Below are 42758 nucleotides of genomic sequence, written 5' to 3' on the forward strand. Positions count from 1 at the left end.
TTGGAAAGATAGCGAAAATGAAACATATTTATGCGCGTATGTGGTTTTCAGGAACTCAGATGCAAGTACAGAACTTAGGGATTATTTAAGTCAAAAGCTGCCCGCTTATATGGTCCCATTATTTATTGAAGAATTGGATATAATTCCTTTGACTTCAAACGGTAAAATAGATCGTCGAGCACTATCAAAACCTACTGGGGCTGACCAATTCAAGGAATATGTGGCACCGACGACAGAATTGGAAAAGAAATTAGTAGAGATATGGCAAGAAGTATTAGAAGTTGAACGGATAGGGGTTACCGATAACTTCTTTAACTTGGGGGGACATTCTTTAAAGGCGATACTAATATCAAGTAAGTTAAATAAAGCTTTGGAAATAGAAATTGGAGTACCTGCTATTTTCAAATATCAAACGGTAAGAGAATTAAATAAATATTTGTTGAGTACAGATGTTCAACAAGGTATCTCGCAAATCACAACTTTATTAACAGAAAAGAGTTACTCTACTAACAGTAATGTGTTTTGTTTACCACCTGTATCAGGCTACAGTACAATATTTTTTGAGTTAGCTCAACTAATAGATGGCTATACACTATATGGTTTAGACTATGTGCATAAGGAAGATAGGTTACAGCAATATATCAATCAAATTGTAAATATACAAAATGAAGGACCTTATCTTTTAATGGGATATTCTGCTGGTTGCCCACTTGTGTTTGAGCTAGCCAAAGAAATGGAAAAACAAGGTTATGAAGTATCTGATCTAATTATGTTAGATGGAAAGCCTAGGGAGAATGTCCAATATATATCAGAGAACGATGTGAAAAAGTTAGCTGAAGAATCTGTAGATGTATTCCTGCGACACAATAAAGCATACTTTTCGCAAATTGGAAGGTTGGAACTTGTAAAGACCGTTAAGAACTATCACTTATATTTAAATAAATTGATAAATAATGGGCAGGTACAAGCGAACATTCATATGGTTAGATCTGAGGAAAATAGCAATAAAAAAGTAAACTGGTTTAAATTAACAACAAATGAATCTTGTGAATATCAGGGATATGGGGACCATATGGAAATGTTATTTTCATCTCATGTTAAAAGAAATGCAAGGCTTATTGGGGATATCATTAAAAGAAAGGTGTTTAATATTTAAGATAGCACTATTAGTTTAAAATATTTGACAAAAATATCAAAGATTAGATATAATCAGTTAAAATTGAATACATTAATTCCATGACGAGATTGAGTAGATATTGTTCTACTTCACAGAGAGTTGACAATTGGGTGAGAGTCAATGAGTAGAATGTATTGAATATCCTCTCCGAGAAGTCAAGCTGAAAATTGAGTAGGCTTGAACGGGTTTCTACCGTTAAAATGATCACGTATGATGATACGTTGAATGAGTGCTGGATAATCGTCTGTAACAGTGATCTCCAGAATTTGGGTGGTAACACGGGTTGAAACTCGTCCCTATTTTACAGGGGCGAGTTTTTGTATATCATAAAGAAAAAAAGGAGTGAGCTCATGAATGAAGTAAACACAAATGAAAGCCCTTTACAACGGGAAAATCGCATTAAGGATATATGGGAAAAGGAAAAAACTTTTGAGATGTCGGTTTCCAACCGTGAGGGCAATGAAACGTTTGTTTTTTATGAAGGTCCGCCCACAGCAAATGGATTACCGCATGCTGGACACGTTTTGGGGCGTGTAATTAAAGATTTTATTGCACGTTACAAAACAATGCAGGGATACCAGGTTATTCGAAAGGCAGGATGGGATACACATGGTCTTCCAGTTGAGCTTGGTGTGGAAAAGAAAATTGGTATATCTGGCAAAAAAGAGATTGAAGATTATGGTGTGGAAAAATTTATTGAAGAATGCAAGAAAAGCGTTTTTGATTATGAACGCCAATGGCGCAATTTTACTGAGGCAATTGGGTATTGGGTCGACATGGATAACCCATATATAACACTTCATAATGATTATATAGAAACTGTCTGGTATATCTTGGCTGATATTCATGAAAAAGGATTGCTGTATCGTGGGCATCGTGTTATGCCTTATTGCCCAAGTTGCCAAACTTCCTTAAGTTCCCACGAGGTGGCTCAAGGATACAAAGATGTCAAAGATTTGTCTGTTACGGCTAAGTTTAAAGTAAAGGGCGCAAAGAATTTATACTTTTTAGGTTGGACTACAACACCTTGGACACTACCTGCGAATGTTGCGCTTGCTGTTAATAAAGATTTGGATTATGTGAAAGTTAAGCAAGGGAACGAAGTGTATATTGTTGCAAAAAATCTTGCGGATTATGTGATGGGGGAAGGATATGAACTCATAAGTAATCATAAGGGAAGTGAGTTTGTCGGTTTATCTTATCAGCCTCCTTTTAACTATTTGAACCTAGATAAGGGATATGTGGTTATTGCAGCTAATTTTGTTACAGACGAAAGTGGAACCGGGGTCGTTCATATTGCACCTGCGCATGGTGAGGATGATTACGCTGCTGTGAGAGAGAATAGGCTTGACTTTGCTAATGTTGTTGATCAGTCAGGGTGCTATACAGGAGATTTTCCACCATTGGCTGGTAAATTTGCGAAGAACAGTGATGTTGACATAATTAAAATGTTATCAGATGAAGGTGTGCTATTTTCGAAGGAAAAATATGAGCACAGCTATCCACACTGCTGGCGCTGTGACTCTCCACTTATTTATTACGCAATGGAAGGTTGGTTTGTAAAAACAACTGCAATCAAAGAAACTATTATAAGTAACAATGAATCAATTACTTGGTATCCGGATCATATGAAACACGGCCGTTTTGGAAAATTCCTTGAAAACATGGTTGACTGGAACTTAGGTCGTAATCGCTATTGGGGTACTCCATTGAATGTTTGGATTTGTAAAACCTGTGATCACGAATACGTACCTAAGAGCATACAGGATCTTAGGAATCATGCCAGTCATCCAGTTCCTGGAGATTTAGAGCTTCATAAGCCGTATGTTGATAAAATCAGCTTAACTTGTCCAAAATGTCATGGGGAAATGAAACGGACAAAAGAAGTGATCGACGTCTGGTTCGATAGTGGTTCCATGCCGTTTGCACAATATCATTATCCGTTTGAAGGTAAAGAAATATTCGAAAAACAGTTTCCCGCTGATGTTGTTGTAGAAGGAGTCGATCAAACAAGAGGCTGGTTCTATAGTCTCTTGGCTGTTTCATCGTTATTTACTGGGAAACCTTCCTACAAACGCGTACTTGCTCTTGGTCATATTCTTGATGAAGAGGGTCGTAAAATGTCCAAAAGTAGAGGGAATGTTATCAATCCAATGGATCTTGTGGAAAAGTATGGAGCTGATGCACTTCGATGGTCATTGATTGTTGATAGTGCGCCGTGGAACAATAAGCGTTTCTCATCTAATATCGTTAGTCAAGCAAAATCAAAATTGGTGGACACCCTTGTTAATGTACATTCTTTCTACGCGCTATATGCTGGAATTGATCAATTTAATCCCGATGAACATGATTCAGGAGAAAAATCATTATTGGATGAATGGGTAGAGTCACGACTTCATACAGTTATTAAACAAGTCAGGGGATACCTTGACAACTATGATTTCACCGCAGCTGCAAGGGAAATTTCCGTTTTCGTTGAACAGTTAAGTAATTGGTATATTCGAAGGTCACGTGATCGTTTTTGGGCTGAGGGAATGAATCAGGATAAATTGGCAGCTTATCATACCTTATATAAGGTATTAATAACGACAAGTAAACTGCTAGCACCATTTATACCGTTTCTCACCGAGGATATTCATATTAATTTAACCGGTAAAAGTGTTCATCTATCAGATTTTCCCGAGGTTAACGAAATGAGAAGAAATAAAGGACTTGAGAATGAAATGGAAGGTGTTCTTCAGGTTATTGAGCTTGCTCGTCGTGCCAGAAATGCTTCAAACATCAAAACAAAGCAACCTTTATCTGAATTAGTCATTGTTGGAAATAGTCAGGATACAAATTATTTAGCTAAGTATAGCAATATTATTGAAGATGAAATCAATGTTAAGCAAGTTTGTTTTCAGGAGAATGCTGGAGAATCTATTCAATATGAAATAAAATTAAACTTTCCGACTGCGGGACCAAAACTTGGTAAAAAAATTAGAACTGTTCAAAAGGCGTTAAATCAGTTATCAGAGTTAGAAGCAAAAAATGTTGTTGAAAAAGGATTATTTGAAATAGAAACTAAAACAGGTGAATATATTGGCGTTGGGAAGGAAGATTTGCTGATTAATCAAATTACCAAGAAAGGGATAGAAATGGCTTCTAATGAAGTCTATACTATTCTTTTAAATACTAAAATAGATGACAATCTTCGTAAAGAAGGGATTGTTCGAGAACTCATTAGAGCCGTGCAACAATATCGGAAGGAATTAAAATTACCCGTAGAACAACGAGTTAACCTTACATTCCATTTAAATGAGTCATTAAGGTTAGCAATTGAACAATATAAAGATCTTTTAGAACGTAATCTTTTAATAAAAAATATAAGTTTTAGTAAAAAGCAAAAAATGAAATATATAAAGATAGAAGATGAGTTGGTGGGCATTGAGATTACGATTTGACCTATGCCTAATGATAAGGGTTAGGGAATTTTTTGAAATATTGATTGTAAATTTACGCTTTTAAAAAATCGAGGAAATAATAATAAAAAGTGTTGTTAAAAAAATTAGACTCTTAACCTAATCTGAAAGTATTTTCTATATAGGTGAAATCATTTAACTCAAATGTTGTTATTCCTACTCGGGTACTTTACCATATCTAAAGTCCATTATAATGGATTAGTTAGGGGATAACCTGATTGATCCATTATAAGTGGCTTTTTTATTACAAAACGAAAGGAAGAACTGTTGTTACACGGAAAAAAGTAGTGATTACTTTGTGAAATCTATTAATTAACAGCATTAATTGGGGTTAATCATAACTTTAGAGCAATTGATCAGCATTCAGTTCATGAAATAAATCATTTAAGCTGGGATTTTCGACACCAATGTCATGGAAAGTTTATCGAAAAAACTTTGAAAGGTCACTACATATGGCATAAAGAAAAACATTTGATTGAACAGCAAGTGGAAAAGGTTAAAGAATACTTAACGGAGGTTTTATTACCTATATCGTTAGAGCGGATATTTCTGCTAGTCAGTATTAGTTTTATTAGGGTCTGGTCAGTTTTTGCCAGAGAATAGTGATACCATGCAAGTGTATATTCAGTTTATCAAAAAAATAGAAGATAAAAATAATCGATGTATCCATTCTACTTATCGAATTTTGCTTAATCAAATTAATGCAGGAAACTTAGTAACTATAACTCCAAATAAATTAACTTATGAGTCACAACAACTTGAAAGTAACGAAACGATCGACTCCGATAAAGTACAGGAAATAACTGAACTTCTAGAATTTTTTTCGTTCTATCCTGCTGTCACTGAAAAAGAACCTGCTTATTTTTTTAATAGTTCCTTATCACCAATTAGTTATCTTATACTAAATTGTTGTGATGATTATGGCGGTAATATGTTAATAAATAAAATATAATTAAAAATTAACTTAAATGCCTGACTGTGTATTCAGTTGGGCTTTTTTTTGCATTTAATATTATTTTAAGGAAATCACTAATATTTTTGGCATTTCATAAAAAATCTTGTTGAAGGTTATGAAAGGGGAAATCATCACCTACCTTTGCAGTTGCGAAGGGAGAGGAAATGCATGATAGAACCAGATCGTACCGAATGGCAAGTTCGCTGTGCCTTTAATGCTTTTTGTAAACGTGTATTAAAGAATGAAACAATTAATATTTTCAACGAAAGACAACAGCGACAAGCAAAGGAGATGACATTTTCTGAACTCACTCCACAAGAAGAAAATCAACTCTTTACCTTGGATAAGCAATATGAAGGAGAAGATGGACAAAGTTTTCAGGTGGCTGGAAAGAAAATTACTCCGAAGTTACTTGCTGAAGCGATGCGTACCTTGCCAAAAGAAAAGCGTATCACTGTTCTACTATACTATTTTTTCCAACTGTCTGATGTGGAAATTGGTCAACTACTCGATATTCCTCGCAGTACCGTTCAGTATAGACGGACAAGCTCCTTTGAACGGTTAAAACGGTTTTTGGAGGAACATGCAGATGAATGGGATGATTAATTCTAATACTGATGATAACGAGCGTGGTTTATTGCCGTATCCAATTATTTTAGCTGCAAATAAGGGTGAACCAGAAGCAATGAAAGTAGTTGTTCTACATTATGGAAGCTATATAACAAGTTTATCCATGCGTAAGCTTCGTGATGAACAAGGAAGCACTTATTGGGGCATTGATGAAGATACATGTGATCGTTTACGTTCAAAGCTTATGCAAGCTATTTTAGCTTTCAAGATTTGACGAAATAATGGTTAGGTTTTCCCTTTCATTAATCATAATTTGATCTTTGACAAAGAAAGCACAGAAGATAACGCTGTGCAGTATACACAAAAAATCAGATACGTTCTACTGATGATGAGCCACTTGATTCATACGCCATGCCTTTCGTTAGAAACGAGCGATAATCTATGAGTCTAATGCAATCGTGGTGGATTGCTGGCGATAACTCATTAGTTAGGATAATGATACTCCCCTACCGTCATGGTTCGAGCGTTCAAAGCGTCGCAAGCTATGAGTAGGGCTGGAAGAAATACTTGCAGGGGTGAAATTCCCGTGGAGCTGCACCAACAGCCGTCTGATTTTTAGTTTAAGATAAGGGGGCGTGTTTTTTGAAACAGGATTTGATTTTATATAGTATGCAAATTGCCATGTTAAAACAACTGCTTACCCATAAATTAATTTCAGTAGAAGAATATAGAACGGTAAAAAATAAACTAATGAAAGATTATAATATCATCTCAGACATTACAGGCTGACTTATGTTTGATATCGCCGTAGAATACAGGTAATAAAATATAAGGAGGTAACTGTAATGTCAAAGGTTGAAATTATAAAAGCAAAAAATTCTCGATTCAATCAGAGACGAGGTAAGGTTATTGAACGGCGTCGAGTTGCCGCATATTGTCGGGTTAGTACAGATACGGAAGATCAATTAAATAGTTATAAGTCACAAGTATCCTATTATACAGATTTAATAAAGAACAATCAGGAATGGGTATTAGCTGATATCTATGCTGACGAAGCCGTTACAGGCACACAAACACTTAAGCGTGAAAACTTTTTAAGAATGATAAATGATTGTATAAACGGAGATATTGATATGGTTATTACAAAGTCGATATCTCGTTTTGCGAGAAATACTTTAGATACGCTTAAGTATGTTCGTATGTTGAAAGAAAGAGACATTGCCGTTTTATTTGAAGACGAAAAAATTAATACACTTACAATGGATGGTGAATTGTTGCTTGTTGTATTGAGTTCCGTTGCACAGCAGGAAGTAGAGAATATATCTGCTAATGTAAAAAAAGGTTTAAAGATGAAAATGAAAAGAGGAGAAATGATAGGCTTTCAAGGTTGTCTTGGCTATGATTATCATCCAGAAGATCAAACTCTCTCCGTAAACGAGAAAGAAGCAGAAATCGTGCGTTATATATTTGAGAGGTATGTGCAGGGAGCAGGCGGCAGAATGATTGCAAAAGAATTGGAATCTATGGGGCATAAAACCAAAAAAGGCCTTTCAACATGGCAAGAATCAACTGTAATACGCATTATTAAGAATGAGAAATATAAAGGTGATCTTTTAATGGGAAAAACATATACCGTAGATCCTATTTCTAAACGTCGGTTAGATAATTATGGGGAAGAAGATCAGTATTATATAAAAGATCACCATGAACCTATTGTGAGTAATGAAATGTTCGATAAAGCAGAAGAAATTAGGTTACGCAGAACTTGGAGTAAAAATACTGTAGAAAATAACAATGGAAAAAGAGAAAAATATAGTCGTAAGTATGCTTTTAGTAGTTTATTAAAATGTGTTTATTGCGGGAGTTCATTATCAAGGAGAAGTTGGCACGGTGGAACTAAATATAACAAGACCATATGGCATTGTGTGACGAGTACAAAAAAGGGAAAAAAATATTGTCCAGAAAGCATAGGGATACCAGAAGAAACCATTGAACAAGCATTTTTGGAAAGTTACCGCATGATGTGTAATGATAATCAAGATGTCCTAGAGGAATTCTTGCAGAGGATGGAAGAAAATCTAAGTTCAAATATAATATATAAGGAAGTTTCTAAAATTGAAAGAGAAATTGAAGCTTTAGAAACCAAAAGAAATAACCTGATTGATATGAGGTTAGAGGAGACTTTAGATAGTAAGACATATGAAGAAAAATATAATGATATTATTAAAAAACTAGAGCAAAGAAAGAAAAAGAAATCTTATTTAAAGGCAAGTCAGGAAGAAGAAAATGATATTAAAGGACGTTTATTGGGATTCAGAAAAATATTAGAACAGGAAAAAGGATTAAATACTTTTGATCGACATGTTTTTGAAAGTATAATAGAGAAAGGCATCATTGGTGGTATAGATAAAGCTGGTAATGATACTCCATTCAAGATAACTTTCATATATAAAACAGGTGTTAGTAATTCATTGGATGGAAATCATTTTAAACCACCAAGAAGAAATGCAAAAGATAAAAAAAACGAAACTGCTAATGAATTGTGTTCTAATACTATAAACGAGGTCAGTGAATTGTATCCCAATAATGACCACGACACATGTGGAGGCGATAGCGTTGATGTCTAGGGTGGATGAATAAGAAACTGAGACCGCTTCAAAAGAAATGAAAGGAACAATTGAAGCAACTTGAAACGTATGATGATCTACTTGTAAGACGATTGATTGAGAAAATACCGATTCATGAAAGACAATTAAAAATTGAGTTTAAGTCAGGGATTGAGATTGCAAAAGAAATATAATATGAATACTTAACGAGCTCATGTCGGAAAAGGCATGGGCTTTTATTAGTATTAAATTGACCGAGAATTTTAATAGTATAGAATATATGTAAACGATATTAGATGGGGTGATATTTTTGTTATCAATTTCTAGGAAGGATTTATATGATGAAATTTGGTCTGTTGGAATGACAAAGGCAGCTAGGAAACTAGATATACCTTATCATAAATTGAAGAAAGAATGTGTTGATCATGACATACCATTACCTACTCAGTCCTATTGGAGTAAACTGTATATGGGAAATGAAAAACCGTTTCAACCTGAATTGCCAAATGCAGAAGATAATCTAGTGATTACAATTGAAAAAACGAAAAAGGAACAAGTTAAATTAACTCCAAAAAAGATTGTTAAGTCCACAAAACAAAAGGAAAGAGAAGAATCCCCCCTGTTAAAAACAAATCATGATAAATTATCAGAACAGGAAAAAAGTTATTTTTCTCACTTTAAACAAGATGAAGATAGGTTAATAGATATTTATAATAATTTAAAAATAAATAAAACACTATCTTCAAAACCACATAAGGCGATAGTTGGGTATCGTAAAAAAACTCAAACCTATCGAGAGGATAAATTGAGAATTAAATCGGCATCTGGAGAAATATTCCCGGAAGTTTTACCTTTTATAGATAGTTTATTCAAAGCCCTTGAGAAAGCGGGCGCTAAGATTGTTCCCAAATATGATGAAACGGAAATAATATTGAAAGATAAATATACTATTACTTTGAACTTTAAATTGCCATGTAGAAAAATTAACTTATCACCAGAAGATGAAAGATATTCTACATATCATACGTTTGAATATGAAACTAAAGGAACAATAAATGTGGAAGTTGGTTATAAGCTGTATTGGCGTAACTGGGGAAGAAGTGAAAAAAATATAAACCAAACCAAAAGAATGTCTACTGAGGATCTTTTAAGAAAAGTATTTGTCTATATTTTTTCATTACCAGAAATAATTGATGAGCGAGAAAAGGAGTATATAATACAAGAAAAACAACGTTTGAAAGAGGAAGAAGAAAGATTAATCTTACAGGAAAAGCGGAACAATGAATACACAAAAACACAGCAACTCATAAACAATTCCTTGAATTACTTCTATTCTAAATTAGTTCAGGAGTATGTTACTGCTGAAATGGAAGAAGATTCAGAGGAGTATAGATGGGCGATTGAAAAGGCCAATTGGATTCGGGATTCAGAAAAATATCCTGATGATTTATTGAGTAATACTGATAAGGCGGTAATATTAAATTATAAAAAATAGATAATTAACATAATTATTATGGAGGGAAGAATTATTATGCCAAGACCCGGGATTACAGCATATGATCTATTAATTTCTTGTCCAGGTGATGTATCTGATTATTTAGAAGTAGTAAATCACAGTATCGATAATTTTAATAGGATGTTTGGTGAATTGAATAATATTACTCTTGTAACAAAGCATTGGTCAAAGAATAGCTATCCGCAGTCAGGTGATAAATCACAAGAATTACTAAACCAACAATTTGTTAATGACTGTGATGCAGCAATTGCAATCTTTTGGACGCGTTTTGGGACACCAACTGAGGAATACGGTTCTGGAACAAAGGAAGAGATAGAAATAATGTTAAATTCAGGAAAACAAGTATTCATGTATTTTTTAGACTTACCAATTAATCCTTCTGAGATTGATATGGAACAATATCAGAAGGTATTAGATTTTAAGAGTAAATACAAGGAAAAGGGACTTTATGCGGTAATAAAAGACAAGCATGAATTGCAAAGAGAATTATCAAATCATTTAACTATGCATTTTATTCCAATTATTTCGGGAGAAAATGTAACGACTAATAATAAAGAAAAACCAGAATTAAACATAAGAAATACAGAGGATTTTTCGGAAACATTTTATACTGTACATAGAACCAATTTGTTAGAAAGTAAATTTATTGTTGAACAGAAAGAAAAAATAATTGAAGATATTGCTGAATTGAAAAGAACCAGTTTACCATTTAATGAAATAGTAGAAGGTAGTGACATTGATACTGAAGAAGATTTAAAGAAAGTTGAAATTACAGGAATCGAATTACAGCAAGCAGAACTTTTTAAAAACATAACAAAAAAGAGTTTTTATGTTGATGTAACAGTAGATAAGGATATTAAAAAGGTAATTAAAGAGTTTGCAGAAGTTAATCAAATTTTTATTGAAGAGGGTTTTTGGAATTTAGGTAATTTAAAGAAATCTACATTACAGTTAAAAATAGCTGGTCCTTTTGGAACTGGGGGTCCTACGTATGAAGGTTCGGAAGCGGAAAAGGCAAGATTCAAACAGATTGAAAAATTATACTGGGATATCCGAACTTATAATGAATATGTAATTTATTTTGAAGAAATTGATAAGATTAATTTATTGAAATTAGCAATATCTAATAATGGAACAACATTTGATGAGGATATTGATATAAAATTTATAATTCCAAAAAAATATTTAATTAATTATTCAGACCTATCTATGCCAGGAATAAATATTATAAAAGAATTAATTGATATTAAATTTATTGATTACATTTTTTCTATTGAAGAAACTGAATCAATGGACGAATATTCTGGCTATCCTACCTATCCTTTAAACATATCAAGTCATTTAAAAGATCCATTGTTATTTAACCAAAGAAGTATAGAACAAGAATATGACGATTATAAAGATGAGTTTTTATCTGAGTTTGAGTATCTATTTTGTTATAAGACATTTGAAAATGAAAATAATGATGTAGTGTTATTTCATGTTAATTATTTGAAGCATAATACTACAATGGCATTCCCTTCCGCTCTTATGTTTAGGGATAGTCCACCATATATAAAATATGAAATTTCATCTAAGTTTAGTACAGAAATAATTAAAGGTAAGTTGACACTAAATGGGAATTAGGGTAGTGACTTGACCTGTTCCCACGAAAGTACGAAATAGTCGATATGTTTCCGCATACGACCGTATTGTTAAAAATCGAAAAAACATCAATTCTATCAACACATGTGGAGTGTGTTGCCTTGATGTCAAGGGTGGAGAATTAGGACTACTGAAAACACTTATGAATAAAGGGTTTCCGAGATTGGAGGATTTTCTGCCTGTTGTCTGGCAGCGCCTTTTAACCTCGGAAATTCTTATTTTTGTTTATTGAGGAAACAAGTCGACTGCAAAAAAGTGGGTAGGGTTGAGTTGACAGATTAGAAAAATTCGTAGAGTTGTGGAGATAGGATAGGTAGCGTAGGGTAATGCCCCAAAGTCCGTAGTTTCAAAGTTGTGGCGATATTTACCGACGGGTACACTGGAATAACCGAGGGTACAAGTCTATTGTTTGGAGATGCGTCAGCCACCTGAAGGAAAAAAGGGACTGAATGCCCTGCCCCTACCACACAGCAGTGATTAAGGCAATTAACGAACTTTTGGCTAACAAAGCCCTATTCCTACTTATTGAAAATGTTACGATAATTGATGATAAGCTCACTGTTGAATTCAAATCAGGGGTTGAAATGAAATAGAAATAGAGTAGCAGTTAAACGAATAGGTCTAGAACGATTCGGAAGGACGGAACAATTAAGAGAGAATAGCTCTTTGCATTCTGCTGTAGTCAAAAGCGATGGTATTGAGCGTTAGAGAAAAGGCAGGGCTAGACCCTGTCAGGTATGTATTAAGGAGACGAAAACCAGTGATTATACGGTTTCTATGTAAGATACATAGAAGCAGATATTACTCTGACTTTTTAATCGTTTAATTAATATTTTATTTTGTTTTCAACTAGAAGTAGGGATAAGGTGGTGTGAGAGGAGGGGAGTTAATGATTAGAGTTTGTCAATGGGAAATCGATATTAAAGGCCTATTCACTAAGTTATAGGAGACGTATACAATGTATCTGTATGCCGCTTTTCTTACAGCGAAAAAAGGGGGGGCTTTATACATGAAACAACATTTTTTAAGCTTTGAGCCTACAACAAGCCTATATGAACAAGCGATTCATCCTTACAAGAAATGGACGGAATACACGGATATGAGTCCACTAATAGAAATAGACGGTAAAGATTATCGGCTCATACGGGTGGCCGGAAAGATATTTAAAAGTGCAACTAAAAATATTTTTTTATGTGATCCAACAGGCGACATCATAGAGGATAGGCAATTGCATAGAAAAGGGCTTAGTGTTTATTATCTGTTAAATAAGCTAAACGCAAAGAAAGAAGAATTAATCTCAAGTAAAGATGAGACTGTAACTTTAGGTTTAAAAAGGATGTATAAGGGTTTTAAAGAATTAGCAGAAAGCTTGTGTGATGAATTAACAGAAGCAGAAAATATAGCGATGCGAGAACAAATCGATTATTTTGAGAAAAGTATTAACCTCAGCGTAAATATTGAAGAAGAAGCTGAAGTGTTATTATCTTTTATAGAACAGTTGGAAGATAATAAAATAGATAGATTGACAGTCTCTTTGATTGATCAATGGAACCATCATTTATTTCAATGGGAACGAAATAATATTAGAATGGAACTTCTTACAATCGAGAATGGAACGACAATTAGACCAGCAATTAAAGAGATTGTATATAATGCAAGCAATTTTGCTAAGTTTCCAGATCAGGATTTTCACGAAATTATAACTGAATATTTCGATGGCATTGATGTGATAGAGGAAGATTATCTAGAAAATGGAAAACGAGATTGGGAACAAATGGTAGCCATTGGTCCTAATAAAGGGGAATTTCATTTAGAAACCTATTTGAAGGAAGCTTGGGAAGGAGCGTACATAAAAAGTATCAGTGAGAATCATCAAAACGAAGTGTTAGAAGAACTTCTAAAATATCATGAAAATAAATATTAAGATCCAAGCCACTAACAGTATCTTCCATGTTATTTAATGTACAAACTCCTTCCATATACTGAGTATGTTTCAAACTTGTGTAACAAGATTGCTTCATGATAACCTTCGTATATAAAACAGAAGTTAGCAATTCATTGGATGGAAATCATTTTAAATCACCTAGAAGAAATGCAACAGATAAAAAAGAAACTTCTAATGAATTGTGTTCCCATGCTGAAAACGAGGTTAATAAATTGTGTTCTAATAATATCGACAATGTGGAGTGTGTGGCGTTGTTAACACGGGTTGACAAATAAATCACATTGACTTTTGCATGTTTTCACGTTAAAATGGATATAGATAGTAAAAGAGAAGCGCGTTTACGCTTCTCTTTGCAGCCATAGCCGTACAGGCAGTGGTTGTCACAGTTTATTTTTTGCGAGAACCACCCTTACGCTTGCGACGGCAGTGGGTGGTTTTCTCTTTGGTTAAAAGCGTTTTATGGAATAGATACGTACTAATCGCACGTACAAATCCTTTCAACACTTCTTTTAAAAACTCCAAGAAAGTTTCCATGATTATCACCTCCCTTCTCTTGTAAAAGAAAAGAGGATTGTGACAACCATCCACCCGTAAAACTTTCAACTGCAATTCTATTATATCATGAAAATGAGAGAAATTAAACGAAAACAAGAACATTTGTTCTTGTTTTGCTGGTTGCTTGAAATTCATTAAAATAATATCGAAATGCAATCGTAGTTAGAGAACTTTCTAATGAAATTGGATACAGGAGTATATTTAAAAAAGTTTTAATTTTTATAGGTGATGGCAGTGTTCTTAGGAGTGCAGTCATCTTTTTTTATTATCAATTCTATCTACTCGTCCCATGTGGAATGTGTGGCATTGCTAGAAAGAGAAACGAAACACTTTCACAAGCATTACGTGTTTATAGGAGAAGGTGAAAATACAGAAATAAGGTACATAAGGTACTGCCCCCCACATTACTCAGTAGTAATTGATCTGAGGTGTGGGAATACAATAGAATAAAAACATTGTAAGGCGTTCAAACAAAAATGAACGTCTTTTTTTACGCATAAAATGAAGAGTAGAAGGTGAAATATACCGGGACTAACTTTAGGAAGTTTATGGCATGACACCAATTGTGTATTCTCAATAACGAAAACGGGTAAATTTATATAATTTGATAATCTTGACTTATATTAAAGTTGGCTTTATAATTAAGTTAACTTTATAGTGAAGGAGCGTTAGTATATGGAGAAAAATGAGGAAAAGTTATTTGAACTCGTTACTGAAATAAATGAGATGCATTATACAATGAATAAAATCATCATAAAAGAATATCAATCTTTACTCGATGATGATCTTACTAATAATCAAACAATTCTAATGGATATTGTTAAAGATTACGAAAAAATTTCTATTGGAGAAATTGCTCGACTAATGAAAATAACATCGAGTGCTGTTGGACAGATTGTTAATAAACTCGAAGATGAAAAATATTTAATTAGAACGATTAATCCAAAAAACAGACGCGAAATACTTGTGCAACTGGCAGATAAAGGAATCCGATATTTTGAAAAGGAAGAAAAAATAAATCGTGAAATTATTAATCGTTTTTACTCACAAATGGAATTGAGTGAAATGGAAGAACTCAAAAGAATTCTTACAAAGCTAAGTAAAATTGTAGAAAAAAAATGTACAAAACAAGATCGTGAGGAAACTAATCATGACTAGCACAAAAGCTAACCTAGAAAAATTATTCATGGATATTAAAAAAGGAGAATTATTTAATGGCACAGTTCTTGTCGCTAAAAAAGGCGAGATTTTATACGAAGGAGCTTTCGGTGATGCTGATTTGTCAACAAATCGTCCATTAATATCACAATCTGTTTTCAACCTTGCGTCTGTTTCAAAGCCAATTACAGCAACCGCAATTTTGTTACTTGTTCAAGAAGGTAAGCTAAGTCTTAATGATTCTGTGCAGAAATGGATACCTAATCTTCCTTATGAAGGCATTACGATTAGACATTTACTTAATCACACAAGTGGACTCCCAGATTATTTAGATCTATTTGAGATGTACTGGGATAAATCGAAAATCGCTGACAATGACGACTTACTCAGGTATTTAATCAAATACAAACCTGAGCGTCTCTTTGCGCCAAATGAGCGTGTTGAATATAGCAATACTGGCTATATTTTACTCGCACTCATTGTCGAGCGTGTAACAGACATGGATTTTGCTGGTTTTTTGCAAGAGAACATTTTTAAACCACTTAATATGGCTCGCACTCAAGCTATTGGCGTTAGAAAAGAAAATATCGAAATTGGTGATTATGCTTACGGTTATGTCTACGATATATATGCAGGCGAGTATGTTTTGGCAGATGATTTTGAGGAGTCAAAAATGGTTACCTATTTAGATGGAATGCTTGGTGACGGTGGTGTTCAATCAACTGTTAGGGATCTCTATCTTTATGAGCGTGCTCTAAGCACAGGTAATTTCATCAATGATGAATTACTAAAAGAAGCTTATACACCAGCCGTGACAGAAACCGAAACACCATTTAAATATGGCTTTGGTTGGATCTTGGAGGATGATGAGGAAAAAGGTCAAATCATTTGGCATAGTGGCGGTTGGCCAGGTTATGCAACAAGCCTTAGACGCTTCATCGATCATGATATTGTCGTTATTGCACTAAGAAATAAAGAACAAGATTTCGATTTTGAACAACAAGTCTTACATGCAATCGAGCAAGCTGCTTTCGATGAGCCTTATGAACTTGCCGAGGAAAAAACTCCTTTAGAACGTGCTCAAGCTATTCCAGTAGATATTTTAAACCGTCTTGTCGGTGATTATGCACTAACAGAACATCCTGATTTAATCATTCATGTTTCATTAGAAAACAACAGACTTTTTATCGAGATGCCTGGTTCAATGAAACTCGAATTACACGCTAAAACAGAGAAAAAATTCTTCTTAAGAGGGTTATCAATAGATGTTGATTTTACAACAGAAGACGGTAAGGAATTAGTAAAGATTATTGATGGTACTGAAGTGCAAACAGCAGAGCGTCAGTAATTAACGGAGTATAACGACTAACCAATAAATGGTTAGTCACTTACTCGATTAATCATGGATACTATCTTGGAGTTTATAAAAGAAGTGTATCCATCTGTTTTAGCAGGTGGTCGTTTAAGGAAAAGGAAAACGTGACAACCCCCCATATAACTTTGACTGCACCTATATATTACCGTTATTTAAAAAGTAAAATGAGAACTCACATCCGCGTGTATAGTGGGTGATTATTTATTAGATAATGACGTTGCGTATTTACACTTATTGGAAAGTAAAAGGCTAAATCCATTGCAACATATCAAACGTTACTATGGAAATATCATCGGTGACATACTAGTGGAGACACGAATAATACGCATATATATGTTGGGATTTCATAATAGAATAAGATAACGAAAATAAATGAATTAGGAGTTGAAAGTAATGCTTTTTGATCAGTTGGAAGAACAAAAAGATTTTCTGTCACAATCTTTTAAAGGACATAACTTTTTTGGAAATAATGTTACTTCCTTTTTTGATATTTTCACATGAAAAAGGAGAGAATCAACATTAGTAAATTCATGGTAATATGCGTAATCATATGTGCAAACATAGAAAGTTCTAGATTGTGCCTCCAATAAATCCAACCAAAGAAAAAGCCAGGTAAACCATTTAGGAGAATCATTCGGAACCAAATTAATGCGGTCATCTTTGTCGCAAGTGCTGTTGGGCCATAGTGACCTAATGCAAATAATAATGTGCTAACGAATATTGCAAGGATAAAGACCCAGTTAGAAGGTTTTGCCGATTTTCGATCAAAGAGTTTCCAAAAAATAAAAACTAACAAGCTCATGACACCAAAGCGGAGTAGTAGTTCCTCCACAATCCCTCCGTAAAATAAAGCTGATATAAATTCTAATGCATTATAAGGTTGTAAAAGTTCTATTATACCATCTGGTAAGAACGGTAGTAAAAGATAATCGAATCCTCTCAAAACGACTCCTGCAATCGAACCTAGTATTATGGCTAGTATAGTACCTTTTATCCATTCTGACTTTGGTTTTTCTCTAGCGTAAGGGTGAATAATCACAGATTTTAAACCCACTCTATGAGCAGTGAAAAATCCAATGACAAGAGCAATTATAAATAAAATAAAATTTGGAATTTGGGAGAATAAAGCTAACATTTCAGGTGGTCCTGAAATCCCCATCATTTCACTCAATTGCTCTGATTGGGGCGGATTTGTCGAAAGTGTCGATAGTGTAAGAAGATATAAGGAAAATATTGCAATGGTCCCAATCAAAAGATAAATTAATAATCCTTTAATACTTTTTTGCTTTTTCATAAGTAACCTCCGTGATTTTAATATAAAATTCATCTTCTACAAGTTTGGTTATCATGTTAAAAAGGTCATCTGATAGCAACAATCCTTTAGAAAACAGTCTCTCTAATACAAGAAATTAATGCGGTAATCTGAATTGGCGCAATCGCTCCCAACGGAATTCCATTTAACAGTTCATTCATCTTTTCTCTTCCAATTGTTTATTTACCCTTAATACGATTACGTTCGTCTAATCGTTCATTCATGAAAAAATAAATAAAAAAATCTCAGGAATTTGATCCTGAGAACTTTCTTTTAAATATTTTTCTTGCAAAAATAAAATAGATAATAAGATACATTGGAAATTGAATAAGGCCTAGAAAGCCCCATAGCCAAGCATTGTGTCCCCTTTTCCGCGCATCCCAAAACATCCATGAGCTCTGGCAAATCAGAATGAATACAATCACGACCAATAACCAAAGCGGTGTGCTACTTATTTTGTGTGAGTTCATTCATTACTGACCTTCTTTCTATTTTTGTTAAGGGCTAAGGGCAATAGGATAATCCCTACAAGCTGAAAATAAAGATAAAGAATTGGCTGATGATAAACGACAGCAATTACAACCGTAAGCACAAATACTGCAACAGAAATAAACGTGAGTAGATCTTTCCATTGTTTTTTTCGTATTCTTTTTTTCTCTAATTCAATATTCTGCTGAAACCACTGTAAGTCTGGAGTAGATACTGGATTCCATTGATCCAGTTCTTCTAAACCATCCATTAATTGCTTAACCGTTAATTCATCTTCATCTTCCAACATAGAATAATTATTTTTAGAATCATACTTCTTCAAGTTCAGCCAACTCCTTTCGTACACTTTTTAGGCCATTTGAAACTCGGGATTTTACTGTTCCTTCTGCAATACCCATCATTTTTCCAATTTCCTCATATGAATATCCGTAATAATGCTTTAACACGATTGGCATACGTATTTCTTCATTAATCTGGGCAAGTACATCAAGTACATCTGTCCATTCTTCGTTCATATTGGCTGCATTCCATTTCATTTTTCGGAGAGCTTGTTCCTGCTCTAGCCAGTTTTTCTCCCGATGCTTTCTACGTTGTTGATCGATGAAAAGGTTCGTTGCTATTGTGATAAGCCATGAGGAAAACTTGGATTCACCATTATACAGTCGGATTTTTTCAATACACTTCATCATCGTCTCTTGTGTTAAATCTTCTGCGATTTGTGGGTGAAGAGTAACTTTCATTAAATACTTTACGAGGAACGTATAATTCTGTTGTAGCAGTTTCGAAAGCGCTAATGTATCTCCTTTTTTCGCCTTTCGAATTAAATCCTTTTCATCCATGAAATCTACTCCATACAATAATAATCTATATGTAATACGACTAACTGGGAGAAATCGTTCATTTTCAAAATAAAGAAGCACAACAAAAACGTTTAGCCACCTAAATGAATTTCATAATTCTTACCGCTTGTCTCCCAACGTTTTTGAAAGATGAAAAAAGAAGCACCTCCCCAAATCTTGTATAATGGTAATATCTACAAAACCATAAAAAGACTGAAGGAGTGCCTCTTATAACCAATTATACGACAACCTAGCATGTTTGGCATCCAAGAATTATACGAACCTGGAGTTTTTTGTTAGGGATATGGAAAGCAATCATTGTCCTTGTTGTGAAGGCCGGCGGAGAGAGTGGTATAAAAATTCAGGTGTCAAAGTGAAACTGATTATACGTCGCCTTCAATGTGAACAATATCATAAAATTCATCACATATTACCAAATGTTTTAGTTCCTTATAAGCGGTAGGGGGCGGAAAGTATTCGTAGACAAAACACCAACCCTCTCTCCATTTTAAAGAGGATTGGTGTTTTTCTTATACTTCTTCGTAAAGATAATTGTTATTGTGCAACAAAATGGCGATTTTGAATCGTTTCGCCATACTCGTGTGTCTAATAGATAGAGAGGTGAAAAAATGCAACGGGTTAAACTAGCTCAGCAGGGAAATGAAGCGGCTTTTCTATCATTACTAAATAAAGAACAAGATAAAATTTACCGAATGATCTTTGCATACGTGCAAAATGAAACGGATGCAATTGAAGTCTTTCAACAAGTAACTATTCGTGCCTTTGAAGGGATCGCACAATTAAGGGAACCCTTGTATTTTTCTACGTGGCTGATGCGGATTGCGATTAACCAAAGTATTACATATGTGAAAAAAAGAGATAGAGAGCGGGCGGTTGCACCGGAAACCTTGCATTTAATAGAAGCAGATTATAAACCGATTGAAGAACAACTTGATTTATGGCAAGCATTACAGTCTTTACCGAATCACTATAAAACTGCTTTGTTATTACGGTTTTATCATGATTATACAGTGCCACAGATAGCTGAAGTGGTTGAACTTCCGGTTGGAACTGTAAAAACACATATTCGTCGCGGTTTACAGATGCTACGACAACAATTGAAGGGAGTGTATAATGATGAGTGGGCAAAATCCGTTGAAGAAACTGATGAATAATATTCCTGTACCACAGCAAAAACTGAAAGAAGTTTTACGTGTAGAGGGACTAAATAAGGTATTTGATAGGTCATCGCACCGTATCCAGGCATTACGGGAAGTTGATCTTACATTGTACGAGGGTGAAATGGTAGCGATAATGGGAACGAGCGGATCGGGTAAAAGTACACTCCTTAATATGTTAAGTGCTATTGATGCTCCAACAAGTGGGAAAATGTTTGTTTTTGGTGAACATGCAAATATTCACCAAGAACCACAAGCAACGATTTATCGGCGTGACCATATTGGCTTTGTATTTCAGTCTTTTGAGCTTTTAGAAGATCTTGATGTGATGGATAATATAGCAATGCCACTGATCTTAAAAGGATTAACGCATTATGAAATTGAGTTGCGTGTCGAGGAAGCACTTGACCAGGTCGGTATGAAAAAATGGCGCAAACATTTGCCTACAGAGTTATCAGGCGGACAGCAACAACGTGTTGCAATTGCACGCGCTTTGGTCGCAAAACCATCGATATTACTAGCAGATGAACCTACAGGATCACTTGATTTTAATACAACGAATGATATTTTAAATTTACTCGTGCAATTAAATAAAGACCTTCAACAAACAATGGTTATCGTCACCCATGATGCATACGTTGCGACATATGCAGATCGAGTCTTATTCTTCCATGATGGACAAATTATTGATGTTTATACAAATGAAAAAGATGAAAACGACTTAGATAAGATCTTGGAAAAATTTAAATATGTAGCTCGAGGTGAACGATAATGTTTAATTTACGCACCATCGCCTTAAAGCTTTTTCGTGCAGGAAAGACACAAGCAATAACGAGTATAATCACCGTGGCAATTGCGATAGCACTTGTGGTGATGATGTGTACCTATGGTTTTAGTGCCAAAGAAAAACTGGATGAAGATATCTATGAGCTATACGGTGATAGTAATATTGAGTTTGGCTACGAACTAGAAGATGAGAGATATATAGATAAAAAACAGCTTACACAGGTAGCGAATTTATCTGGTGTTATGGCGGTTGCACCAATATTGTTAAATCCGGAAGTTACGGTAGAAGGTATATCTATTAATATGCTTGGCGTGAATAACGATGAACTTACGAAAAGTCGTTTGCATTTTACGGATAATATTGAGCAAAATGAGATCATTGTAAGTGAACGTTTATTACATTCTTTGGAAAAGTCGATTGGGGATCAATTGGAAGTTGGACATCAAACTTTTATGATTGCAGATACTTTACCAATCCATGAATTTAATACAGCTTATATTACAAATGCTGATATGAAATCACTATTTCCCTATATGCAGGAAGGAAAGTTTGTATTGGTACAGACAATTCCTGAACTAGAGGAAACAGTAGGAACACAAATTGCTAAAATGGATGAATATTTACGTGTGGATTTATTGAATGAATCGGAAGCTATGCAAAAGAATATTGAAGGTCTGCTTGTTTTTATCGTTGTCTTATCCCTATTTGTATTAATCATTACGGGCACGTTACTCTTATCAAATTTTCGTATCATTTTTACTAAGCTGCAAAAGCAATTAATGCGTTTACGGGCAATAGGGGCGACAATGACACAAGTTGCGCTGATAGTACTAACCCAACTAACTACGATTATTATAATAGGTGTATTAGCTGGCACATTGCTCGGTGTTGGGATGATGAAATTTGGACTTCATCGAATCATTCGGTCATTGGCATTGCCCCCTGTACAAACAACAATACCTGTTATTACGGTTATCGTAATTGCATTAGTGAGTCTTGTCGTACTACAGCTGTTTGTGATGTGGCAAGTTTGGAAGAGCACCAATGTGTTACCAATGCAAATGAAACAATTAGAAAAACAGGTTGTTTGGACGAGGAAAAAAGGATGGGTTAGTAGTGGGGTTGCAGTCATTGCCATCTTTTTATTGTTAATCGGAATGAGAGAAAATGCTCCCGTTCAAAGCTTCATTGGTTCCGCTATGATGACCGTGTTATTTATATATGTCTTGCCGTATGTATTTAAATGGTGTATGCAACATTCTCTGCCATATTTGCGAGGGATATTTGGCAAAAACTTTTATATAGCATTGCAGCGGCTGCTCCCTCAAGTACGTAAAAATATGTCGGCGATATTAACAATTATAAGCGTGATGGTCATTTTGGTGTTTAGCACTGCTACGATGAAAAGTGTAGCTGTGTCAAGCGAGCAATATATTGACAATAAATTTGAAACTGAGGTTCACGGAACGTATGATTTATCTGATATAACAGGAGAACAGACGCTTGAATTATTAGCTGATATTAGGAATTTAGAAGGTGTGCGTGATGTGTATGCCAGCAGTGGAATTGCAAGCCTTGGTATCCAATTGCCTAATGAAATGATTGATGCGGATGTACAGGCAACAAACCTTGCTTATCGAGATCAGCAATATCCTGTCACAGGTGCAGTTGTCAAGGAAAGTTTTGCAAAAGAGCATCATATTGAAGTGGGAGATGTACTTCCAATAATTGACTACTATAATAATCAAAACTATGAGCCACTCCTTGTTAGCGCGATTTCTGACGAATCAACACTATTTCAATATAGCGATATTGTCGTTGACTGGTCCGAAGAGATAGCAAATGTTTTATATATGCATGAAGTTTTTGTTGATGCGGATGACGTGGAAGTTTTGCAGCCTATTATGAGTAAATTACCTGCAATGCATTTCATAACAAAAACAGCGGAACTTGAGGAAGAATACAAGATGTTTCAACAACGCTACGTCTTAGTTATCGGCACATTAATTGTTTTAATTATAGGTGCATCGTTTGGTGTTTTACAGACATTAACGAATGACATCTTAAGCCAACAATCAAGTTATCGGATTACACGTTTATTAGGCTTAACACAAAACGGGATGATGTCAGTTATTGTTTGGCAGGCATTGATTTTTGTTTGTTATGGGATAGTATTCGGGTTGACTTTCGGTATATTCTTTACGAAACTGCTTTGGCATGTAATTGATCCAGCATCTAGTACTCTAGTAGATGGTACGGCGGTTTTATATACAGTTGCTATCATATTTGTACTAACGCTTATCTGCTTTACATTACAGGGATACCAGATGAGCAGGCGGCAACTTTAAAACACAGGAGACACTTGACTATGTATCTCCTCGTAATGTGTGAGAAATAGCCTAACTATTTCATGTGGAGTTAGTTACGTTGTTAACAAGGGTTGACGAATAAGCCACATTGATTTTTGCATGTTTTTACGTTAAAATGGATATAGATAGTAAAAGAGAGAAGCAGTAACTTCTCTCTTTGCAGCCTCGCCGTACAGGCGGTGGTTGTAACAAAAGATTATTTATTACTTCGAGAACCACCCGGCTTCCTACGGCAACGGGTGGTTTTCTCTTCGTTTAAAAAAGTTTTCTGAAATACATACGCACTAATCGCGCGAATGATCCCTTTTAACACTTCTTTTAAAAACTCCAAGAAAGTATCCATGATTATCACCTCCTTCCCCTTTTTAAGGAAAAGGAAAACGTGACAACCATCCACCCATATCACTTTGACTGCACCTATATATTACCATTATTTAAAAAGCAAAACAAGAACGCATATTCGTATGTGTAGTGGGGAATTATTTATGAGATAATTACTTTGCAAAGACTAGGATTATGGTAAGATATCATAAATGAAATCTGTAGGGGTGGTGAATAAAATGAACCAAATCAAAAATGAAGTTAAACAAGTTGCGGAAAAACGGTTAGGGCTCGTCATTGGTGTTCATATGTTGTCCTTATTAGCTGCAGCTGCTTTTCCTGAAGGCCGTTTCCTTTTTTGGCTCCCTATTTTACTTGCTGTAGAAGGTCTTATTGTTTTTCATTTATTACGATTGTGGAAAAGATATAAATATCAATCAAAGCATTATTATACGATTAATATGTATTGGTTTTTAATAGGGTTAAATATTTTTGCTTCGTTGCCAATATTGCGATTGTGTTACGGAACACCTTACTTTTGGCTCATTTTACCATTAATGATTATCGTCTTCCTTTATGCTCACTTCATTAGAGAAAAGATTTTAGTTCTTTTTGTAAGTCCAAGTAAAGTAAAAACGTTATATCGATTGCCTGTATTGATGCGTATTTTTGTAGTTGTATCCATTTTCATGCTGATCTTCCTTCAAATGAAATCATTTCATCCTAATTTTGGGTTAAGTATCTTCGTTTATTTTGTCAGTGTGGGACTGTTATATATAGCTACGCCTTTTTCTATTCCGGTAGATCAAATTGAACAGGTAAAGAAAGAGAATGGTTTTGTAGAGTATAGCTCGTAAAATTCGGAAAGTGATGAAAAGACCGAAGTCTGGTAAGAAACGCAAAAAAAAGAAAACATCAATGCATCTATTGATCGTGTTCATATATAGATAGCGAGGACATTGAATCTATAAAGTAGTGACGACGGTTACTCCACTAGAGCGGCGAATGAAGATCTAAGTTAAACAGTTGTTATTTCAACAACTGTTTAACTTAGATCTATCTTAGAGTAGGGTGCTACTAAATAAATTAAATCATCTGCCCATCCTCTAACAGTATTCCACCTTCCGCGTTAAAACTACGATAGGCTAAGCACACCTATGCTTTTTCTGAAACATCCATTTATGTAATGATCCTCTTCCACATCATTACCAGTTACTAATTGCAATATTTGTGCAATTTATTTTATATATATTCCTCAGGCATCATTTTCATCTCCTTATCCTTATCCTTATCCTTTTCCCATTCTGAAACACAAATTGAACAATCCATAAATCGTGAGATATAGATGAAGATTTCACTTCATACAGTATAATTGGGAAATTAAAAATACAATAGAATAATATTTAAGACACTAGGAGAATATACTGTAAGTGATGTTAAATGATTAATATAGGATGGGTGATTCCATGAGCGACAAACAATCAAGAGACCAGAAAGCTATGGGTAAAAATATTAAACAAGAGCAATTGGATCAATACCGTATATCAAACGCTGGCAAACCAATGACGACAATGCAGGGGAAAAAAAGATCTCAAGATACGGATCAATTAAAGGCTGGTATACGTGGTCCTTCACTTCGCCAAGATTATGAGTTCTTCGAAAAGATGTCACATTTTAACCATGAAGAGATACCAGAGAGAGTAGTCCATGCAAGAGGTTATAGTGCACATGGGGAGTTTGAATGTTATCAGTCCATGCAACACGTAACGAGAGCAAAGTTTCTCGGAGAAGCTGGAAAAAAGACACCACTAACTATCCGTTTTTCTACTGTACAGGGACCTAAAGGTTCCTATGATACAGCTAGAGATTTACGTTGCCAGGGAGTTAAGCTTTATACAGAAGAAGGAAATCTTGATTTAACAACGATAGCAATGCCTGTATTAATTAATCAGGATGCAATGAAGTTCCCCGATGCGATGCATGCGTACCAAGCAAAGCAAGATGATGATATACCAACGGCAACCGGTGCACACGATCATTTTTGGGATTATGTAGCCAATAATCCAGAATCTCTTCATATGGTGACATGGATTATGTCTGACCGTGGCATTATAAGAAGCTATCGAATGATGGAGTCGTGGTCCATTAACACGTATCTATTTGTTAATGATAAAGGGAAGGCAACCTTTATGAGATATGTTTGGAAGCCTATTCTTGGTGTTCACTCCCTTCTTCAGGATGAGGCAATCAAACTTGGGGGAATTGACCCTGACTTTCACCGCAAAGATTTGAGAGAAGCGATTGACAATGGTTTCTATCCTGAATACGAATTAGGTGTCCAGTTAATCCCATTAGAAGATGAATTCAAATATGATTTTGATGTTCTGGATCCTGCTAAGTTCTGGCCAGAAGAGCTTGTGCCTGTACAAATCATTGGTAAGATGACTTTAAATCGAAACATACAGAATTACTTTACAGAATCTGAACAAGCCGCATTTAATCCCGCAAATGTTGTCCCAGGCATAGACTTTTCCAATGACCCGGTCTTACAAGGAAGGTTAATGGCGTACCGAGATACACAACAACATCGACTTGGAAGTGCAAACTACGACGAACTGCCAATTAACCGATCGATCTGTCCATTTCATAACAATACAAGACGAGGCTATATGAGACAACGAATTGATGTGGATCAGGTAGACTATCATCAAAATTCACTAGCACATAATACACCTTATACGGTACCGCCAGAAGAAGGTGGATATGAATCATATCCCAAAAAGGTGGATGGACACGTAATACGTGCCAGAAGTGATTCGTTCAAGGATTACTTTTCGCAAGTGAGAATATTTTGGAATAGCTTAACACCTGTCGAAAAGCATCATACAATTGATGGATTTAGCTATCAACTTGGAAAAGTAAAAAGCAAATCGGTTCGTCAGCAAAACGTAGACCTATTGGTTAATGTAGATATAGAATTGGCTACAATTGTTGCTGATAATATTGGTGTCAGTCATCCGCGCGGCTCCCATGTTAACGTATCGACAAGTTACGCTTCACTTAGTCAGGAAAGTACCCCTAAATATGCCTCGACACTAAAAGTTGGTGTAGTAATTGCTAATGGTTTTAACGGGCAAGAGGTAATGAATGTCCTTAATAGCTTGCAAGAAAATGGGGTGTTTTTTGATATTATAAGTGATAAACTTGGTACAGTTTCCGGAAACGATGGAACAAAAATTGAGGTAAATATGACCTTTGTAACGTCCAGTCCTTACTTATACGATACTATTTATATTGTTGGTGGGGATACTGGAAACCAAGCTAAATTCGCGCAGCACGTTACAGACTATCTACACCATGCATATCGACATTATAAACCAATAGGTATTGCTACTACTGGAGAGTCCTATTTTCAACCATCAAAAAATAACAATTTGGCTGGTGTCGTCTTTGCTACAAACAATCCTAATTTCGAAGCTGAATTTGTGAATGCAATTGCTCAGCAACGTTTTTGGAATAGAGTATAGTAAATATAAAGTTTGATTTATTGGAGTACAGGTGAAAAAATATGAAATTGTATCGAAGGAAGTGTCCCTTCTCCATATCGAATTGCACAGGTGAATAAATAAGGTGGTATCTTGTATTTGATGAAACTTGAGAAAAATTCCTCACTTACTGTTAAAGTACTTGAGGGATTTTTTTATGGTTTTTTGGTAGAAAAATAAATGTCATCAACCCCTTTGGACGATTTCTTAAATGCCGGTGCATTAGTATATATTATTTTTCTTATGCTATGATAGGTAAGGAGGGATTACATGATATACATAGGTGTAACCGGGTGGAGAGACCACCATTCCTTGTACCAACCACATTTGAAGTCAAAAGATAAATTAGGGGAATATGGCAGTCATTTTCCAATAGTAGAAGTGGATGCATCTTTTTACGCCGTCCAGCCTGTCCGCAATACTACGAAATGGGTTAACGAAACGCCGGAAATGTTCCGTTTTGTTGTGAAGGCTTATCAAGGCATGACAGGGCATCAGCGAAGTAATTCTCCCTTTGATTCGAAAACGGAGATGTTTCAAGCATTTAAAGATTCCTTAGTACCTTTTCAAGAAGCGAATAAATTAGCGATGGTCTTATTTCAATTTCCGCCCTGGTTTGATTGCAGGACAGAGAATGTCACTTATTTACGGTATTGTAAGCAGATGATGGGAGATATTCCGATTGCCTTAGAATTTAGACATCAATCTTGGTTCAGTGAAGCCTATCGTGACAGCACCCTTGATTTTATGAAACAGGAAGGCTGGATTCATACGATTGTTGATGAGCCGCAAGCGGGGGACGGTTCGGTACCCATTGTACCTGTAGCGACACATCCTGAAATGACGTTAATCCGGATGCATGGCAGGAATGTCTATGGATGGGTTAGACCGAAAAATGCGGATACGAATTGGCGGGAAGTCCGTTATTTATATAAATATAATGAAAAAGAATTACTGGAATGGAAAGAGCGCGTCTTAAAACTGGCAACATCCTCAGAAAATATTTATGTCTTGTTCAATAATAATTCTGGCGGGGATGCGGCTGTGAACGCAAAACAATTTCATGCGATGTTGGGGATCGACTATGAAGGGCTTGCTCCCAGACAACTTGGCTTATTTTAACTTAAATAATGATTACAATTTGATGGGGGGATTTTTCATTCCCCTCTTTTTGTTATTGTATAAAACACTAGGAATTGGGAAAAAGAAAGGGGAAGCTATTTCACCTAAATGAGGGGATCAAATGGTAAGACGCTCGATATTCAATCGAATGAAAACGAGAAAAAAAATGAAGCAAAGCCAAGCACAACAAGAAGAATTCAATACTTCAATTACTAAAAATCTGGATGACAATTTAAAGTCAATCAAAAAAATGCTTGGAGATCCGACTGATTTAGTCATGCGCGAATTAATTATTGGCGGTTTAGAAAAAAGAGCTGCCATTATTTACATTAGTGGAATTACAGATGAAGATCTTATCAATAACAATATTTTAAAAGTGATCCAAGAAAATCTCAAGCAGTTTGAAACGGGTATCCTAGACAAAATACATAGTGAAGTTGTTGCAGTTACGGATACAGATAAATCCAATAATTTAGATGATGTTTCCCTTGCCATTTTAAATGGGCACACTGCTTTCTACTTAGAAGGTTATGAAGAAGTACTACTTATGGGGACTACTGGCGGGGAAAGCCGCTCGATTGAAGAACCAGAGTCTGAGACGTTAGTGCGCGGACCAAGGGAGGGATTTGTTGAAAGTATTTTTACAAATATGGCATTAATCCGCAGAGATATTAGAGATCCCAATTTACGCTTTAAGAAACACAATGTTGGTAAGCGTTCTAAACAAATGGTGGTTGTCTGTTATGTAGAAGGGATCACAAATCCGGATTTAGTAAATGAAATAAATCGTAGGCTGGCAACGATGGACATTGATTATATTTCAGATTCATCCTTTGTCGAGCAATGGATTGAAGATAGCATCTACTCTCCCTTTCCGCAAATTCTTGATACCGAAAGACCTGATTCGGTTTCCGCAAGCTTAATACAGGGGAAAGTAGGAATTATTGTTGACGGCACACCATTCGCACTTATTGCTCCCATGTCACTTAGCGATGGTCTAGCGTCACCGGAAGATTATACCCAGCGCTGGATGTCTGCAAGTCTATTAAGGATATTGCGTTTTCTAGCAGCTTTTATCGCAGTGTTTTTACCCGGGCTTTATGTTGCCTTTGTATCGTTTCACCCTGGGATGATCCCGAGTACACTGGCATATTCCATAGCAGCTTCTAGAGAAGGCGTTCCATTTCCCGCCGCAATCGAAGCGATTCTAATGGCAATCACTTTTGAGATTTTACACGAAGCGGGGGTAAGGCTCCCTAAAGTAATTGGTCAAACGATTGGAATTGTAGGTGGTTTAGTTATTGGAGAAGCGGCAGTTAGTGCTGGCATTGTCAGTCCAATTATGGTAATTGTAACAGCACTTACAGCGATTGCAGCGTTTAGTATCCCCACTTATAGTATGAGTATCGCACTTCGGACGTTTCGTTTTATCGTTATTATTGCAAGTGGCGCTTTAGGGTTATACGGGGTTATTCTTGTTTATATTATGATGAACATCCATATTGTAAATTTAAAAAGTATTGGAATGCCTTATTCTACTCCCTTTGGGCCTTTGTTTTTGAAAGATTTAAAGGACGCTGTCATTCGTGCGCCATTTACGAAATTAACTCGTCGACCAAAACATTTGGAACCAGTAGATGATGTTTCTAAAGATACTTCTATTAAATAAAGGGCAAAAACAATGTCATATCAAAATAAAATATTTGAAAATAAGTAGAAGCCCTCTACAAAGGAGAAACATTCATTCATGTCACCTTTTAAATATGCAGATGAAAGAATTCAATCACAAGATATTATGATCGCCATACCTTCCGTAGCTATAGCAGTTAGTATTTTAGACCTTCCGGGAATACTGGCAAAGTCGGTGAGATTTGCCGATGGATGGATAGCTATTATTATTGCAGGAATACTGGCCGTTAGCTTGACATGGTTTGTAGCAAAAATAGTCTCCAAATTTCCCAATCAATCATTCCTGTCCTATTCATCCTCCCTTTTGTCTAAACCCGTTGCTTATCTATTGACACTATTGTTTGCGATACAAGGAATGATGATTGCTGCTTATGAAGTTTCGTCGATTAGTATTATCTCTAAACAATATTTATTTGATACGACGCCAGTTGAAGTTATTGGACTCTCCTTCTTGCTTATTGTTGTTTATTCTGTTTCTGGTAGTCGAGTCGGATTATTTCGCTTAAATGCGATGTTTTTACCGCTGATTTTTCTCGTTACAGGGCTGTTAATCATTTTTGCAATCGGATTTATGAAGTTAGATAATGTCTTACCTGTATTCACTACCGGAATAAATGGATATGTAAAAGGTACAATCGATAGTGCCCTTGCATATGTAGGAATAGGGATTTTATTTTTTTATATCCCTTTAGTAAAAGACATAAATAAAGTACCGGGTCGAGCGGCATTTGGCATGTCTTGGGTGGTGCTTTTATATCTGCTTATCTATTTAGTTTGTATCGCTGTGTTCGGACAAGCCACAACTGAGGTCATTCGTCTTCCTTTAATCGAATTGGCAAAATCGATCAAAATACCAGGAGGCTTTTTTGAAAGAATGGAATCGCTATTTTTTGTCATTTGGATTACGGCAATCTTCACAACTGCAATGATGACATATGATGTCGCTGTAATGGCACTGCAATCCATTTTGCCAAAGCTTAAAAAGCATACGATTGTATTTGGGCTATCACCTCTTATTTATTTCATCTCGACGCTTCCTAATAACTTTTTGGAAAATGTCAAATTTAAAGAGTATCTGGCTTATACAACCTCTATTCTCCATGTATTTGTCGTGATTCCGCTTTGGATCATGTATGGGATTAAAGGAGGCAAAAATCGTGGACAATAAAATGCTTCCTATCATGCCACTTCTTATTTTCTTCTTAGTCACTCTTTCAGGATGTTGGGATGAGGTGCAAATAGAAGAAAGAGCATTTTTATCTGCAGTTGCAATTGACTTGGCTGAAGATGATGGTGGAAAGGCAATCCTTGAATTAACCGAGCAAATTATAGTTCCTGCAGGTTTAGGTACAATTACAGAGCCCGGGGGAGGAAAAGCATATCGAAATATAAGCAGAACAGGAGAAGGAATATTCGAGACAAATCGGGATATTTCAAGACAGGAAAATCGAAAAATGGATGTCGAACATTTAGATTTAGTTATTATATCTAAAGAGTTAGCTGAGCAAGAAGATATGCTTGCAAATGTTTTAGACGTTTTTGTCAGGCAGGAGTACATGCGAAGGGGTATCTTCATTGTTGTAGCTGATAACAAAGCAAAAACTCTTCTAAATGTTGAGCCGGAACATGTCAAGATTCCGGCAGAGTATATAACCGAAATAATGGAGAATGCTGAATCTGTGGCAACGATGAAACCGATCCAGATTGGAGACGTTCAAGAAAAGCTATTAATCAATCGAAGCTTTACGGTACCACTCCTTACTGAGGTGGCAGACAACTCTATATATTACCAAGGTATAGCGGTAATTGCTGAAAAGCCAAATAAACTGGTTGATACACTAACGGGAGCAGATGCAAAAGGGCGACAATTTATTACTGGCGGTGCCCAGGATGGTAGTGTTACTACTGAAGTCGAGGGTGAACAGGCCACATTTGAAATTACGGGGAGTAGCAGTGATTATAAGCTGTTGAATCGTGATAAAAATGCATTGGAATTTCAAGTAGATATTTCATTAACAGCAGCGATTAGAGAATACTTTGGTACGGTAGATTTCTATAAAGAAGAAAATTTAAAGATATTTGAACAAGCGTTTGAAAAGGAGGTGAAAAAATTATCGGAAATAGCTGTCCGAAAAATGAAGGATGAACTACAAGTTGATGTGCTGGATTTCGATAAATATCTTAGGATTCATCATAATAAACTATGGAATGAAATAAAACAAGATTGGGATCATGGGGAAAATTATTTTTCCGAAAGTAAAATTACCATTAATGTAAAGGGAACGATTACACAACCAGGTACTTCAGTTCGCGTAAACTCGAGAGGGGATTAGTAGAAATGTGGAGCATGATCACCGAAAGGATACCATCCCTATTAGGGGTGTTTTGTACTGTTTTAGCATACCTCATCCCGCTTTCCATTTATAAAGTAAATCAGAAATTACATGAAGATGCTGATCCTCCTTGGAAGAAGGAAGAGGAAAAGCAATCTTCTCCTAATTAGCCGTTCGTTTATTGATTGTCATTAAAAAAGGTAGTGAACTGGTAATGATGTTACAAATAATAACACTTATATTGGTTACGATAGTCCTTGCCATCCTTTTATTTCTCATTTTCGGAAGACGCTGGATTTTTAAAGCAATCGTAAAAAAAATTGGAAACATAATATTTACGGATAGCTATCAAGAAAATTTGATCGAATTAATTCCAGGACTTGCACATGTTGGCTTACAGAATATGTTGGAAAATAATCTGCGAGCAGATTCAGGTGAAGTTCTACACCGTCCAATCGGTGGTTCTAGGTCTTGGCCGCATTTGTCTAGTCTAACATTCATCCCTGCCCAAATTACCACGTTTCCTACAGATAGCGATGATGAAGTTGATGTAAAAATTACGATCGGTCCCAAGGCAAAAAAACCTTTAAATGCTGAAATCCCATTATTGATTAGTGGAATGGCTTATGGGCTGGCACTAAGTGAGCATGTACGGATGGCCCTTGCGAAGGCAGCTAAAGAGGTTAATACTGCAATTAACACCGGTGAAGGAGTGGTGTTACCCGAAGAATTAAAGTTGGGCGGCAAGCTAATCTTGCAGTTTTCCAAAACAGCTTGGGCGAAAGAACAGAAGCTTTATAAACAAGTAGATATGATTGAGATTAAACTTGGCCAAGGTGCTAAGATGGGCATGGGAGCGAAAATTCAACCGGAGAATTTGACAGGGAGAGCGAGGAAGCTGATGGGCCTTAAGGAAGGAGAAGTTGCTCAAATTTATGAGCATTTTTTTGACGATCAAACGATTGATGACCTTAAGGATTTAGTAAAGGAACTACGGAAAGTTTCTGGCGGTGTTCCAATTGGGGTAAAGATTGCTGCTGGCGGGAGATTGGAAGAAGATATTGAAGCTTCACTTCACCTCGGAATAGACTTTATTTCAATTGATGGCGGCCAAGGCTCAACCCATGGTGGTGCTCCGATTTTATCTGACAGCTTCGGAATACCTACGCTCCACGCAGTTGTTCGTGCTGTTAATCATCTGGAAAGGCTCGGAAAGAAAGATTCCGTAAGTTTAATTGTTTCAGGCGGGTTATTTACACCAAGTGAGTTTCTAAAAGTGCTTGCTTTAGGGGCGGATGCTGTCTATATAGGATCAGCATTGTTATTTGCTGTCACCCATAATCAATCACTAAAGGCAGTTCCTTTTGAACCACCAACTGAAGTTGCTTTTCATGAAGGGAAATTCGCCAACCAATTTAACATTGACGATGGTGCTCAAGCAGCGGCAAATTATTTAACATCAAGTGTAGAAGAAATCAAGGAAGGTATCCGTGCAATGGGCAAACATTCTTTGAAAGAAATTTCGAGACAAGATCTCGTATCCTTTGATGAAACAACAGCAAAATTTGTTGGGGTTCCATTTTCATTTGTTCCTTGGTCGGATATGAAAAATGAAGAAGGGTAGTGAATATAAGATTTATGATTTTTGTGCTCTGATTACCGTTCCTTGCCCGGTGGACGGATACTTTCCCAATTAAGTAAGATAATCATGCGTATGGGAAAATAGGAATCGTTTGTTTTCTTATTAGAGCAAGGTGAGCGCCCTAAAAGGCTAATAGTTCCCTATTGTTTTCCCATTAAAGTAAGAAGAGCATGCTAACGGGAAAACAAAACCTCATTATTCACTAAGATACGCAGGAACAATGGGATAATTTTATCCGCAAAAGGATACAATATTTTCTAGGGAGTAGTAACTCCTAATTTTATTTTCCGCAAACAAACGTGATGAGGATGAATGGGATATGAAAGCAGCTCGATCTTTACGAAAACCAGTTATTTTATTAAATATCGATTCGTTGATGAGTGGGCCATTGGAGGTAGCTGCCCAAACAGGGCGCGCTCCCGCTTTGCAGTTTTTAATGGAAAACGGTAATTACATATCCAATATGGTAACCTCGTTTCCAACGATGTCTGTAACCATAGACAGTAGCCTTTTGACAGGTACATATGCGGATAAACATCATATACCGGGGTTGAACTGGTTCGATGATTCGGAAAAGCAGTTCATTAATTACGGTACGGGCTTTCGGGAAACATTTCGGATGGGAATGCGAAAATCTGTTCATAATATGCTGTATCGCTTGAACCATGATCATTTGGGTGATGAAGTCACCACCATTTATGAAGAATTGGCTGCGCTGGGAATTCCCTCGGCTTCTATTAATTCTTTTGTCTATCGTGGAAATACCCCTAAACGTTTGCGTGTGCCACGGCTGCTTAGCACATTGACTTATTTTGAAGATGGCAAGTGGACAGCTGAAGGTCCTTCTATCTTCTCGTTGGGGACTTTTTCAAAATTAAGGTCATGGAGTTTTCCAACCCAGATAGCTGCAGGAAATCGTAAATATACAGCAAGGGAACTGCGGTATTTAATTCGTAAAAACAAACTACCTTTGTTTACTTTCTGTATTTTTCAGGATATGGACGCCCGTATTCATTTTAAAGGTCCGCTGGATATAAAGGGCATTACGAAAATAGATAAAGAAATACAAAAAACATTGAATTTATATTCAAGTTGGGAAGAAGCGCTTAATCAGAATGTATGGCTGATTATTGGGGATAACGGTCATGCTGCAACAGGTACCAAACATCGAGATGTTGTTATTGACTTACGTAAACTGCTGAAAAGTTACCGTATAGCGCGAATTGAACGTCCAGTACATAAAAAAGATCAGCTAGCTTTTAGTGTGAATCAGCGTATGGCTTATATTTATGTGCTGAATGAGAATCTTTCATTGGCTCCCATTATCGAAAGGTTAAAAAAGGATCACCGTATCGATATCATTGCTTGGAAGAACGACGATGGGATTTCCGTAAACATTGAATCGGGAATGAGAAAAGGTTCCTTGCGATATAGCCGGGATGGGGAGTATAGAGATGTATATAATCAAACATGGAACGTGCACGGAAATCATGAGCTTCTTCAATTGACGTTGTCGAATGATAAAGTATTGTCCTATGGAGATTATCCGGATGCGTTAGCACGTTTATACGGTGCCTTGCACTCTCATAAGGGAAGATTTATTGTGGTAAATGCGAAACCGGGCTGTGAATTTAAAGCTCAATCTACACCAGCTCATCTTTCAGGTGCAGCACATGGTTCCTTACACAGACAAGAATCGCTGGTACCATTGGTAATTGCAGGTACAAACGAAAAACCTGTCTTTCCGCGCTTTGTGGATATGAAGGAGTTTGTGTTCCGGTTAATTGTTCAATAAATTAGATAATTGGTTTCAAAACAGCCTTCCCCATGTAAATATTGGGAATAAGGCTTACAAGTAACAAATGAAAACTTAAGTCTGAGGGCGTGAATGATTTGGAGTTTTTTGGTGAACAAGAGTCTCTTAATTTTATACAATGGGTCCTAAGAGCAATTGTTGCGTTTTTCTTTCTGTTAATCGTGGCTAAAATAATGGGTCAACGATCCATATCCCAGTTAAGATTAATTGATTTTATGATGGCTTTATTAATTGGGAATATTATTGCACACCCTTTATCTGATGAGCAACTAGGGTTAAAAGGTTCGATGATCACGATATCAGTATTAGTAATACTGTATACGGTGGGTGTATATTTAAGTTTAAAATGGAGAGCGCTGCGGAAGTTCCTTGAACCAACTCCAATTCCGCTTATTAAAAACGGACAAATTATTTATAAAGGTTTATTAAAAGCAAGAATCTCACTCGATGTTTTATTATCAGAATTAAGAAAGCAAAAAATAGATGATATTGATAAAGTTTCTCTTGCATTATGGGAACCAGGCGGCAGTTTATCCGTGTTTTTATTTTCGCAGTATAACACAGTTACTCCAACGGACATGCGAATTGCTGTTAAACCATTATTTTTCCCCATGCCAATTGTTAAAGAAGGACAGATTGATGTTGAAACACTTAATCAATTTGGAAAAGATGAAATCTGGTTGAAGAAAAAAATTCATTCAATGTTTGCAGTTGATTTAAAGGAAATTCTATTAGCAACGATCGACAGTAACGATGAGGTGAAAATTTTTACATACAAATAATATAGTGAAAGAAACAAAACTCCTAAAGATTAGAGCAATCTCTCTTTGAGGAGTTTTTTTAAGATAAATGAAAAATGTTGTTGGATAATAGGTAATAGTTCTATATACTAGATACATAAGTTTAAAAATATGAAGTGAGGGGGTTTGTAATGAATTTTATTAAACGGGGATTTTTAGGTATTACTAGAAACAAAGGGAAATCATTAATTTTATTGGCTGTTATCTTTATATTGGGAAATTTAATATCGGGGGCAATTTCCATCCAGCAAGCAACTAGTAATGTGGAGTCGAATATCAAAGAGAGACTTGGCGCTGCTGCGACGGTTGAGATTGATTATGAAGAGCTCGATGCTCTCAGTGAAGCGGAATTGATGGAAACGGAAATTGAAGACATTGATATCGATTTGATAAAACAAATTGGTGAGCTCTCCTATGTGAAATATTATGATTATAATATGTCCACCTCTCTAGGGTCAGAGAGTATTGAGAGTTATCAGGGTGAAGATATGGAAGATTTAGTTCAATTTGGCCCGAGTATGGACTTTATGATGAAAGGAATTAACTATGCTCCTGTTCTTGATTTTGAAGAAGAGAAGGCGAAATTAGTTGATGGACGCGTCTTTAACGAGGAAGAAGTGGAAAACGGTACTTCTGTCGCCATTATTTCGCAAAAATTAGCAGAATTAAATAATCTGCATGTGGGCGATACCTTTACGTTATCCAATATGGTCTTTACTTATGATGATGAGACCGGTGAAGAGGAAATAGTTACTTCCCGTGATGTAGTATTGGAAGTAATCGGCTTATTTGAATCTCAAACACTGAAGGAAGATGCAGGGGAAGATTCAGAAGATGGAATGTTCGATTTCATGGATATGGATTACCAAAATACAATCTACGTCCCAAATGAGATTGTCCGTAGTGAAACCGAATATTATTGGGAAGAGCTATTGAAGTCAGATGAAGAATTTGCGGAGATGATGGAGGCGGAAGGGGAAGATAGTTCCTTTGAATATTACACTCCAATGTTCGTCTTAAATAATCCGGAAGATAGTGAAGCATTTGAAGAAGAGGTCACTCCATTATTGCCGAAGCTTTATACAGTAGTCAGTGCTACGGATCAGTATGATAGTATTGCCGGTCCGGTAGAGTCGATGTCGAAACTAGCAAAATATGTACTAGCGGCTGCAGTCATTGCAACGGTACTGATTATTGGTTTAGTAGTTCTACTATTCTTGAGAGACCGGAAACGTGAACTAGGAATCTATTTATCTTTAGGGGAACGACGGGGGCGCGTTGTCGGGCAAATACTGATCGAAGTAATGGTTGTTGCTTTAATTGGGATTACGCTATCCCTATTCAGCGGTAACTTCATAGCCGGACAGGTATCCGATACGATGATGAAAGCTGATCATAATACATCTCAAGATGAAATGATGTATTTTAGTGAAATCCAGACGAATTTAACAACAGAAGATGTCTTGGATTCATATGAGGTAAGCCTTAATTCAAGCTATATTCTTATCTTCTATGGAATTGGACTGTTAACGATTTTAATTTCAACGGTTATTCCGCTTGTTTATATTTTACGGTTGAATCCAAAGAAAATACTGATGTAATGGAGGGGTGAAATGATGATATTAGAAGCGAAAGATTTAAATTATTATTATCAAGATGGTGACAAGCGTCGTTATATATTGAAAGACACATCTGTTTCTTTTGAAAAGGGGAAGTTCTACACGATTTTAGGGCAATCCGGTTCAGGGAAAACGACTCTTTTATCCCTACTCAGTGCTTTGGATTCACCGCATGGCGGGACCGTTTTGTTTAATGATGAAGATATTAAGAAAATAGGCTATGAAAAGTATCGCCGTAATAATGTCGGTATTATTTTTCAAAGCTATAATTTAATCCCGACCTTCACTGCGGTGGAAAATGTGTTGATTCCGATGTCAATTACAGAAAATGACATTCCGGAAGATGTAAAAACAGTTGCATATAATTTACTGGATTATATCGGGATTGTACAAAGTAAAGCCGATCGTCCGGTTAACAAGCTTTCCGGGGGAGAGCAGCAACGTGTGGCGATTGCCCGCGCGCTGGCGACGAACGTAGAGTTGATTCTTGCCGATGAACCGACGGGGAACTTGGATGAAGAGATGGAGCAGGAAATCATTGATATCTTTAAGAAAATGGCACACGAACATGATAAATGTGTCGTTGTCGTAACGCACTCCAATGAAATTGCAGTGCAATCGGATCAGGCTTACTTGCTAAGGAAAGGTGTACTATCTTCTTATGAGTGATTTTTTATCAAAATTTAATAAAGATAAGTATCAAGACATGTTGAATGAGCAAGAGGAAGATAAGGATAAAGATAAACAAGTAAAAGAGGAGCAAGATAAGCAAACAGAGAATCAAGAAGAAACAGAGTTGCCGGAAAAACGAGAAAACCAGGAAAACCAAGAAAACCAAGCGCCTGCTTCGGAAATAGAAGATAACAAATCTGAACTTGAGACCGAGCCTCCGCGGGCGCCTTCCCCTACACGGAACAGCCGACAGCGGGATGCCGAAGAAGAAGTGGAAATTGATCTGGACTACCGAAGAAAAAAGAGACGTCGGATGTGGCTGATTATTACAGGATCCGTTTTAGCTTGTGGTTTGATTTTCTTCATCTATTATCTGCTTGTCCATGTGAAGGTTGAAGACTTTGTAGGAGAGTCTGTATCCGTGGCCCGGGAATGGGCAGGTGAGAATGATGTCGAAATTGAATTAAACCAAGAGTATAATATGGAATATGATGCCAATCAGGTTTTTGCGCAAAGTGTAGCTGCTGGGGATAAAATCCGGAAAGGGAAGACTCTAGAGTTAACGAGCAGCTTGGGACCAGATCCAGAAGAGGTTATACCGCTCCCAGACTTTTCGGAAATGAGCCAGGAGGAAGCACGGAATTGGATTGACGAAAATAAAGCGGAAAACCTGCAATTGGTTACAGAGTATAGTGATGACCTTGAAGAAGGGGAATATATTAAGACTACGATCCGGGATAGTGGGGTCGATGAGGCGGAATATCAACGTAAACACAGTGCTGCCGTCTATTATTCAAAAGGAAAGGAAGTTTTTGAAAAGAATATTACGGTACCTGACTTTACAGGAAAGCCCAAAGAAGAAGTGGAAAAGTGGGCAGAAACGAATGAAATTGACATGACTTATGAAGAAGCTGACTCTGACAGTATCGAGCCGGAACATATTATTAGTCAAAGTGAAGCTGCAGATGAAAAGGTAGCAAAACGAGATAAGATGAAAGTGAAGGTATCTGTAGGTAAAGCTACGGTCGTTCCAAACTTTTGGGGACTGACTGCGGAGGAAGCAGTTAGCAATTACCCGGATTTAGATGTGACGGTAAAAGAGAGATACAATACAGACATACCTTATGGAAGATTCATTTCCCAATCCGTTGAGGCGGAAACCAAATTAACGGACCAAGATGATAAGGGTGTTACTGTTACGTATTCATTAGGTAAGCCGTATTTAGCTGATTTCCGTGGTCAAATGGAAGGAGATCTGCCACGGTTATTCTTTGATGAATATCAATCAAAAGGCGCTGATATTAAGTATATAGTCAAGTATGTCTATTCTCCAGAAGTAAAGGGGACAGTGGTGAATATGAGTAAATTCAATGAATTCGTACCAATGACGTATACCGTTGAAATCAGTATTAGCAATAATGCCTCCGCACCACCTAATCCGCCAGACTTTTTTGATGATGAACCGGAGGCCCCTGTAGTCGATGAAGATATTGAAGTGGACGAAGAATAAATATAATCATCATGTTTAAAAGCACTACGAAATTTAAAATGAGGAGAGAGCTTACCCTACCCGAAAGAAATGTGCTGGCTGTAGCAAATACATTTCGGTATGGTAAGCTCTTTTTTTATTTAAATCGATTGATTGTTAACTTGTTTCATTTCTTATTATCTTCTGTACAGGGATGTAGAGCAATTTTATGAAGTTTATCAGTGCTAAAGTTGGGTTACTCATTAAAAAACAGTCATCTTATTATGCCTTTGTACGATATTCCGTGTTGTGCTTTTTAAGTGTTTCATCATTACCAAATAAAAAGTGTTTCTCCATGTTCGGGGAGAATTTTGAATTTATTGTTTCAACTCCGACAGCTTCTGCAACTTCTCTTAGCATTGCAGGTGAGGCACCGCAACATAAGCCGATATAATTAATACCAATTTCTTTTGCTTCTTTTGCCCATTCCGCTAATTCGAAACGATTATGGTAAAGCGGATCAAGTGCAGTCGGGAAAGTTGTTTCCGTAGGCAATGTGCAATTGCATCCGGCATCAGGCAAATTAAAGAATGTCGGATTTTCTTCCGTTGTCCGATATGGAAGTGGTAGAGCGCCCACATAGCCATCTACATTTTTTCGGATGTCCACTAAGTATGAATGCATAGTATCAGGTCCGCGGAAGCAGTTCAGACCAACTACTAATGCCCCCTTTTCAGAAAGGATTTTACATGATTCATCTGCCGTATATCCATCTCTTAAAATGTTCTCCGCAAATAAGGCTAACGTAATCACTGCAGGTAAACCTTGTTTTTGAATTTCTTCCAAGGCGATTAATGCTTCTTCATGATAATAAAATGTTTCACCAACAATGTAGTCAACGCCCTCTTCCTTACACCATTTCACCATTTCTGCAAAAATACTTCTCACTTCTTCCTTGGAAGCTGGATTATTTGGATCAAAAATATTTGTATTCGAAATATTTCCCGCAACAAGTGCCTCCTCTGTCGGGTGTTCCTTGGCTACTTCTTTTGCCAACCGAATTGCACTCCGATTTAGCGGCTCTAATAAATCTTCTTTACCAATAATGCGAAGCTTCTCTCGATGACCATTATACGTAAACGCTAAGATCACATCAGATCCAGCATTCATAAAATCTCTATAGGTTTGTTTAAGTGCTTCTGGGTTTTCTAGTGCCACTTCCGGTACAAATGACCCTGCTTGTAAATAACCCCTTCGTTCCAATTCAAACAAATACCCTTCTCCAACAATAACTGTTCCTTCTTTTAACCTTTGTTCTAGAGTACGTTTCATTTCTTCTCCTCCTGTTTTATATGTAATAAAATAATAAAAACCCCTTCTTAATATAAGAAGAGGTTTAAATCGCATTACTAGTTTCTCTTCTTATCTTCAAGCTTAACGCTACTGGAATTGGCACAGTGCTTCAAAAAGTCTGTTGCCGAGGTATCAAAGGGCCAGTCCCTCCACCTCTCTGGATAAGAAAATTACATATTTAATTTTAATAATTTTTACTCTACATAGGTTTCGTATAAATGTCAAGAGAAAATTTAATAATTATTTTAAAATTTGGTTAATGCTATTCGTGTTTTAAACTGACAATATCCGGTTCTAATTTTTCGGGTATTCGTTTTCAATTGTTATTACTCAACTTTCGCAGCCCAAACTAGGCAGGTATACCTTGATATAGTTAGGTAATCCCGCAAACCAATACTGTAGTTGACTTTTGATTAACTTTTTGAATTTCTTGTTCGTTTTA

36 protein-coding genes, 1 riboswitch and 1 other annotated feature are annotated in these 42758 nt (G+C 36.2%); of the genes, 30 read left to right on the top strand and 6 right to left on the bottom strand.

Annotated features, from left to right (window positions below):
• The 11 genes from GN217_RS16035 to GN217_RS16085 all read left to right on the top strand — a co-directional run.
• Positions 1-1156, top strand: a 1156-nt coding sequence (locus GN217_RS16035) for a thioesterase domain-containing protein (protein ID WP_232334470.1), incomplete at its 5' end; no start/stop codon positions are given.
• 71 nt (positions 1157-1227) lie between these two features.
• Positions 1228-1478, top strand: a binding site (T-box leader).
• Positions 1479-1527: 49 nt separating this feature from the next.
• Entirely contained in the window at positions 1528-4620 is a 3093-nt protein-coding gene (gene ileS / locus GN217_RS16040) for an isoleucine--tRNA ligase (RefSeq protein ID WP_156857667.1), read from the top strand.
• A gap of 607 nt (positions 4621-5227) precedes the next feature.
• Positions 5228-5590, top strand: a complete 363-nt coding sequence (locus GN217_RS16045; RefSeq protein WP_156857668.1) for a hypothetical protein — start codon at positions 5228-5230, stop codon at positions 5588-5590.
• A 171-nt stretch (positions 5591-5761) separates the two neighbouring features.
• The gene (locus GN217_RS16050; protein ID WP_156857669.1) at positions 5762-6199 is read left to right on the top strand and encodes an RNA polymerase sigma factor; all 438 of its coding nucleotides are present in this window, start codon (positions 5762-5764) and stop codon (positions 6197-6199) included.
• Positions 6183-6437 carry a helix-turn-helix domain-containing protein gene (locus GN217_RS16055; RefSeq protein ID WP_156857670.1) on the top strand — a complete coding sequence of 85 codons (255 nt, stop codon included), beginning with the start codon at positions 6183-6185 and terminating at the stop codon, positions 6435-6437. Before GN217_RS16050 ends, GN217_RS16055 begins: the two co-directional genes overlap by 17 nt.
• 368 nt (positions 6438-6805) lie before the next feature.
• Positions 6806-6952 (top strand): SHOCT domain-containing protein, encoded by a 147-nt coding sequence (locus GN217_RS16060; protein ID WP_156857671.1) that lies wholly within the window; start codon positions 6806-6808, stop codon positions 6950-6952.
• Between the two features lie 56 nt (positions 6953-7008).
• Positions 7009-8790 carry a recombinase family protein gene (locus GN217_RS16065; RefSeq protein WP_156857672.1) on the top strand — a complete coding sequence of 594 codons (1782 nt, stop codon included), beginning with the start codon at positions 7009-7011 and terminating at the stop codon, positions 8788-8790.
• A 50-nt stretch (positions 8791-8840) separates the two neighbouring features.
• Positions 8841-8963 (top strand): integrase, encoded by a 123-nt coding sequence (locus GN217_RS18765; RefSeq protein WP_198042692.1) that lies wholly within the window; start codon positions 8841-8843, stop codon positions 8961-8963.
• A 116-nt stretch (positions 8964-9079) separates the two neighbouring features.
• The gene (locus tag GN217_RS16070; RefSeq protein WP_232334471.1) at positions 9080-10264 is read left to right on the top strand and encodes a hypothetical protein; all 1185 of its coding nucleotides are present in this window, start codon (positions 9080-9082) and stop codon (positions 10262-10264) included.
• Positions 10265-10282: 18 nt separating this feature from the next.
• Positions 10283-11911, top strand: coding sequence for a hypothetical protein (locus GN217_RS16075; protein WP_198042693.1), 1629 nt, complete (start codon positions 10283-10285; stop codon positions 11909-11911).
• A 1027-nt stretch (positions 11912-12938) separates the two neighbouring features.
• On the top strand, positions 12939-13853 hold the full coding sequence (locus GN217_RS16085; protein WP_156857673.1) for a hypothetical protein: 915 nt from the start codon (positions 12939-12941) through the stop codon (positions 13851-13853).
• A gap of 408 nt (positions 13854-14261) precedes the next feature.
• Here the strand turns inward: GN217_RS16085 and GN217_RS18770 are convergent, their stop codons facing one another.
• Positions 14262-14408, bottom strand: a complete 147-nt coding sequence (locus tag GN217_RS18770; RefSeq protein WP_198042694.1) for a hypothetical protein — start codon at positions 14406-14408, stop codon at positions 14262-14264.
• Positions 14409-15104: 696 nt separating this feature from the next.
• Between GN217_RS18770 and GN217_RS16095 the strand changes: the two genes are divergently transcribed.
• Both GN217_RS16095 and GN217_RS16100 read left to right on the top strand, forming a co-directional pair.
• The gene (locus GN217_RS16095) at positions 15105-15587 is read left to right on the top strand and encodes a MarR family winged helix-turn-helix transcriptional regulator (protein ID WP_156857674.1); all 483 of its coding nucleotides are present in this window, start codon (positions 15105-15107) and stop codon (positions 15585-15587) included.
• Positions 15580-16935 carry a serine hydrolase domain-containing protein gene (locus tag GN217_RS16100; RefSeq protein ID WP_156857675.1) on the top strand — a complete coding sequence of 452 codons (1356 nt, stop codon included), beginning with the start codon at positions 15580-15582 and terminating at the stop codon, positions 16933-16935. The genes GN217_RS16095 and GN217_RS16100 overlap by 8 nt, the downstream gene beginning before the upstream one ends.
• 520 nt (positions 16936-17455) lie before the next feature.
• Here GN217_RS16100 and GN217_RS16105 read toward each other — a convergent pair.
• The 3 genes from GN217_RS16105 to sigY all read right to left on the bottom strand — a co-directional run bounded on the left by GN217_RS16105 (position 17456) and on the right by sigY (position 19602).
• Positions 17456-18256, bottom strand: a complete 801-nt coding sequence (locus GN217_RS16105) for a CPBP family intramembrane glutamic endopeptidase (protein WP_198042695.1) — start codon at positions 18254-18256, stop codon at positions 17456-17458.
• Positions 18257-18740: 484 nt separating this feature from the next.
• Positions 18741-19085: a YxlC family protein gene (locus GN217_RS16110; protein ID WP_156857677.1), complete on the bottom strand. Its 345-nt coding sequence runs from the start codon at positions 19083-19085 to the stop codon at positions 18741-18743.
• Complete coding sequence (gene sigY / locus GN217_RS16115; RefSeq protein WP_156857678.1) at positions 19072-19602, bottom strand: RNA polymerase sigma factor SigY; 531 nt, start codon at positions 19600-19602, stop codon at positions 19072-19074. The genes GN217_RS16110 and sigY overlap by 14 nt, the downstream gene beginning before the upstream one ends.
• A 304-nt stretch (positions 19603-19906) precedes the next feature.
• Between sigY and GN217_RS19495 the strand changes: the two genes are divergently transcribed.
• The 4 genes from GN217_RS19495 (at position 19907) to GN217_RS16130 (ending at position 23915) form a co-directional block, all read left to right on the top strand.
• On the top strand, positions 19907-20065 hold the full coding sequence (locus GN217_RS19495; protein ID WP_370459812.1) for a DUF6431 domain-containing protein: 159 nt from the start codon (positions 19907-19909) through the stop codon (positions 20063-20065).
• A gap of 166 nt (positions 20066-20231) precedes the next feature.
• Positions 20232-20777 carry a sigma-70 family RNA polymerase sigma factor gene (locus tag GN217_RS16120; RefSeq protein ID WP_156857679.1) on the top strand — a complete coding sequence of 182 codons (546 nt, stop codon included), beginning with the start codon at positions 20232-20234 and terminating at the stop codon, positions 20775-20777.
• Complete coding sequence (locus GN217_RS16125; RefSeq protein WP_370459814.1) at positions 20770-21552, top strand: ABC transporter ATP-binding protein; 783 nt, start codon at positions 20770-20772, stop codon at positions 21550-21552. Before GN217_RS16120 ends, GN217_RS16125 begins: the two co-directional genes overlap by 8 nt.
• Positions 21552-23915 (top strand): ABC transporter permease, encoded by a 2364-nt coding sequence (locus GN217_RS16130; RefSeq protein ID WP_156857681.1) that lies wholly within the window; start codon positions 21552-21554, stop codon positions 23913-23915. The genes GN217_RS16125 and GN217_RS16130 overlap by 1 nt, the downstream gene beginning before the upstream one ends.
• 217 nt (positions 23916-24132) lie before the next feature.
• On the opposite strand, the gene GN217_RS18775 is transcribed toward GN217_RS16130, so the two are convergent.
• The gene (locus GN217_RS18775) at positions 24133-24279 is read right to left on the bottom strand and encodes a hypothetical protein (protein ID WP_188856443.1); all 147 of its coding nucleotides are present in this window, start codon (positions 24277-24279) and stop codon (positions 24133-24135) included.
• Positions 24280-24496: 217 nt separating this feature from the next.
• Here GN217_RS18775 and GN217_RS16135 point away from each other — a divergent pair, with 217 nt between their 5' ends.
• From GN217_RS16135 to GN217_RS16190, 13 genes are all read left to right on the top strand, one after another.
• Entirely contained in the window at positions 24497-25114 is a 618-nt protein-coding gene (locus GN217_RS16135) for a hypothetical protein (RefSeq protein ID WP_156857682.1), read from the top strand.
• A gap of 609 nt (positions 25115-25723) precedes the next feature.
• Positions 25724-27784: a catalase gene (locus GN217_RS16140; RefSeq protein WP_156857683.1), complete on the top strand. Its 2061-nt coding sequence runs from the start codon at positions 25724-25726 to the stop codon at positions 27782-27784.
• Positions 27785-28072: 288 nt separating this feature from the next.
• Entirely contained in the window at positions 28073-28924 is an 852-nt protein-coding gene (locus GN217_RS16145; RefSeq protein ID WP_156857684.1) for a DUF72 domain-containing protein, read from the top strand.
• Positions 28925-29072: 148 nt separating this feature from the next.
• Entirely contained in the window at positions 29073-30593 is a 1521-nt protein-coding gene (locus GN217_RS16150; RefSeq protein WP_232334472.1) for a spore germination protein, read from the top strand.
• Positions 30594-30671: 78 nt separating this feature from the next.
• Complete coding sequence (locus GN217_RS16155) at positions 30672-31781, top strand: GerAB/ArcD/ProY family transporter (RefSeq protein ID WP_156857685.1); 1110 nt, start codon at positions 30672-30674, stop codon at positions 31779-31781.
• Positions 31771-32946, top strand: coding sequence for a Ger(x)C family spore germination protein (locus tag GN217_RS16160; RefSeq protein ID WP_188856439.1), 1176 nt, complete (start codon positions 31771-31773; stop codon positions 32944-32946). Before GN217_RS16155 ends, GN217_RS16160 begins: the two co-directional genes overlap by 11 nt.
• A 5-nt stretch (positions 32947-32951) precedes the next feature.
• Positions 32952-33116 carry a hypothetical protein gene (locus GN217_RS18780; RefSeq protein WP_188856438.1) on the top strand — a complete coding sequence of 55 codons (165 nt, stop codon included), beginning with the start codon at positions 32952-32954 and terminating at the stop codon, positions 33114-33116.
• Positions 33117-33163: 47 nt separating this feature from the next.
• The gene (locus GN217_RS16165) at positions 33164-34570 is read left to right on the top strand and encodes an FMN-binding glutamate synthase family protein (protein ID WP_198042697.1); all 1407 of its coding nucleotides are present in this window, start codon (positions 33164-33166) and stop codon (positions 34568-34570) included.
• Positions 34571-34907: 337 nt separating this feature from the next.
• The gene (locus GN217_RS16170) at positions 34908-36383 is read left to right on the top strand and encodes an alkaline phosphatase family protein (RefSeq protein ID WP_156857687.1); all 1476 of its coding nucleotides are present in this window, start codon (positions 34908-34910) and stop codon (positions 36381-36383) included.
• 98 nt (positions 36384-36481) lie between these two features.
• The gene (locus tag GN217_RS16175) at positions 36482-37186 is read left to right on the top strand and encodes a DUF421 domain-containing protein (RefSeq protein WP_156857688.1); all 705 of its coding nucleotides are present in this window, start codon (positions 36482-36484) and stop codon (positions 37184-37186) included.
• Positions 37187-37335: 149 nt separating this feature from the next.
• On the top strand, positions 37336-38805 hold the full coding sequence (locus GN217_RS16180) for an ABC transporter permease (protein ID WP_156857689.1): 1470 nt from the start codon (positions 37336-37338) through the stop codon (positions 38803-38805).
• Positions 38806-38820: 15 nt separating this feature from the next.
• Entirely contained in the window at positions 38821-39492 is a 672-nt protein-coding gene (locus GN217_RS16185) for an ABC transporter ATP-binding protein (protein WP_198042698.1), read from the top strand.
• Positions 39485-41005 (top strand): PASTA domain-containing protein, encoded by a 1521-nt coding sequence (locus GN217_RS16190; RefSeq protein WP_156857691.1) that lies wholly within the window; start codon positions 39485-39487, stop codon positions 41003-41005. The genes GN217_RS16185 and GN217_RS16190 overlap by 8 nt, the downstream gene beginning before the upstream one ends.
• 240 nt (positions 41006-41245) lie before the next feature.
• On the opposite strand, the gene GN217_RS16195 is transcribed toward GN217_RS16190, so the two are convergent.
• The gene (locus GN217_RS16195) at positions 41246-42295 is read right to left on the bottom strand and encodes a homocysteine S-methyltransferase family protein (protein WP_156857692.1); all 1050 of its coding nucleotides are present in this window, start codon (positions 42293-42295) and stop codon (positions 41246-41248) included.
• An 87-nt stretch (positions 42296-42382) separates the two neighbouring features.
• Positions 42383-42484: riboswitch (SAM riboswitch) on the bottom strand.
• Positions 42485-42758 lie beyond the last annotated feature (274 nt).

Source organism: Oceanobacillus sp. AG, assembly GCF_009746545.1.
Lineage (GTDB): Bacteria > Bacillota > Bacilli > Bacillales > Amphibacillaceae > Oceanobacillus > Oceanobacillus indicireducens.

Coding starts and splice junctions, on each gene's coding strand:
- ileS (WP_156857667.1), top strand. CDS start 1,528: ATGAATGAAGTAAACACAAATGAAAGCCCTTTACAACGGGAAAATCGC.
- GN217_RS16050 (WP_156857669.1), top strand. CDS start 5,762: ATGATAGAACCAGATCGTACCGAATGGCAAGTTCGCTGTGCCTTTAAT.
- GN217_RS16055 (WP_156857670.1), top strand. CDS start 6,183: ATGAATGGGATGATTAATTCTAATACTGATGATAACGAGCGTGGTTTA.
- GN217_RS16065 (WP_156857672.1), top strand. CDS start 7,009: ATGTCAAAGGTTGAAATTATAAAAGCAAAAAATTCTCGATTCAATCAG.
- GN217_RS16075 (WP_198042693.1), top strand. CDS start 10,283: ATGGAGGGAAGAATTATTATGCCAAGACCCGGGATTACAGCATATGAT.
- GN217_RS16085 (WP_156857673.1), top strand. CDS start 12,939: ATGAAACAACATTTTTTAAGCTTTGAGCCTACAACAAGCCTATATGAA.
- GN217_RS18770 (WP_198042694.1), bottom strand. CDS start 14,408: ATGGAAACTTTCTTGGAGTTTTTAAAAGAAGTGTTGAAAGGATTTGTA.
- GN217_RS16095 (WP_156857674.1), top strand. CDS start 15,105: ATGGAGAAAAATGAGGAAAAGTTATTTGAACTCGTTACTGAAATAAAT.
- GN217_RS16100 (WP_156857675.1), top strand. CDS start 15,580: ATGACTAGCACAAAAGCTAACCTAGAAAAATTATTCATGGATATTAAA.
- GN217_RS16105 (WP_198042695.1), bottom strand. CDS start 18,256: ATGAAAAAGCAAAAAAGTATTAAAGGATTATTAATTTATCTTTTGATT.
- sigY (WP_156857678.1), bottom strand. CDS start 19,602: ATGGATGAAAAGGATTTAATTCGAAAGGCGAAAAAAGGAGATACATTA.
- GN217_RS19495 (WP_370459812.1), top strand. CDS start 19,907: ATGGAAAGCAATCATTGTCCTTGTTGTGAAGGCCGGCGGAGAGAGTGG.
- GN217_RS16120 (WP_156857679.1), top strand. CDS start 20,232: ATGCAACGGGTTAAACTAGCTCAGCAGGGAAATGAAGCGGCTTTTCTA.
- GN217_RS16125 (WP_370459814.1), top strand. CDS start 20,770: ATGAATAATATTCCTGTACCACAGCAAAAACTGAAAGAAGTTTTACGT.
- GN217_RS16130 (WP_156857681.1), top strand. CDS start 21,552: ATGTTTAATTTACGCACCATCGCCTTAAAGCTTTTTCGTGCAGGAAAG.
- GN217_RS18775 (WP_188856443.1), bottom strand. CDS start 24,279: ATGGATACTTTCTTGGAGTTTTTAAAAGAAGTGTTAAAAGGGATCATT.
- GN217_RS16135 (WP_156857682.1), top strand. CDS start 24,497: ATGAACCAAATCAAAAATGAAGTTAAACAAGTTGCGGAAAAACGGTTA.
- GN217_RS16140 (WP_156857683.1), top strand. CDS start 25,724: ATGAGCGACAAACAATCAAGAGACCAGAAAGCTATGGGTAAAAATATT.
- GN217_RS16145 (WP_156857684.1), top strand. CDS start 28,073: ATGATATACATAGGTGTAACCGGGTGGAGAGACCACCATTCCTTGTAC.
- GN217_RS16150 (WP_232334472.1), top strand. CDS start 29,073: ATGAAAACGAGAAAAAAAATGAAGCAAAGCCAAGCACAACAAGAAGAA.
- GN217_RS16155 (WP_156857685.1), top strand. CDS start 30,672: ATGTCACCTTTTAAATATGCAGATGAAAGAATTCAATCACAAGATATT.
- GN217_RS18780 (WP_188856438.1), top strand. CDS start 32,952: ATGTGGAGCATGATCACCGAAAGGATACCATCCCTATTAGGGGTGTTT.
- GN217_RS16165 (WP_198042697.1), top strand. CDS start 33,164: ATGTTACAAATAATAACACTTATATTGGTTACGATAGTCCTTGCCATC.
- GN217_RS16170 (WP_156857687.1), top strand. CDS start 34,908: ATGAAAGCAGCTCGATCTTTACGAAAACCAGTTATTTTATTAAATATC.
- GN217_RS16180 (WP_156857689.1), top strand. CDS start 37,336: ATGAATTTTATTAAACGGGGATTTTTAGGTATTACTAGAAACAAAGGG.
- GN217_RS16185 (WP_198042698.1), top strand. CDS start 38,821: ATGATATTAGAAGCGAAAGATTTAAATTATTATTATCAAGATGGTGAC.
- GN217_RS16190 (WP_156857691.1), top strand. CDS start 39,485: ATGAGTGATTTTTTATCAAAATTTAATAAAGATAAGTATCAAGACATG.
- GN217_RS16195 (WP_156857692.1), bottom strand. CDS start 42,295: ATGAAACGTACTCTAGAACAAAGGTTAAAAGAAGGAACAGTTATTGTT.